Genomic DNA, 57,671 nt, shown 5'->3' on the forward strand with positions numbered 1-57,671 from the left:
TCGTCACTAGCTACGACGATGGGCGCACCTACGTCAGGGAGCTGCTCGGTTCGAGCCACGGTCTGCTGGAACAGCGTGCCTTCGCCGCTAAGCGGCAGGAACTGTTTGGGCAGATTTTTGCGGGATATCGGCCACAACCGGGTGCCACTACCGCCGCTGAGAATAAGGGGAATCAGCATGATGATCCGTTTGCCTCTACATAAAGCTCGTTGATAACGTCATTCAGACCAACTTTCCAATCAGGTAGCACAAAGTCAAAGCGTTGGCTGAAGCTTGAATTATCCAATACCGTCCAGGCGGGACGTTTCGCCCGGGTAGGAAAGTCCTTTGTACCAATGGCCTTAACCTTAGGGGCCACCGGAAGCAATCCGGCCGACGAAGCCTTCTGAAAGATAAGGGTGGCGAAATCATGCCACGTTGTCATACCGCTGGAGACGACATGATACGTCCCCGTCAGAGTTTCGCGCTGGCCCATAGGGGTCTTGAACCAGGCGTCGAGCGCTGTAAGCGTGGCATCGACGATCAGACCAGTCGTTGTGGGCGTTCCGAATTGATCGTTGACGATGCGCAATTCCCGGCGTTCGCGGCCCAGTCGAAGCATGCTACGCAGAAAATTGTGTCCATGGGCGGAATAGACCCAGGCCGTACGGAAGATCAGCTGCGCTGCCCCGCTTGCTTGCAACAGGTGTTCGCCCAAAAGCTTGCTGCGCCCATAGGCATTGATCGGTGCGGTAGGAGCATCGACTGCGTATGGCACTGATCTTTCACCGTCGAAGACGTAGTCCGTCGAGTAGTGCACCACTAGTGAACCATGCGGTGCGGCCCAACGGCCTATAGTGTCGAGAGCCGTGCCATTGATAAGCGTAGCCAGCGATTCTTCATCTTCGGCCTGATCGACGGCAGTATATGCCGCAGCATTGATGATCAGGTCCGGCTTGGTGCATTCCAATAGCTCAATGACTGCCAAGGGATGGGCTAGGTCAGCTACCTTCACAGGGATAGTACCGTTTAGCAGCCCGTCACGTGTCGCGAACATGACCTCGCCATAGCGGGCAAGGCCCCCACTTTTAATAAATGAACGGCCTAGCTGTCCGTTGGCTCCGAGCAGTAGGACTTTCACAACGTGTATGCCGGAAGTCGGTCTGCTGAGACATCTCTTAGGAGCGGAGCACGCAAGTCCTTGGCGGATAGGATGGGTTGGCCAACCGGCCAATCGACAGCGATATCCCCGTCATTCCACCGAATGGCGCTATCTCCTGCGGGGTCGTAAGGTGCGCTGCACTGATACGTAAATGTCGCTGATTCGGACACAACGCAAAAACCGTGGGCAAAACCTTCAGGAATCCATAGGTGGCGGTGGTTCGCCGCGCTCAATATCACCCCAGTCCACTGACCAAACGTCGGTGAGCCTTGTCGAATATCGACGGCGACGTCATAGACCTCGCCCGCTAGTACGCTTACAAGCTTCGCTTGTGGGTTTGGCCATTGATAGTGGAGCCCGCGGAGCACTCCGCATGCAGATCGGGAGACATTCGTCTGAACGAAGCTGGTGTTGATGCCGGACTCTTTGAAACGGGCTTCGTGATAACTCTCGTAGAAGTGGCCGCGCTCATCGCCGAAGACGCGTGGTTCAATAACCAAAACGCCAGGTAGGGCCGTTTCAATGACCCTCATTGATCGTGCTCCTGCTCAAGCAAAGAAGACAAATATCGGCCATATCCGGTTTTTGACAGAGCAGCGGCTTGTTGGTGAAGCTGTTCCGCATCAATCCAGCCATTCATGAAAGCAATCTCTTCGGGGCAGCAGACCTTTAGGCCCTGTCGGTTCTCGATTGTCTGTATGTAGTTGCTTGCTTCGATGAGCGAATCGTGGGTGCCGGTATCTAGCCAGGCAAATCCCCGGCCGAGCTGCTCCAATTGCAACGAACCGTCTTCCAGATAACGACGATTCAAGTCAGTGATTTCCAACTCACCGCGAGTAGATGGAGTCAGTCCTGCGGCAAGTTCACAAACCCGGTTGTCGTAGAAATACAATCCGGTAACCGCGTAATGTGATTTAGGCGAGACTGGCTTCTCTTCAATACCGATCACCCGTCCGTCCTGGTCAAATTCTGCAACACCATAACGTCCCGGGTCCTTGACCCAGTAGCCAAACACGGTTGCACCGTGCTTTTGCATCGATGCACGTTTAAGGCGTTCGGTCAGGCCGACGCCATAAAAGATATTATCGCCAAGCACCAGGCAGCTGGGCGAATTGCCCAGGAAATCCCGGCCGATGAGGAAAGCTTGGGCTAGGCCCTCAGGTTCGGGTTGCACCGCGTATTCGATCTTTATGCCCCATTGTGAGCCATCTTTGAGCAGACGTTGGAACAGTGATTGCTCGTGGGGTGTATTGATGACCAATATTTCACGTATACCCGCCAACATCAGCGTGGCCAGCGGGTAATACACCATAGGCTTGTCGTATACCGGTAGCAGCTGCTTGCTGATGGCCTGCGTGATAGGGTGCAAGCGAGTACCTGCACCGCCAGCGAGGATGATGCCCTTTCTGGCAGTCATGCGCCGATCCTTTCCAGTCGGTAACTGCCATCCAGTACGTGCTGAGCCCATGTTTGATGGGATAGGTACCAGTCCACGGTTTTTGCGATTCCCGTTTCGAAGGTTTCGGATGGACGCCAACCCAGTTCGTTCTGCAGCTTGCTTGAATCGATGGCGTAGCGTCGATCATGGCCAGGGCGGTCCTTCACGTAGGTGATGAGCGATTCGCGCTTGGCGCCTTCGGGCAAGGGAACGCGCTGGTCCAACAGCGCGCAGATGGTTCGCACGACGTTGATGTTCTCGCGCTCCGCATTGCCGCCGATGTTATAGGTTTCACCCACGCGTCCAGCATCGAGAACGCATTGGATGGCCGCGCAATGGTCGCCCACGAATAGCCAGTCCCGGATATTCAGGCCATCGCCGTAGACCGGCAGGGGAGCACCCTCAAGCGCCCTTTGAATGATCAGTGGGATCAGCTTTTCGGGAAACTGGTAGGGCCCGTAATTGTTCGAGCAGTTCGTGGTCAGGGTGGGCAGGCCATAGGTATGGTGAAATGCCCGAACCAAGTGATCGGAAGCGGCCTTGGAGGCGGAATACGGCGAGTTGGGCGCGTAAGGCGTCAGCTCGGTAAATTTTCCCTCGACCCCCAGAGAGCCGTAGACCTCGTCGGTCGATACGTGGAGAAATCGGAACGCGTCCCTTGGGGTGCCTTGCAGGCTGCGCCAATAGTCGCGGGCGGCTTCCAGCAAGCTCAGGGTGCCAACCACGTTGGTTTCGATAAAGGCCGCAGGGCCATCGATCGAGCGATCAACGTGCGACTCTGCCGCAAAATTGACGATGGCGCCGGGCTGGAACTCTCGTAACAGCCTATCAACGAGGGCGCGGTCGCCAATATCTCCGTGGAAAAACCGGTGTCCATCATGGTCCCGCAGGGGCTTCAGCGTTTCCAGGTTTCCGGCGTAGGTCAATTTGTCGAGATTGATGATCCGCAGGCCACAAGCAGTGGCGCACAATACGAAATTGGCTCCAATGAACCCGGCGCCGCCGGTAACTAGCAGGGTTCTCGGAGGATTCCGGTAACGGTTCATCACTTTCGAACATCCTGAAAGGCGCTAGCCAGGGGATCTGGCGCTAGTTTCGCGCGGCAATAATGCCTGTTGTTGATCTAGCGACCAAGCAGACATACACAAAATGATCGCATTTTGTGAACGCCCCCGATTGGCTGAGTCGGCAATCTGGCAGGGTACGGGTAATATGTTATCCCTTGATAACCTTTGGAGACCCCTCGCGGGGCCATGAGCGGATCTGATGAAGACTGGTGGAAAGCGGCAGAAGCTGGGTTTGGGCACCTTGGCCATACATGCCGGGCAGCAGCCTGACCCCTCGACCGGCGCAATCATGACGCCGATCTATGCGACATCTACCTATGTCCAGGTAAGTCCCGGTAAGCACAAGGGATTTGAATATTCGCGTACGCAAAATCCTACGCGAATGGCTTATGAGCGCTGTGTGGCAGACCTGGAGGGGGGGCGGGCTGGCTTCGCCTTTGCCTCCGGTTTGGCTGCTGCGGCCACGGTGCTCGATCTTCTCGATTCCGGCAGCCATGTAATTGCCATGGATGACCTGTACGGTGGCAGCTATCGCTTGTTCGAACGTGTTCGCCGTCGCTCGGCGGGGCTGGACTTCAGCTTTATCGACCTCAATGACATGCGGGCGCTCAAGGCAGCGCTGAATCCCAATACGCGGATGATCTGGGCTGAGACCCCTACGAATCCTATGTTGAAGCTGGTGGATCTCGCGAAAATTGCGGCGTTCGCCAAGAAGCATGGTCTCATTCTGGTGGTCGACAACACGTTCTGCTCACCCATGCTGCAGCGACCGATGGAGCATGGCGCAGATCTGGTACTTCATTCGGCCACGAAGTACCTTAATGGCCACTCCGATATGGTAGGTGGCATCGTGGTGGCTGGTAATGACGAGTTGGCCGAGCAAATGGGTTTTCTGCAGAATTCGGTCGGCGCGGTGTCGGGCCCCTTCGATGCTTTTCTAGCCATGCGTGGCCTGAAGACGCTTCACTTGCGTATGCGCGCTCACTGCGAAAGTGCTCTTGAGTTGGCGCGCTGGCTGGAAAGGCATCCGTCCATCGAGCGGGTGATCTATCCCGGCCTGAGGAGCCACCCACAGCATGCGCTTGCTCGGCGCCAAATGGACGGTTTTGGCGGCATTATCAGCGTCGAAGTCAAAGGCGGATTAAAGAAAGCCCGCCGTACGCTTGAACGTTGCCATTTGTTCGCACTTGCCGAATCGCTGGGGGGCGTTGAAAGCCTCATCGAACATCCGGCGATCATGACTCATGCCTCGGTCCCCGCAGCTAATCGAAAGCGGCTTGGCATTAGCGACGGGTTAATCCGCTTGTCGGTGGGTGTAGAGGACGTTCGTGACCTGCGCGAAGAGTTGGAAGCTGCACTGAGTTAGTCGCTGTTCCGTTAATTCAGAGCATAGATTAATGAGGGAGTCGATTGATGAGGCACACGATTCTAATCGTGTTCTGTCTGTCGAAGCTTTATGCGTACCGATGAAGTCGCCGTCGACCCCTGGTAGGCAGGCACACAAGTAACTGGATGACACATGACTGAAATGCTTGCCGCCATCTGGCGCTATAGATTCTTTATCTTTTCCTCGGTGAGGAATGATTTTCGTGCACGTTTCGCGAGGAGCAGTCTTGGTGCGATTTGGATGATACTGCAGCCGCTGGCGCAGGTCGCCATCTATGCGCTGGTACTTGCTCAGGTGCTGGGGTCGCGGCTGCCCGGTATCGATAACAAGTACGCCTACGTCATCTATTTGACGTCGGGAATATTGGCATGGTCGCTGTTTGTCGAATTGCTGTCGCGCTGCATGACCATTTTTGTTGATAACGGAAATTTGCTGAAGAAGGTGGTTTTTCCACGAATTTGCTTGCCGCTGATTCTCGCCGGCTCGGCCCTTATCAATAATTTGCTGCTGTTGCTCGCGACACTGGGCGTGTTTCTGATCGTGGGACACCCTATCGACAGTTCGGTGCTCTGGCTGCTGCTGCTGGTGCCCTTGACGTTAGCATTCTCGCTGGGGCTCGGCCTGATTCTCGGCACGCTCAACGTGTTTGTTCGGGATGTGGCGCAAGTCATGAACGTAGTGTTGCAACTGTGGTTTTGGCTGACGCCAGTCGTTTACATGCCGACCATTGTACCCATGCAGTTCCAGCAGGCCCTCAATGCAAATCCCATGTACTGGATAGTGAGCTCATACCAGAGCGTTCTGCTATTCCACACCGCGCCAGATGCGGGCCACTTGACACTGATAGCTGTCATTTCGCTAGGTCTACTGGCCGTTGCCCTGCTTCTGTTCCGCCGCTCTTCGGCTGAAATGGTGGATGTGCTGTGAGCCGTGACGTGCTTGTACTCAACTCGGTGGGCAAGGCCTTCCGTGAATATCCTTCTCAGATCCTGCGATTCCTTACTTGGATGGGCATTCCAGTACGCAACATCAATGAGCACTGGGTGCTTCGCAACGTGTCCTTCCGGCTTGGTCGCGGTGAGGCCGTGGGTATCGTTGGGCAGAACGGTGCTGGTAAGAGCACGCTACTCAAGTTGATCACCGGAACACTGCGTCAGACGACTGGCGACATCTTCGTCAATGGACGCATCGCGGCGATCCTTGAGCTTGGCATGGGGTTCAATCCGGACCTCACCGGACGGCAGAATGCTATCCATACGGCGGGTCTTATGGGCTTCAGTCAAGCCGATATCATGCGGATCATGCCGGATATCGAGGCTTTCGCCGAGATTGGTGAGTATTTCGACGAGCCGGTACGGACCTACTCCAGTGGCATGCAGATGCGCGTGGCCTTCAGCGTTGCGACCGCATTCCGGCCGGAGGTGCTCATCGTCGATGAAGCCCTCTCGGTAGGCGATGCGTACTTTCAGCACAAGAGCATGGGCCGCATCCGTGAGTTTCGCCGGCAGGGCACGACGTTGCTCATCGTTTCGCACGACCGCACGGCGATTCAGGCACTTTGCGATCGTGCCATCCTGCTCGATAAGGGGGAACAGCGCATGGATGGCGAGCCGCAGGTTGTGATGGATTACTACAACGCTATGATTGCGGAGAAGGAAAACAACGCGATCACGTCGGTTCAATTGGCATCGGGCAAGGTGCAGACCATTTCAGGTACTGGTGAGGCGGTAGTGACTTCGGCCGCGCTCTTCAACCATGCCGGCGAGCAGATCGAATTCATTAACGTCGGCGAATCGGCAGAGCTGCGTGTTCAGGTAGAGGCCAAGGCGGATATCTCCAGGCTCGTGTTCGGTTATTTGATTAAGGACCGGTTGGGGCAGGACGTCTTTGGCACCAACACTCACCATACTGGCCAGGCATTGGAAGGCATCCGTGCCGGCGATGCTGTCGAGTTCAGTATTCGTTTCAATGTGAACATGGGCGCTGGCGCATATTCTGTCTCGACGGCGCTCGTAAGCACAGATACGCACCTCGTCAACAATTATGAATGGCGCGACTTGGCTTTGGTGTTCACAGTCATGAACGTGGATCGTACCTATTTTGTAGGATCCAACTGGATTCCTCCGTCCATTTCGATCACGCAATCATGAACCTTGTTTCCTACGCTCAGAACCAAGAAGACATCATGCTTTACCGCGCGCTGCGCGGCGTGAGCAAGGGGTTCTACATCGATGTCGGGGCTCAGCAGCCAGTAGTTGACTCAGTGACCAAGCTTTTCTACGAGCGCGGCTGGACTGGTATCAATATCGATCCGCTTCCTCAGTGGTTTCAGATGCTTGAGGCCGACAGGCCTCATGATGTCAATTTGCAAATTGCGTTGGCTGAAAAGAGTGGCCGGATGGCATTCTTTGCTATTCCCGGCACAGGGTTGTCGACAGCGGATCCCGAATTTGTAAAGAGGCATTCCAAGGCCGGCTATGCGGCAGAGGAAATTGACGTCGAGGTGCGGACGCTCGATGAAGTCTGTGCGGAATATGGCGTGGACCAGATTCACTTCCTGAAGATCGACGTCGAGGGAGCTGAGGAGGGTGTTATTCGCGGCTTTTCATTCGATCGCATCCGTCCGTGGATCTTGGTGGTCGAGGCGGTCGAGCCCGTGGCTCAGCGCGAAGGCGATGATGCGCAGGAGGCGGTGACTACCCACAGCTCATGGGAGCCGCTTCTCCTGGCCCATGGCTATGAGTTTGTTTATTGGGATGGCCTCAATCGTTTCTATTTGGCTAAGGAGCATTTCGATCTTCGGTCGAACTTCGATGCACCGCCCAATCCCCTGGATGCCTTCGTACGCCATAGCGAACTGGTCAAAAACGCGCGTATCCTCCAGTTGGAGGGCGAGCGTCGTGACTTGACTGACGCTGCCCAACTGGTAGCTGCACGGCGCGAGCTCGGTGATATCCACGGCTTGATGGAGACCGCTCAGAATCGACTCACCCGCATTGCAGAGCTAGAGCAGGACAATGCGCGCTTGATTGGGCGGATGTCTGCACTGGACGAAAATCAGGCTTTGCTTCAGGCAATCAACGAGCAACTGCGGATCGCTTTACAGCGATCGAACGGGCTGAGGGAGGAATGTGATCGCCTAACCGTCGAGCGTGACCACCTGATCGCTGAGCGAGACCATCTGATTGCTGCGCGGGACCGCCCGATTGTTGAACGAGAGGAACTGGTAGCCGCGCGAGATCAGTTGATCGTAGAGCGAGATTACCTGATAGCCGTACGAGATCAGTTGATCGTCGAGCGAGATTGCCTGATGGTCGCGCGAGATCAGCTAATTACTGAGCGAGACCACCTGATTGTCGACAGGGATCAACTAATTGCCGAACGAGACAACCTAACTGCGGAGCGTGCTCGCTTGATCACCGAGCGCGACCGCTGCGCTGAAAGGATGCGGGTAATCCTACACAGTCGTTCTTGGCGCCTTACCAAGCCGTTCCGCTGGATCGTGCGCAAGTTTAGCGGCGCAAAGTCGTCACAGTATTTTGGCGACGATCGACCCACGCGTAGCCTTCCGCGCCGCGCGATTCGCTGCGTGCTGTTTGCTGGCTTGAGATTCGTACAGAGGCACGATTCAGCGCGACGCATGACGGAGCGGGCACTCGGGCACGCTCCGATCCTGCGCGGTCGGCTGTCTGCTTTCGCCAGACACAATGCACCCTCGATCAGCCCATATGATGCCGAAGAAGTCGGTATCCAGACTCCTGATATCGCTCGCGTAAGCCAGTCGCCGGGCGTACTTGAGATTTACACAAGGATTCGTTCCATGTCGTTGTTGTCCAATAGCCGTGATGTTTGATTTGGTGCAGGTGATTCGCCGATGAGAATCGTCATTGATCTACAGGGTGCGCAAAGCGAGAGTCGGCACCGGGGTATCGGTAGGCATACCGACGCACTGGTCAAAGCTTTTGTGCGTGAGGCTGCTGGCAAGCATGAAGTGTGGATAGCGACCAACGCCAATCTCGGCCATGTCGAAGCGATTCGAGGGGCTTTTGGCGAGATGATTCCACCGAGCCGGATTGTGTCATTCGCGATTCCTGGGCACGCGGCGGCCATGCATCCTGCCAACCGGCGGGGCATGGAAGTTGGCGAGTTGCTACGCGAGGACTTCCTGCGTGGACTCAACCCAGATGTCGTCTGGTGCAGCAGCCTATTCGAAGGGTGGCTCGACGATAGTGTTACATCAATTGGCCGCCTTCCGACTAGTGCGACGCAAGCGGTGACACTCTACGATCTGATTCCTCTATCTGACAAGCAAGAGCACCTCGGGGATCCGGCTGTCCGTTCGTGGTACTACCGCAAACTCAGCCAGCTGCAGCGGGCTGATCTGCTACTAGCTATCTCCGAATATGCGCGCGAGGAAGCCATTGAGCTACTCAACATTGCGCCGGAGCGTACTTATACGATTTCAAGCGCGGCCGATAGTCGTTTCCGGCAGCTAGCGGATAAAGAAAAACGGCGCTTTCGCGATTCGTCTGGGCTGAATGCGCCCTTCGTTCTTTATGTCGGCGGATTCGATGGCCGCAAGAATGTGGAGCTGCTCGTACGCGCGTTTGCTGACATGCCTAGGGATCTGCGAAGTCAGCACACGCTGGTGCTCGGCGGCAAGATCACGGCCACCCAAGAGGCCGCGCTGCGTTCGCTTGCCTCCAGTCTGGGCCTTGGCATGAAGGATGTGGTGTTTACGGGGAAGCTCACGGACGAAGACCTCGTCGCGCTGTATAACCTGTGCTCGCTGTTTGTGTTTCCCTCTCTCCAGGAAGGCTTCGGCCTCCCTGTCCTGGAGGCTATGGCGTGCGGTGCGCCTGTGCTGGCCGCGAATGCCACCAGCATTCCCGAAGTGGTTCGGCATGAGGATATGCTGTTCTCGCCAACCGAGGCATCGGGACTCGCGAGTAAGATGGCAGTTGTTTTGCGTGATCGTACGATGTCGGAGGCTTTCCGCGCCCATGGTCTGACGCAGGCGAAGAGGTTTTCCTGGGAATCGAGCGCCCAGCGAGTGATGGAGGCGTTTGAATCGAGAGTTCGATCGGCAATGCGCGTGCGGTCCGCACAATCTAGCGATCACAATAGTGTGGCGAGGCCACGTCTTGCTTTTGTCTCGCCTCTCCCGCCAGAGCGTACCGGTATCGCCGACTACAGTGTAGAACTGCTGCCGAGCCTAGAGCGTTACTATGATATCGACGTGGTGGTCGACCAGAAGACCGTAGACGATCCATGGGTGCGGGCGAACTACCCTGTTCGTGACGCGTCGTGGTTTCGCGCCAACGCGCATCGCTTCGACCGTGTTCTCTATCAATTCGGTAACTCTGCCTTTCACCTTTATCAGCTTGAGCTGATGAGGGAAATACCAGGTGCCGTCGTCTTGCACGATTCCTTTATCGGCGCCCTAAGCCAATGGCGCGCTGCTCGTGCCGGTGGCGACCGAGAGTATCTGCAGCGACTCTACCGCGCCCATGGATATTGCGCCTTGCTGGCAGACCGGGCCAACGGCCGTGCATGGTCAGTGCAGAATTATCCGAGCAGTTGGGAGGTTCTGGAATCGGCGGCGGGCGTGTTGGTGCATTCGCAGTATGCGATTGATCAGGCAGGAAGGTTCTACGGTCCAGAAGTGGCCAGCGAGATGCGTCGGGTCGCTTTCCCGAAGCGCCGCCGTGCGAGCACACGCGAAACCTCGCGCAAGGCGTTGGGGTTGCAGTCGGGCGACTTCGTTGTCTGCAGTTTTGGCATGGTGGCCCCGACCAAGCTTAACCATCGCCTGCTGTCGGCGTGGCTGAAAAGTCCCTTGGCTTCAGACGAGCGTTGCCATCTAGTTTTCGTGGGCGAGAACCATGGCGGTGACTACGGCAACGACCTGTTGACCACCCTGCGTGGGAGTCTGGCGGCTGACCGTATCCGTATTACGGGATTTGTCGACCATGAGCATTACCACGCGTGGCTGGAAGCCGCCGATCTTGCCGTGCAGTTGCGAACTGAGTCGCGTGGCGAAACGTCAGCCGCAGTGTATGACTGCATGGCCCAAAGTCTTCCTGTCGTGGTGAACGCGCATGCGACGTTTGCCGAACTCGACCCGGATGCGGTCTGCATGTTGCCGGACGCCTTCGACGACGCGGAACTCTCCGCAACCCTGCAGGCGCTTTATGGTAATCCGGACAAGCGGCGGTACTTATCGGATCGGGCTCGCTACCTTATCGATACACGCCATCACCCTGCAGCGGTTGCGGCTGAGTACCACAGCGCTATCGAGGATTTCGCCTCATCCCATTTTCTAGCCAGGGAGCAAGAGCTCTCCCATCATCTTGTCGCTGTTGACGGACTTCGTGACGAGCAGCTTTGGAGCGTGGCTGTGGCTATGCGTGGCAACCGAGCACAGCGCGGCCGTCGTAAGCTCTTCGTCGATGTCACAGCGGTCGTGCGAAGCGATCTTAAAACGGGCATCGAACGCGTCACCCGAAACATTGCCAGGGAACTGCTTGGCGGTAGCTTCGATGATGTTTGCGTGGAACTGGTGCGCTTCCATGAAGGCCATTACGTCTACTGCCGCGAATATGCTTGCCATCTGCTAGGGCTGGATGATCTGGGTATGCCAGAAGAGATCATCGAAGTGTCTCCGGGCGATATTTTTTTTGGTCTGGATTGGGTGGCCGATGTCGTGCCCGGCAATCAAGCATTGTTTCAGTACTGGCGAGATCGGGGAGCACTAGTTTATTTCCTTGTTTACGACCTTCTTCCAGTGCTGCGTCCTGACTTCTTCCCGGCAGGCATTGATCGGATGCATGGCGCCTGGCTCAAGAGTATTGCTAGCTGTGCCGATGGGGTGATCTGCATTTCCAAGACGGTGGCTCGGGAGCTGAAAGATTGGTTGAGCACGCAGGATGTGCTGCGCAATCGACCGCTACATATTGGCTACTCCTATCTAGGGGCTGAACTTGATGCCGGGCGAGCGGTAGAGGCTGCTACAAGCCGGCAGCTATCGACCCAGGTATTGGCAACCATTGAGCGCATGCGCTCGGCCCCCACTATGTTGATGGTGGGAACCATCGAGCCACGCAAGGGGCATCGGCTGGCGTTGCAGGCATTTGAGCGCCTATGGACCGATGGTCAGGATGTCAATCTAGTGATTGTCGGAAAGCTTGGCTGGATGATGGACGCATTTGGGGAGCAGCTTCGTTCACATCCAGAACATGGAAATCGTCTGCATTGGCTCACCGGTATCGATGATCAGGAACTTCGGGCGCTATATCAGGCAGCGGCTGCACTTCTCGTAGCATCGGAAGGAGAGGGATTTGGCCTGCCGATTATCGAGGCGGCACTGCATGGCATCCCTGTAATTACGCGTGATCTACCGGTGTTTCGTGAAGTCGCTGGCGACAATGCACATTATTTCCCTGATGGCGATGCTGAAGGCTTGCGTCGGTCGATCTTAGAATGGCTCCTGCTGAAGCGCAGTGACGTGGCGCCAAGTTCCGTTCCCATATCGCCACTTTCATGGCGGGAAAGTGCGCAGACCATTTGGGCGATGCTGACTGAAACCAGCCATTCTCATTGGCTCTACCACAAGGTGCAACGATCCGTCGTCGGCCCCCACGGGCTCGTGCTTGACCTAGCGCAGGCTTCTTCCGAATTGCTCCTCCAAGGATGGTCCAGCCCAGAATCGTGGGGTTGCTGGGCAGTCGGGCCGCTGGCCAGGCTGAAGGTGAGTATTCAGCCTCCAAATGGCTCAGGGATGAAGCTTTCGCTGGTAGCTAGGGCTTTTGTATGTCCTTCACATCCCCGGCAGACGTTTGAGTTGCATGTTAATGACGAGCCGCTCGGTAGCTGGGTCCACGAGTATGGTGAAGATGTCAAGGAGCTTCATTGGATCATTCCGCCTGAACGCTTCCTCGTGTGGTCAAGCCTGGAGCTAACGGTGATACAGAGGGACGTCATTGCGCCCAATGCATTGGGACAGTCGTCTGATGACCGTCTTCTGGGCCTTGCCGTGAAGGAGTTTGCTTTCTCCTGGGTTTCCCCTGAGGAGCCAGCTAGATTGTGCTAAGTTAAATACTTTTTAAGGGAGTCTTCGATCGACGTGCCAAGATAAATTGGACGTCATACGCGGCGCGTTGACATCGAAGATAATTCAGGAAATTGAGAGTTCAAAGCATGAAATCTGCGTTGATTACTGGAATCACGGGGCAGGACGGTGCATATCTCGCCGAGCTCCTATTGCAGAAGGGTTACAAGGTGTTTGGCACGTATCGCCGCACCAGCTCTGTCAACTTCTGGCGACTTGAGGAGTTGGGCATTGCGGACCACCCCAACCTCGATTTGGTCGAGTTCGATCTGACCGACCTTGGTTCGGCCATCCGTTTGCTGCAGACGAGTGGTGTTACCGAGGTGTATAACCTCGCCGCACAAAGCTTCGTCGGTGTGTCGTTCGATCAGCCGGGTACCACTGCGCAAATCACTGGCGTGGGTGCGCTCCACCTGCTCGAAGCGATTCGAGTCGTCAATCCAGCCATTCGCTTCTACCAAGCATCTACGTCGGAGATGTTTGGCAAGGTGCAGGCTGTGCCTCAGAAGGAAGACACGCCGTTCTATCCGCGGAGCCCTTACGGCGTGGCGAAGCTCTATGCCCATTGGATCACGGTGAATTATCGCGAATCCTATGGCATCTTCGGTTGCAGCGGTATCTTGTTCAATCACGAATCACCGTTGCGCGGACGAGAATTTGTTACGCGTAAAATCACTGACACCGTGGCCAAGATCAAGCTCGGCAAGGTTGATGTGCTCGAGTTGGGCAATCTGGACGCGCAACGCGATTGGGGCTTTGCCAGAGAGTACGTCGAGGGAATGTGGCGCATGCTGCAGGCAGACGAGCCCGAAACCTATGTGTTGGCTACCAACCGCACGGTGACGGTGCGGGATTTTGTTTCCCTGGCCTTCCAGGCTGCTGGCGTAACGATCCGTTGGGAAGGCGCTGCCGAGAACGAGGTGGGTATTTGCCAGGCTACCGGCAAAACGATGGTTCGCATCAATCCGAAGTTCTACCGTCCTGCCGAGGTGGAGTTGCTCATCGGCGATCCGGAAAAGGCCAGCAGCAAGCTTGGTTGGAAGCCCAAGACGGGCTTGGAGGAACTGTGCCGCATGATGGTTGAGGCCGACATTCGCCGGAACGAGCGTGGCCAGTCCTTCTGACAACAGCAAGCCGGTCGCTCTCGTCACGGGCATCCACGGGTTCACCGGGTACTATATCCGAGCCGAGCTTGTTGAGGCCGGCTACCACGTCGTGGGGCTTTCTCACGAGGCGGGGCCCGACGTGCATGCGGCCAACCTGTGCGACAGGGAGGCCGTGACCGCGGTAGTGCAGCAAGTCCAGCCGGACGTGGTCGTGCATCTCGCGGCGATCGCTTTTGTGGCTCACGGTGATGCGGATGCCATCTACCGGACCAATGTCTATGGCACGCGCAACCTTCTTGAGGCGCTGGCTGCGTCGCCGCGCGCACCGCGCGCCATATTGTTGGCCAGCAGCGCGAATGTCTACGGCAACAGCGAGGAAGAGCTGCTGACTGAAGAGACCTCCGTGGCACCGGCGAACGACTACGCGGTGAGCAAGCTGGCCATGGAATACATGGCCAGACTATGGATGGACAAGCTGCCCATCATTCTGGCCCGGCCCTTCAACTACACGGGCGTGGGGCAGAGCGAGAAGTTCCTGCTGCCGAAGATCGTCAATCATTTCAGGCGGCAGGAGCGCGCCATCGAGTTGGGTAATATCCAGGTGGCTCGCGACTTCCAGGATGTGCGATTCGTGGCCAATGCCTACCGGCGCCTGATCGAGGCACAGGTCTTCGGCGAGATCGTCAACATATGCTCTGGTGTGGCACACACGTTGACGGAAGTCGTGCATATGCTCGAAGGGTTGGCCAACTATCAAATAGATATCCGCGTGAATCCGGCCTTCGTGCGTGCGAACGACGTGCTTAGGCTGCGCGGCTCCAACCAGAAACTGGAAAGGCTGATCGGGCCGCTCGACATCATGCCGTTCGAGCGCACGCTTGCCTGGATGTACAGCGCCTGACGTGGCGTGCAACGAAAGTCGGGAGAGCACAACGCATGACCCTGAAATGTTTTAAGGCCTACGACATTCGTGGGCGGCTCCCTGATGAGCTGAACGAAGTAATGGCACATCGTATCGGGCGCGCCTATGCCGAGGTTGTGGGCAAGGGTGACGTTGTCGTTGGATATGACGTGAGGTTGGCCAGCCCCACTCTGGCCAAGGCACTATCCGATGGCCTCAGCGAAGGCGGTTGCGACGTAGTCGACATCGGCCTGTGTGGCACCGAAGAGGTCTACTTTCAGACTGCTCATCGTGGCGTCGCGGGCGGCATCATGGTGACGGCGAGCCACAACCCGATCGATTACAACGGCATGAAGCTCGTGCGCGAAGGCGCGCGCCCCATCAGTGGCGATAGTGGTCTGGGGCAGATCGCGACGCTCGTCGAAGCGGGGCATTTCACCGCCAATGGCGCCATCGGTAGCGTCAAGCAGGATGTCGACAAGAGCGCCTACATCGCACACCTGCTCAGATACGTGAATGTCGCAGAGCTCAAGCCGCTGCGTATCGTCGTCAATGCGGGCAACGGTGGTGCCGGACTGATCGTGGACGAGCTAGCCAAGCACCTGCCGTTCGAGTTCGTGCGCATCTGTCATGAGCCTGATGGCAGCTTCCCCAATGGCATCCCAAACCCGCTGTTGCCGGAGAATCGCCAGGCAACAACGGATGCGGTCATTGCCTCCAAAGCGGATTTCGGTATCGCCTGGGATGGCGACTTCGATCGCTGCTTCTTCTTCGACAATGAGGGCAGCTTCATTGAAGGCTACTACCTGGTGGGTTTGCTTGCCGCGCAGCTGCTAGAGAAGCACAAGGGCGAGAAGATCATCCATGACCCGCGCTTGACCTGGAATACGATCGACATGGTCGAGCAGGCGGGCGGCGTCGCCATCGAGAGCAAGACCGGTCATGCCTTCATCAAAGAGCGTATGCGAGCAGAGGACGCGATCTACGGTGGAGAGATGAGCGCCCACCACTATTTCCGCGATTTCGCCTATTGCGATTCGGGCATGATTCCATGGCTGCTCATTGCCGAGCGCATCAGCAAGACTGGCACATCGCTAAAGGACATGCTGGCCGAGCGCATCGCCGCATTCCCGTGCAGCGGCGAGATTAATTTTCGTGTTGAAGACGCAGCGGCAACTGTGGATCGTGTCGTGGCACATTACACCAACGGCGATGGGCACATTAGTCATATCGATGGTGTGAGCATGGAGTTCGCCGACTGGCGCTTCAATCTACGCTCGTCCAACACTGAGCCGCTTCTGCGGCTCAACGTGGAGGCGAAGGCTGATTCGCAGTTGATGCAGGCCAAGACAGAAGAGCTGCGGCAGCTGATCGAGACGCACTGATACTTCTCGCTGGGAAACCGGCCCGTTGAGCTGGTCTCCCTCGGTTCACGCCTCAGGCGTTGGCGCGGATTTCGATGGGCAGTGTGAAGCCGGAGTCGGGATTGTGGTCCACGAACCAAGCGTTCTGCTCTTGCACTAGCGATACCTGCAGCAAGTAATGGCCAGGCTTCGCGGGTGAGTGGATATGCAAGGGAATGATGGCGGCCAAGGAAGGACCCTGGTCCTCAGGTAGTCCCGTGCGTAGACCATCAGCCACCTCGATTTCCCCCTCGGTGGTCAGCCAGCGATAGGACGCATTGACGGGGTTACGGCCCGTGGAGGGCCAAGTTACATCGCTCTGATTGATAGCCCACACCTGCAAAAGCGCATCGACGGCGGGCTCCATGCTCTGCAGATGTGCCATAGGTTTCAGAGATGCGCGGAAATCGGCCAGAGCGTCGTTCATGGCGCCAAAAGAACCGGAGATACCGGAGGCTGCGATCGCTGTATCCGCTGACCATGTAGCCTCAGGCGTGGAGCCAGCCAGCTCGATCGAGGGATCCATCATCAAGCGGCCGATAAAATGCCCAACAGCGGCGCTAGGCACTTCCAATTTGCCCGCCTGCTCACGCCAGTGGTAACAACCGTCAAAGTGTGTCGCGCCTCGCACGAGTGCAGCATCCAGTTGGTAATGGCCACAACCCAATCGGTTGAGCATGCTGAATGTCACCTCATAAGTGCCCGGCTGCACTGCATAGCGCTGCCCTAACTGCAGCGCGTTGGTACCGAACACCAGGCCGCCACGCTCGTCCTTGATGGCGATGCCGATGTTGAGCCGATCAATGGCCTCATGTGCAACGAAACGGACCTTGATGGCGACACGCTCGCCCGACATTGCGGCATTCGGCCCCAACATAGCGCCGATCGTATCGATGCCTAAGATCTCGCAGCGGCGATCGCCAAATTCGAGTGGCGACTGAGCTTCCGGCTCCCGGGAGAAAGGCAAGGGAAGTCTGTCCTGCTCCGCCACGACTGGTGCGGGGGCACTTCCGCTGTTGGCCATCGCGAGGTAGCGACGCCGATCTTTCCGAAAGCGAGCGAGCGCTTGGTTGTAGAGAGCCAACTCCGGTTCGAGCAGCTGGTACAGGGTCCGTCGCTGTCGTTCGGTGAGCTCGTCCATCGTCAGGCGCTGCATCGCCGGGTTTGAGCGGGGCACCTCTCTAGGTGTCCATCCGAACTCAGCGCAGAGCATCAAGGTAAAGTCTTCGAGTTCCTCCTGTACACCTACGGCGTTGAAGTCGTCGAGGGCATCACGCGCCGCCTGAAGCTGCTCTTCGATGCTGGGATTGGCGGTGCGCCCAAGCCCGAGTGGTGCCAACATATCCAACTGTACAAGGCTTCCTGTCCCCGTCGCGTTGCTGTACTGCTCAAGGCACTCATCGAAGCAGGATTGCTGAAGCGACGTGTCGATCACGCGGCTGGCATTGTTGTATTTCTTGAAGAAGTGCTCGGAAATGAACCGGTCAACTGGGTTGCGCAAAACCGTGATCGCGTAGCGCTCCCGCGGCAGACGATCACCCTGAAAGGCCGCAAGATGGCCGCTGATCACAGGCACGTGCTCCCACTGCAAGAGCGCATCACGCAACTTCATGCCAGTGATCGGCTTGGAAACGTGGCTCTCACCGACCTGGTCGACAAAAAAAAGACGTAGTGCCGTGCCGCCTGTCCTTGGCAGATGGAAGTGGAGAATATCTTTCATGGCTGTTTTAACGGCTAGGTGGCGGGCGGGATGACATGCAGCCGTAAGGAATATGACACATTTGTACCGCCAAAACGTGACTGGGTCTGCGAACCCGCCTAACGGTTGCCACGAACTCCTGCTAGTCCGCCGTGGCGGGTCAATCGGTTGACCCACCCCCGTTTTCTAGGCCAACAGTCGGTAGAGAATCCGACCGTTTACGGCGCCTGTGAATTCGCTTGGGACCCGTATTCTCGGGCGAATTCAGCAGGTGTTTTCCATGCCAGTGCAGAGTGGGGACGATCCTCGTTATAGAAGCGCCGCCACGCTGCGATTTTGCTCCGTGCATCCTCCAGCGACAAGAACCAGTGCTCGTTCAAGCACTCCTGCCGAAGCCGGCCATTGAAGCTTTCCACCAACGCGTTGTCAGTCGGCGTGCCGCGTCGAGAGAAGTCCAGCTCCACGCCATTTTCGTAGGCCCAGCGATCCATCACCTTTCCGGCGAACTCGCTTGAAGCATCCTCGTACTTTCGAGTCATTCAGAAGTATAGGTGGTAGATGATGCCATGGCATAGCGGATGGGCGACAGACCGTCGAGAGAGCGATGCGGTCGGTCATGGTTGTAGCGGTGTTGCCAGTCGTCGGTCATGCGTCGGACTTCGGCCAGCGTGGTGAAGACGTAGCGGTCCAGCACTTCGGTGCGGAAGGTGCGGTTGAAGCGCTCGATATACGCGTTCTGAGTGGGCTTGCCTGGCTGGATATGCAGCAATTCGACGCCGTGACGTCGCGCCCATTGCTTGATCGTCGCACTGATGAACTCCGGGCCGTTGTCCAATCGCAGTCGTCGCGGAGCGCCGCGAAGCTCGACAAGCTCGTCCAGTACGCGGATAACGCGTTGCGAGGGAAGGCTTGTATCGATCTCGATACGCAGCGACTGGCGATTGAAACCATCGTTGACGTTAAAGGTGCGAAAGCGTCGGCCCGACCACAGCGCGTCGCTCATGAAATCAGCCGACCAAGTGTGATTGGCATGCATGGGAATCTCCAGCGGTTCGCGGATGCGATCAGGCAGGCGCCGCTTGCCTCGACGCGGCAGGTTTAGCTTCAGGGCCACGTAGACCCGCCAACTACGGGTCTTACCGAATGGACTGCGGCCGGTTCGGTAGACACCACCTTAAGCTAATGCCATCTGCTGCTCGAACTGTATCGGACTGACGTAGCCGATGGTCGAGTGGCGTCGTTTGCTGTTGTAGAACCTTTCGATGTAGTCGAAGACATCGGCCTTCGCCTCGGCCCTTGTGCGATATACCTTGTTGTCAGTGCGTTCGACCTTGAGCGATTTGAAGAAGCTCTCCATGGCCGAGTTGTCCTAGCAATTGCCCGAGCGGCTCATGCTGCAGGTGATGCCCAGTTCGCCGAGCAGGCGCTGGAAGCGATCACTGGTGTATTGGCTGCCACGATCGGAGTGATGCATCACCGACTCGGGCCGTCGTCGGCGCCACACGGCCATCATCAACGCATCGGTCACCAGCTGCGCCGTCATCTGCGACTGCATCGACCAACCGACAACGCGACGCGAATACAGATCCAGCACGGCGGCCACATACAGCCAACCTTCGGCCGTCCACAGGTACGTGAAGTCGGCGACCCACTTCTGGTTCGGCGCGGTCGCCTGGAATTGTCGATCGAGCAGATTGGGCGCGATCGCTCCACGGGGTCGCTCGCCTTGGTCGATGGGCAAGCCACGTCGCCGTGGTCGAGCGCGTAGCCCCTGGATGCGCATCAGCCGCTCGACGCGATGCAGGCCGCACCGATGTCCCGCTTCGAGCACATCGCGCCAGACGCGGCGCGCGCCGTAGGTCCGATCGCTATCGAGAAAGCTCTGCCGGGCCTGCTGGCCCAGCACCTCGTCATCCCATTGGCGCTGACTGCGCGGCCGAACGAGCCATGCGTAGAACCCGCTGCGCGAGACACCGAGCGCCTCACAGATTAATGCCACCGGCCAGGCCCCTCGGTGCTTCGCCACGAAGCCGAACTTCACGTCGACTCCCTGGCGAAATAGGCCGCGGCTTTTTTCAGGATGTCGCGCTCCATCTTGAGCTTGGCGACTTCCTTCTTCAGTCGCTCAATCTCCGCTTGCTCGGGCTTCATCTGCCCTTGCCCAGGAAACGCCTGCTGGGGATTGGCCAACAGCTCACGTACCCATTTGCGCAGCACGTTCTCATGCAGCCCCAGATCACGGGCCGCCTGCGCCACCGCTACACCGCGCTCGTTAACCAGTCGCACCGCTTCAAGCTTGAACTCGCGACTGAACGTCCTTCGTGTTCCCATAAACCACCTCCGGTTTCATCATCCCACCTAAACTCGGTGCCTGTGAAACCGGCCGCAGTCCAGACGCCGCCGCTCTTGGAGTGGGTGCCCGGCTCCATCAATCTGTGCACGAGAATAGCCGATACCCCCATCGCTTTCGACGGGCTTCTCATTATTTTTTGCAGTAACGAATGCTTTGAGCGCCAGTGTCGCCGTTCGTATTGGTGGGGATAACTTCTAAATCCTTCAGCGCTATGCCAAGCATTCGTTTGTCCGGACTCATGCCTAACTCGTATGGCGAGGTGGGTTTTGGAATGACAATGATAATGGTCTTCTCATTGGCGACGCCTTCGAAATCAAGTGTATGTGTGCTGACTGAGTCGCCGATGGCAACTGACTTGGTCACCTTTCCTATCATGACTTGAAACGGAATTTTGGCATTGTCGCCATAGGCTGCCGCCGTGAGAGCCAGTGTTATGCGGTCTGGAAGGGGCTGGGCGAGATCTATGGTTACTCGCGGACCATCTGACCATCGACCAAAGTTTTCTTGATTGCTCAACCCTGCTGTCATCTGGACGAGATCGGAGTGCTCTGGTGAGCCGAAGTCGATCCGGTTGGTGCGGCACGTCTTGTATATGCGGAATCCATCAAAATCGTATTCGTTGGTATAGGTGCCAGGGGGTAAGGTGATGTCATTGAACGCGACGGTGACATCTTTGCCTTGGCTAAGCACTGAATCGAGATTCGCCCCATTGGGAAGCTGTATGACTCCTGCTCCTATTGCATCGGCGTTAAATCTGGCCTTGTACAAGGCCAGCGCGTCATTGCCGATGAATTGGCTGCTCTGAATCGAATCGGGGTATAACATCTTGGCCAGCGAACCAGCCCTGGTATAAGAATCTGAATTCGCCCTTGTGGCTAGTTCACGGTATGCCGTGGGCATGGATACCACTGTAAAGAGGCCGTAATACATCAATGCAAAGGGAATCGTGACGCGACTATTCGGTACCAAGAAGAAAAGCGAACTTAGGGCGCACATAGTGCCCATAAAGATTAATACGCGCGAGTGGCCGCTAATCCATGTGAGTTCAGGTGAATCTACAAGAAATGGCGTATAGCCGCGAAGGTATTTGGTTGCACCCGCTAGGGCAATGAACGCGACCGCAATCACGAAAAGATTAAATAGCCATTTGTATTTCGAGTCGGACGCATCACCTCGGTGACAGGCTAGTCCTCCCAGCAACATGGCTGGCAGACAAAAATCGTAGTAACGAAGATGTAGCCTATACATGCTCTCGGCTGATGGGCCGGCGGAAACCGTTCCGGTGAAATACGCGGTGATGGCGACGAGAATGCCCAGGATGCACAAGCAAAGGATAGCTACTCGCTTGCGCGTGCTCGAGGACTCCCCCGAAGTACTCAGGAGGATCGAAATGAATCCGATCAGCAGCGGGCCGATCATTAAGCAAATGGCGAGCGTATGACCGAGCCCCGAAACCGCGGCGTTATGAATTATCTCGGTGAGTGGGCTGCGAGCCTCGGTCCTGTGCGCCTGTTCAAGATAGAAATCACCAAGTAGGTTCAATCCATGGTGACCCGCGAGGATGTATCCCAGAAGTAGGCGAACTAAGAAGCACGCCGCCCAGGTTGCTGCAAGTTCGCGTGCCGCGGCCTTGAATTTCGCCGATGTAGAGAACGTAAACGTCGATATCGACCTGAACGCGGAGTACGCGCCGAGAAGGAAAAGTCCGTGAACCTTGATCAGACATGCCAGTCCGAGGATGGTGCCGATAATGAGGCTGTATCTGACGCTTGGGGTTGCGCAACTCACCAGTGCGAAATAGAGGAAAGCCCAAAAAACGAAGAAGTACATCGACTCCGGCATGAAATATGCCGTGAAGGTGCTTATGGGGCCGCAAATGGAAATAAGCGCGAGTGCCGAGGCGATACCGGGCTGCGCAAAGCGTCGGAATGACAGGTAGATAAATGGCGTGGTTGCGACGAAGAAGGCTGCATTGAGTATCCTTGCGCACTCCAAGAAGCCGCTGCCGCATGTGTTTGTCAACCGATATACCCACAAATAGAGGTACGATGGAATTGGCGACTTCCCGAGGGGGGTGAGTCTTGATGAAACACTATATGTCCATTCATCGCCAAAAACGGAGGCGTACAGCCCGGTATTCCTTATGACAATCATCAAGAAAATCAAGGCGCTGGCAACTGCTAGTGCAAAGGGCCAATAACTCTGTTTTTGAATGTGAAATTTTTTCAATTTCGTGGTCTCAAAACGGGTGAAGGATCCTCGTTTTGTCGAGTCACCTGAAAAACAAGTAGGCTGATGATGCCATGACGTCTTGGCGGGCGAGAGTCCACCAAAAGCTATGAGCCAGTTCGCGTAAGAGCCATCATCGCTGATGCGAGGCTTCTCGTTAAGATGGTTTGTCGACGGGCTGAGGCTACGCCGTCGGTCGAGGGACTGCGATTGGGATGGCCTGAATGCTCAGTGACCAGTGACATGAGAGGTCACCCAATGGGGGCTCGTTGAGGCCGTTTGAGCCTAGTCCATGAAGACTCGCCCGCCAGTGCCTTCACTCCTGGTTATGAGGTATTGTGCTGCGGGATTCCCCTTCCGTAACCGCGGCTAGCCTTGAAGCTGCTGCATTTCGGGTAAAGGAGGCCAGCTCGTAAGTAGCTCAGACAACCTTCGACCGCTTCGAGAGTCTTGTGCCTCTATTGTGCCGTTGAGTGCGTCAGGTTGAGCGAACAGCAACGACTATGCCTGACATTATCAGGGCGACGCCGAAAAAATAAGACATCTGGAAACGTTCACCGAAAACGAGGTGACTGCCAAAGGGAACAATGATGAAAGCTAGGGCCATCAAGGGATAGACCTTGCCTAGATCGGCTTTCTGAAGCACCCATATCCAGGCGATAGTCATGAAACCATAGAGCGCGAATGAGGCAAATAACAGCATTAGCGTGGCTGAGTCGAAAAAACTGCCGGATTTCTTCAACGACACGGCGCTAAGCTTGAAAAGTATTTGTCCCGTAGCGATACCGACGACGCAAATGAGGGCTACAAGGTAAGTCATGATGCAACCCGCTTCGGTAAGAGTCGGGGGTCTCGACCCAACTTGGAGTGAATGGGACGCTTTGGCGTTGAACTGATGTCGTAGCCGATAAAGGCGAGGATGAGTTGCATGCCAAGGATGATCGGCATGGCGGCCAGCATGACGGTGCCGCTGGTGGCAGCGATGCCCGCATGAGCGGTACCTATCCAGCGATAACAACCGTAGACCAGCCCGAATAAAAGCAACAGCGTTCCGATAGGTAATTCGAACGATGCCAGCGACATGTCGCGTAGGTAATAGTTGTAAAAGATCCGCTTGAAGAAGTTGCACATGTTCTTGACAAAGAACTCGCCAATAACTGCCGATACCTTCAGGTTGCTTACTTCATCCCCATATTTGGCGTGCATGGGCACGTCGACGGCGACAGCACGCATGATATTTAGACGGAATAGCATGTCAGTCTCAAAAAAGTAGCGACTGCTGATCCTGTCAAAAGGGAGGTGTTTGGCCACATCTCGGTGGATGGCCGTGTAGCCATTGGTCGGGTCAAAGAGATCCCAGTAGCCGGATGATATTTTGGTAAGCAGCGAGAGCCCTGCATTTCCGAACAGTCGCAGCCTCGGCATGGCATGGATCTTTTCCAAGTCAAAAAACCGATTGCCTTTGGTGTAGTCGGCCTCACCAAGCAGGATGGGGGCGACGAAGTCTGGAATCAGGGCTGGATCCATTTGGCCGTCACCATCGACCTTCACGATAATCTGGATGTCGTCGGCGATGGCTGCTTGATAGCCTGAAAGAACGGCGCCACCCACGCCCCGGTTCTCCGTGTGGCGAATGACCACCACGCGCGAATCATTGCAGTTCGCCTCGACGAAGTCGCCGCTCTTGTCCGGGCAACAATCATCGACCACATAAATACGCTCTACCTCTTCTCCTATCGATGCAATCACTTGGAGAATATGAGTTCGGACCTTGTAGCTTGGTATAACGACGCCAATACGGTTACTCATGATTTCCTCTCGTACGAGCCTGTTTGCTGTACGGATAATGCCTACTCAGCATGTTTAGCCAACGGTTGGCGTTCATTGCGGTGAGAAGGTGGTGCTCCGTCTCACTATCGTCACATCCTCACGCCCCTCTAGCATTCATTCAAGTATGAGGCGGGCCGTTTTAGTTGTCCTTCGCCTAACATTCTGGTTGAGATATGCCCGCGAATCCGGTTGGGGCACCGGGGCACGCTAACGGTATTCGTCGGAATTTCAGTAGTGAGCTAGCCTATAGCCTGTTCCAACTCCGGGATGATCTTGAACAGATCACCCACCAAGCCAATGTCCGCAATCTCAAAGATCGGCGCCTCGCTATCCTTGTTGATTGCCACGATCGTGCCGGCGTCCTTGATACCGGTTAGATGCTGGATAGCGCCGGAGATGCCGATGGCCATGTACAGCTCGGGGGCGATGATCTTGCCGGTCTGGCCCACCTGCAGGTCGCTCGGCACGTAGCCCGCATCGACCGCGGCGCGCGAGGCGCCCACGGCGGCGCCGATCTTGTCGGCGAACTTGTAGATGATCTCGAAGTTTTCCTTCGAACCCACGCCGCGGCCGCCGGAGACGACCTTGCTGGCGCTCTGCAGGTCCGGGCGGTCACTCTTGCCCGATTGCAGTTCGACGAAGCGGGTGTGCGATGGCAGGGCGTCGTCGACGGTGATGGCTTCGACCGGTGCGCTGTTGGCGCCGTTGGCCGCCGCCGGCCAAGAGGCGGTACGGATGGTGGCCACCACGGTAGAGCCGGTGTCGGCTTCGACGGTAATGATGGCGTTGCCGGCGTAGATCGGGCGCTTGAAGGTGTGGCTGCCTTCCACGCTCATCACGTCGCTGACCTGGGCCACGCCCAGCAGGGCGGCGACACGCGGCAGCACGTCCTTGCCGAACGTGGTCGACGGCGCAAACACGTGGCTATAGCCGGCGGCGGCCTTGGCGATTTGCGGGGCCAGCACGGCGGCGAGCGGGTGCGCGTTCTCGGCGCGTGCGATGGTGAGCACGCGGCTCACGCCATCGATCTTGGCTGCCTCGGCGGCGATGGCGTCGGCGTTGTCGGCCAGCACCAGCACGTCGATGGCTTCGGGCTTGATGGCCGCAGCGGCGCTCACGGCGCGTGCGGTGGAGGGGTTCAGCTTACCGCCCAGGTGTTCGGCGATGACGAGGATCTTGCTCATGAGTGTTCCCTCAAACGTGGGGCAAAGAGGCTTTTATTGAAAAGTCCGGCCATGGATGGCCGGGGCTTGATCAGGGATGATCACAAAAGCCCCTTCTGCTTCAGCGCCGCGACCAGTTCGGCCGCATCCTTCACCATCACGCCCTTGCTGCGCTTGGCCGGCGCGGCGTAGTGCGTGGTCTTGAGATGATCGTTGTTCTCGACGCCCAGCGACGCGAACTCGATGGTGTCGATCGGCTTGGACTTGGCCTTCATGATGTCCGGCAGCTTGATGAAGCGCGGCTCGTTGAGGCGCAGGTCGGTGGTGATCACGGCGGGCAGTTCCGCTTCGATCACTTCCAGGCCGGCGTCGACCTCGCGGGTCACCGTGACCTTGCCGTCGGCGATCTCGACCTTGCTGGCGAAGGTGGCCTGCGGGCGATCCCACAGTGCGGCGAGCATCTGGCCGGTCTGGTTGGCATCGTCGTCGATGGCCTGCTTGCCCAGGATGACCAGGCCCGGCTGTTCTTTCTCGATCAGCTTCTGGAGCACGCGGGCGGCGGTGAGCGGCTGCAAGGCGTCGGCGGTAACGACATGAATGGCGCGATTGGCACCCATGGCCAGGCCGTTGCGCAGGTGAGCCGTCAGGTCAGCCGGACCGATGCCGACCACCACGACCTCTTCCGCTAGGCCCTTCTCGCGCAGGCGCAGCGCTTCTTCCAGGGCGATGTCGTCAAAGGGGTTGGCGGACAGCTTGACGCCGTCGGTGACCACCCCGGTCCCATCGGGTTTGACCTGAATGCGGACGTTGTAGTCCACCACGCGCTTGTAGCCGACAAGAATCTTCATGTGTGAGTCCTTCGGGTTGCGTTCCGCCGAGGCAGAGAGCTGTCAAAGAGGGGGATTATGCATTGTAACCAGGTTCAAACGATCGTTTGAACCCCCTCGTCGGCCATCCCGTGCCCATAAGCCTGTACGGCGTGAGCCAATGCTGCGGCACTTTCCTGCCAGCTTGGCCAATGCCGTGGCTGGCCGGGAAGTGGGCGGTGGGCCAGCCATTCGGCGATGGCGTCGGCCAGTTCGGAGGGGGCGGACGCGGTGAAGTACGACGGATATTCGTCCATGACCTCGCGGAAGACGGGGAGGTCGCGTGCAATCACGGGGAGTCTTCGGTGTGCCGCCTCGACCAGTGGAAGGCCATAGCCTTCGCCGAATGACGGTGCCAGCAAAGCGGTGGTGACTGCGTAGATCGACGCCAGCATGCCGTCATCGGCCTGGTCCAGCCAGAACAGGCGGTGGCCGCGTTGCTGGTGGTTTTCCAGGCGTCTGACCAGGGACTCCACCAGCCAGCCGTAGTGGCCCACGATAACCAGGTTGAGGTCCTGCCCTTGCGCCCAGAGCTGCTCGATGGCATCCAGCGCCTGGGTGTGCCCCTTGCGCGGTTCGAGCGTGCCAACCATGAGCAGGGTGGGGCGCGCGGTTGCCGCCTGGGCCAGTTCCGGTGGCAATGCGGATGGTGTGGTGTCCCGTCGGGTGAGCTCCACGCCCAGCGGGAAGCTGTCGATGGAGGGCATGCGCCCGAACTGATAGGGGAGGTCGGCATGCCGTAGCCAGGTGGCCAGCTCCGCGGCGGTGGCGCGCGAAATGCAGTGCAGGTGATCGGCCAGGGCGCATACCCGGCGCAACCAGCCGGAAAAAAGATCACGCGCGTAGGGATGGAAGGCCTCGGGCATCGAAACCGGCAAGAGGTCGTTGATCACGAAATGGAAGGAGATGCCCAGCCTGTGCCATTCGCGCAGCTGGGGTTCGCTGGCGGGCAGCGTCTCGGCAATCCAGTCAAGGCCCACATAGGTATCGCCAGGGCGCGCATCGACAATCTCATCGGTCAGGGCGTCCGGCGGCAGATCCAGCAAGCCCAGGGCATAACGCCTGGCATAGCGATAGCGGCCATCGGCGAAGGCAATGGGCTCGATGCGGACGCCAGCGGGCGGCGTCTGCAGCCAGTGCCTCAGGATCGAGCGGACAACTCTCTGGATACCGGTGCCAATGTCGTTGCGCGCGATCTGCGTTACATCGACCAGCCATCGGGACGGTCCGCTGGGCGGGCGCGCAGAAGCGATGGCGTCGCTGACGCGGGCGAGGTCGTCTTCGTCGAGGGATGGCGCGACGGTTATGCTGAGCTCGCGCAGCAGGTCGAGCTCGCGTGCGAGAGGCGACGTGCGGTGCCACTCCTCAAGCTGCGCGGCACAGAATGAGGCTTGCTCGCTTTGCGGCAGGACGGCGATGGGCATTCCGTCACCCATGCCTTGAGCAAGCGGGGCCTCGGCATGGTTGACGAAAATACCCAGACAGTTGTCGCGCAACACGGGCGCTGCGGTTTGCCAGCGGCTAGGGGCGTCACGGCCCAGCTTGCCAAGGCCACCAAACCCCTGGACCCGATAGCGGATCGCGATGAGGTTCTTCTGGTTGACAAGTGGTGACACAGGGCCTGTTGCTGCGCCAAGCACAACGGCACCCGGCCACGCCGGCATCCACGACGCGATTCGTGAAATCTCGTCTTCGCCCACGACGTAAAGCATGCGCTGGGCGTCGCGCAGACGCTCCCGAACCGGCGGCGCATCATCGGCAGGTATCTGCGTGATCTCCAGTTGATAATGCCGGTGCAGTTGGCCGAGCCAGGCCGGTGGGTTGCTGCCGCAAAGACAGAGTAGCGACGGTAAGGTGTTCTTGTTGTTTCTCGCCGGTTTGGCGACGCGACGCGTCGGCAATTGCTCGATAGCAAGCAGCGCGCGCTCCGCCACGGCGCGCCAGGTGAACTTCTGCGACTGACGCTGGCCGTGCGCCCGCAACTCGTCCGCGAAAGCGGCATGGCCCAGTACGTTGCGCATCTTTTCGGTGATGGCGCCGCTCCTGGTCGGATCGAAGGTGGCTCTTGCCTCGCCCATCACTTCGGGCAGGCTGGTGGTATTGCTCGCGATGACCGGCGCACCACAAGCCATGGCCTCAAGCGGCGGAAGTCCAAACCCTTCCAGCATCGAGGGGAACACAAACAATGCGCAGCATGCGTAAAGGCCAATGAGTGCGTCGTCCGATACGAACCCCGTGAATACGATGCTGCCTTGCGCAAGGCCCGAACGCCGGATCGCTGCCGATAGCAAGGCCATCTGTTCGTCGCTGACGCGACCAACAATGACGAGCTGGTGCCGCGCGCGAATATCCGCTGGCAGATCCGCAAAGGCCTGGATCAGGCGGGCGACATTCTTCCTCTCGTCGAAGCCGCCGTTGTAAAGCACATACGGCTTGACGATGCCATGTCGATGCTGGACGTCCGGGAGCAGCGCCGGGATGTTCGCCGGGCGCCTGAAGCGCTCGTCGACGCCGGCACCGATATTGACGATGCGTTCGCCGCTTAGGCCAAGACGGTCCATGGCGTCCCGGCGCACCCATTCCGATATCGAAAGCAGCAGGTCGCATTGCGAAAGCGCACGTACCTTGTCCTCATACCACGTGCGTACGCGGGGATGGTTCAAGTATGCATCAGGGTCGTGCAGGGGGATGAGGTCGTAAAGCGTGGCTACGGACAACGCGCCATGTACCGGCGTCTCGGGGATTACCGCGTCATCCGCATAGCCCTCGATCATGCTGCTGTACCAGACCAGGTCTGTGCCGGATTGCTCCACGGCGTGGCGAACGACTCTTTCGGCGGCCCTTCGCCTCGTTTCGTTGCCCGCCTGCTGGGCGCAGACGTGACCAAGCGACTTGATCCATAGCCGCTGCCTGCCGTCCGCATGGGGCGCCAGTGCGGTGATCACGGCATCTGCGGCTTCGTCGAGCTGCGCGTTGAACGCAAAGCGTACGTCGTGCCGGTCCGCAGCCAATGCAGCGAATGCCTTGGCCAGGCCCAGGCTATAGCGGCCGATACCACGATGGCGGCTCTGGCACTGGGTGCCCTGCATATCCAGCAGCAATTTCATCGGGCCGGCATCCGCGCGCGCAGCCTGCTGCGCACGGTGCACGCGGCTTCCGGCAAATGCATGGCATCCGCGACAGGGGCGCTCTTGGCGTGCTCGGTGGCGTTCAGCAGGTTGCGTAGCCGCAAATCAAGGCCAGGGAGCCGGTAGATCGCATTGACCAGTCGCCGCCGGAGTTTGGGCTTGCCAGCCAACCAGCGTTTGAGGGGAAGCAGTAGCCGCTTCACATCAGGCACCGGTCCGGGGAATCGCGGGCGCAAACACCTGTTGCAACGTCTGTCGGGCATGGTCGACAGAGAAATGATCGCGAACGTTGTCCAGTGCCGCATTCGACAGTCGTTGCCAAAGATCCCCGTCACGGTAGAGGCGGAGAGTGGCCTCGGCGAATCCGGCAGCGTCGTCCGCGATCAGGGCATTGATGCCATTCACCAGGTACATGCCTTCGGCTGCGACCGAGGTCACCACCACCGGCAGCCCATGGCTCATGGCCAGGTTGACCTTGCCCTTGACGCCGGCGCCGAAGCGCAGCGGCGCGACCGAAATGCGGCAGCTATCCACGAGTGGCCCCAGGTCCTTGACGCGCCCGTGGATATGGATGCCATCGCGCGCCAGGGCAAGCCGGGACGGCTCGTCGATATCCCCTGCCACGTGCAATGCAATGCCGGGCTCTTCGACACGCAAGCGCGGCAGTATTTCCGCCGCAAACCAGTGCATGGCGTCCGCGTTGGGCGGGTGGCCAAAGCCGCCAATGAAAAGCAGGTCGCGACGGGCCTCGAATCCCTGGCCTCGGCCATGGATCTCGTGGATGTTGCTCAGGAGTTCGACGCGTGCGTCGGGAAGCTCGCGGGTCAGCGTGGCCTGTTCTTCCGGACTGACCACGAAAGTGACGTCGCTGAGTGAAATGGCATGGAGTTCACGCTTGCGCGACTGCGCCGCATGGCGATGCAGTCGATTGCTGCCGGCCAGTTCCGCCGCCCGTTGCTCGCGAAGGTAATGAAGATCAACCGTGTCGAAGGCCACGATGGCCGAAGGCGCGAGCTTCCGGGCGAGTCCCAGATATTGGCATGCAACCGGCTGTCGACAGAGCAGAATGGCATCCAGGTCGGCGCCATGGTCGCGCAACCATCGCAGCAGATTCCCCTGGTGAGCTGTGACACCGATCTCGGCCAGGCGGCGGACATCGTCGACAGTGGCGTAGCCATCGTCGGCAAAGAAGTCGAGCGACCAGCCGTCCTGGTGCAGCAAGTCGAGCATCTGGGTGAGCCGCAGCGAACCCGAATCCCGGGTAGGGTCGGGTGTCATGCTGTCGACCACCAGCATTCGCCGCTGCCCATGCTTGGCGTGGAATGGGGGGGAGGGGGCCGGAAGAATCGGGTCCTGGTCTGGCCCGGATCGGAAGGCCGACTGCACCCGCAAGCGTTCCTGGAAGATGCGGCTGATTGTGCCGTGCCAGCCGCGCAAGGCGATGCTGCCCTTCACGCGACGCGCGAAGTGGAGGAGTCTACCCAGTCGCCATGTAAGTTCGTAGTTCACAGATTCTGGTAATTCGGCCCCGAGCCACCCTCTGGGGTTACCCAGTTGATGATCTGGTACGGGTCCTTGATGTCGCAGGTCTTGCAGTGCACGCAGTTGGCGGCGTTGATCTGCAGGCGCTTGCCTGCTTCGCCGTCGACGATCTCGTAAACGCCGGCGGGGCAGAAGCGGGTGCAGGGGTTGCCGTATTCCACCGCGCACTTGGTCACGCATACGTTGGTGTCGGATACGTGCAGGTGGATGGGCTGGTCTTCGTCGTGTTCGGTGGCGGCGAAGTACACGCCGGCCAGGCGATCGCGCGGCGGCAGTTCGCGCGGTTGCACGTAGTCGCGCTTGGGTTCTTCCTGCTGGCCGAGCTTGTGCAGTGAGGCCCAGTCGGCCTTGTTCTTCAGCGTCCATGGCGAAGCGCCGCCGGTGACGGTTTCCCACGCCGCATTCAACATGCCGAACCACAGGCCCTTCTTGAAGGCGGGCTTGATGTTGCGCACCTTCTTCAGCTCGGCCATCACGTCCGACGCGCGCAGCTTGGCGTCGAAGCCGGCCGGGTTCAGATCGTTGGCGACGAGGTGTTCGGCGGCCAGCATGCCGCTCTTGATGGCCTGGTGGGTGCCCTTGACCTTGGGCACGTTGAGCAGGCCGGCGGTATCGCCGATCAGCAGCGCGCCGGGCATCTCCAGCTTCGGCAGCGACTGGTAGCCGCCGGTGACGATGGCGCGCGCGCCGGCGGAAAGGATGCTGCCGCCCTCCAGCAGCGACTTCACCGACGGGTGGTTCTTCCATTGCTGGAAGGCCTCCCATGGCTGGTAGTTGGGGTCGGTGTAGTCCAGGCCGCTGACGTAGCCCAGCGCGATGCGGTCCTTGTCCAGGTGATACAGGAAGCTGCCGCCGTAGGTGTGGCTGTCGGCCGGCCAGCCGAAGCTGTGCACGATCTTGCCCGGCGTTACGCGGCCTGCCGGCACCTGCCACAGCTCCTTGATGCCGATGGAGTAGCCCTGCGGGTCGCTGTCCTGGTCGAGCTTGAAGCGCTTGATCAGCTGTTTGGTGAGGCTGCCGCGGGCGCCTTCGGCCAGCACGGTGACCTTGGCCTTGATGTCGATGCCCTGGGTGTAGCTGGGCTTGTGCGAACCGTCCTTGGCCACGCCCATGTCGCCGATGCGCACGCCGGCCACCGAACCGTCGTCGTTGAAGACGTTGTCGGCGGCGGCGAAGCCGGGGAACACGTCCACGCCCAGCGCTTCGGCCTGCGGTGCCAGCCAGGCGCACATGGCGCCCAGCGACACGATGAAGTTGCCATGGTTGCTCATGCCTGGGGGCACCGGCAGCTTGCGCGAGCCGGTCTTGCTGAGCAGCAGGAACTCGTCCTCGCCGGCCGGCACGCAGATCGGTGGCGGATTGTCGCGCCAGCCTGGCAGCAGCGCATCGAGCGGCTGCGGTTCGATCACCGCGCCGGAAAGGATCTGCGCGCCGATGGTGGAGGCCTTCTCGATCACGCAGACGCTGACGTCGGGCTTCAACTGCTTGAGGCGGATGGCGAACGAAAGCCCGGACGGGCCTGCGCCTACGACGACGACGTCGTATTCCATGGTTTCGCGGTCGCTCATGGCGGGCTCCAGCTGGCTAGTGCGGCATGTTTCCGTTCCCTGACGTATGGAACGGGCAAAGTGGCATTGTCCGGATTCAGGCCGTGCCGGGCAACGGACGCTGCACGAACCCTTGCAAACCCTTCATCCGCCATAGCGATAATCACCCAGCAGCAAACGCCACGGACGAAACCATGAACCAGCAGCCTCCGATCAGCGATCTCGACCTCCGTCGGGCCACGATGTGTCAGCTGCTGCACTGGCTGGCGGTGGAGCGGGTGCAGCCGCAGACGCTGGCGGAGGTCTACCAGGAGGCGATCGAGCGTCTCAATCCGCAGCTCAATGCCTATGTCAGCCTGAGTTCGGCCATGCTGCAGGAACAGGCACTGGCGGCCCAGCACCGTCGTCGCGACGGCGTCATCGGACGGCTTGATGGCCTGCCGATAGCGCTCAAGGACAATTTCGACGTGGCCGGCTGGCCCACCCATGCCGGTCTGGCCGGGCGTCAGCAGCCCGCCTTGGATGATGCGCACGCCGTGGCACGCCTGCGCGCCTCCGGCGCCGTGCTGGTGGGCAAGACCAATATGGACGAAGGCGCCCTGGGCGCGGTCACCAACAACCCGCACTACGGCGCCACCCACAACCCGCATCGCCATGGCTATACCGCGGGCGGTTCGTCGGGCGGCGCCGCTGCGGCGGTGGCGGCGGGCCTGGCGGTGGCGGCGGTGGGGTCGGACAGCCTGGGCTCGATCCGCATCCCCGCCAGCTATTGCGGCATCTACGCTCTCAAGCCGACCCATGGTGAGATATCCGCGCGGGGCATGGTGCCGGCGGCGCGCCGGCTCGATACGGTGGGCCTGCTCGCGCGCAGTGCGGACGACCTCACCGTGCTGCTGCAGGTGCTGGCCGGTTACGACGCTGACGATGCACGTTCGCGCCGCCGTCGCGTGGCCTTGGCGCCGCCGGACTGGGAGCCGGGCCGCCTGCGCGCCGGCTTCCTGCCCAACCTGGCGGCGCTGGGCGTGCTGCCGGAAGTCATCGAAGTGTTCGAAGCGGCCTTGGCCAGGTGGCCGCGCGAACTGGGCGAGCGCCGCACGGTGGATTTCTCCGACTGGGATTTCGCGCGCACGCGCCGGGCCGGCCTGTTGCTGATGGAGGCGGAGATGCTCGGCACCTTTGCCGACGACCTTGCCGATACCGAGCATCGCGTGTCCGAACACTTTCGTCGCCTGCTCGGCTATGCGGCGGGCAAGAGCGCGGCCGACTATGCGGCGGCCGATCGCGTGCTCGACGCGGCCACGCTCAAGATGCGCCGGCTGTTCGCCCAGATCGATGTGCTGGTGCTGCCCACCACGCCGCAAGGCGCGTTTCCGCTGGATGGCCCGGTGCCCGATTCGCAAGCCGACCTGACCAGTTTCGCCAGCCTTGCGGGTTGCCCGGCCGTGAGCATTCCGATGGGTTACCTGCCCAACGGCATGCCGATCGGGCTGCAACTGGTAGGCGCGCGTGGCTCGGATCTGCGCCTGCTGGAGCTGGCTTCAGTGTGTGCCGCGACGCTGGACGTGGAGCCATCGTTTCCGGGCATTGCCTGATCCGGCGCAAACGAGAAGTGACGGCGTGAGCCTGTTTGACGACATGGCGCCCGATGGTTGGCAGACGCTGCCGCTACCGGGTGCGGAACTCTCGCTATGGCCGCACTGGCTGGCGCCTGCGCAGGCCGACGCGCTGTTCGCCGAACTGCAGGCGACGATACCCTGGGAAACTCATCGCATCCGCATCTACGGGCGTGAGGTCGACTCGCCCCGGCTGAGCTGTTGGATCGGCGATGAGGACGCCACCTATGTTTATTCGCACACGCGTTTCGAGCCGCGCCCCTGGACGCCGGGGCTCACGGCGCTGCGGGACCGGCTTGAAGTGGCCTGCGATGCGCGCTTCAACAGCGTGCTGGCCAATCTCTATCGCAACGGCCACGATTCGATGGGGTGGCACAGCGACAACGAAGCGGAGCTTGGCCCACAGCCGGTGATCGCTTCGCTGAGCCTTGGCGCCGTGCGCCGCTTTCGGCTCAAGCCGCGCCGTGCGGAAAACGCACGCAGCGTCCACGTCATCGAACTCGGGCACGGCAGCCTGCTGCGCATGGCGGGCGATACGCAGCGGCTCTATCTGCACGATCTGCCCAAGACCAGCGCGGCCGTGGGGCCGCGAATCAACCTCACCTTTCGCCGGCTTCGGCCAGCGGGACGCTAAGGCGCCGACCCCGCAAGCTATCCATTCCCATGCCCGCCATGCGGTTCGAGCGGTTGCTGCATAGTCCACGCCACCAGCTGGTTGGCCAGGGCATCGGTGGCCTGCCCGAAGGCGGTGACCACCTGGGGAACGGCGGTGCCGGCCACCGGCTGGGTGATTTCGAAGCGATGGGTTGCCACGATGCGCAGGCCCGTATTTTGCACTAGGCGTGCATCGAAGCGGATCACCACCACCGGCTGGGTGCCCTGATACTCGGACTGGAAGGCGCGCAGGTCGCCCGACAGCGAGTAGTCGGCTTGCAGGCTGTCGTCATCGCTGCTGAGGGCAGCGATGCGCCCGTCATCGCGGAAGGCATCGACCAGGCGGTTGCGCAGCAGGGTGGTGGCGGAGTCGCTCCAGCGCGCGCCCTTGTACACGCTGATCACGTCAGGCTGCGGCAGCACGGTGATGCGAGAGCTATCGATCATGTGCTCGGCCTGGGGCGTATCGACGCGCAGCGACCAGCCGACCGGCGGCGCGCTGGCGTGGGCCAGTGGCGTGGCGGGCAGGCGGTAGATGTCCGGCGATTCCACCTTGGGCAATATCGAGCACGCACTGAGCAGCGCGATCGCGGTGAGCAGCGGCAGGTGGCGGGCGGAAAGCCTCATGGCACGAACTCCTTGTTGCGGTCGCGGCCGAGCAGGTAGCTGGCCGGGTTGTCATCGAGGCGGCGCGAGATGCCGCGCAGCGAGCCGGCGGCATCGCGCAGTTCGCGCACCGCCGGCCCCAGTTCACTGAAACCCTGCAGGCCGCCATTGATTGCCGCGCGGTTGTCGCTGAGCAGGTGGTCGATATTGGCGGTGGAGCGTTCCAGCGAGGCCATGGCGTTTTGCGCGCTGTCGAGCGTGGCGCGGGCCTGGTGGTCGATCAGGCCGTTGGTGGTCTGCACCAGTTGCTGGGTCTGCGCCAGCGTGGCATTGGCCTGCTGGCTGGCTTCGGCGAGTTGCTTGAGCAAGGTGCGGATGTCGTCGCGCTGGTCGGAGATCGCGCCGGTGGCCTTGTCCAGGTGGTCCAGGGTGCGGCCGATCCGGTCCATGTTCTCCGGCGACAGCACGGCGCTGGCGCGGGCGACGACCTCATTGATGTTGACCACCAGATCCTCGCCATTGGCGAGGATGCGGGACAGCGGCGAAGGGTCGGCCACGATCACCGGCAGGTTGCCGTCCTTGCCCACCAGCATCGGGCTTTGTGGCGAGCCGCCACTGAGCTGGATCACTGCCAGGCCGGTGACGCCCGTCAGCGCCAGTTTGGCGTGCGTGTCCTGGCGCACCGGCGTATCGCCGCCAAGCCGGACCCAGGCGAGCACCTTGCGCGGATCCTGCGGGTCGAGCTTGAGCTGGCTGACGTCGCCGACCTTGATGCCGTTGTATTGCACGGCACTGCCTTTGGAGAGGCCGGTCACCGCCTCGTTGAAGACGATCTCGTAATCCGCGAACTGCTTGTCGGAGCTGGACTTGGCCAGCCACAACGCAAACAGCAGAGCCGCCGCCACCACGATCACGGTGAACAGGCCGATCAACACATGATGGGCTCGCGTTTCCATATCACTTCACCTCTGGGGAAGGTTCGTTGGCGTGGGCTTCTTCCGCCGCACGGCCACGCGGACCATGAAAATAGGCCTGCACCCACGGGTCGTCGTACCTGGCGACCTCGTCGAGTGGGCCGACCACCAGCACTTTCTTCTGCGAGAGCACGGCCACGCGGTCGCAGATGGTGTAGAGCGTGTCCAGGTCGTGGGTGACCAGGAATACGGTGAGGCCCAGCGCATCGCGCAGGGTCAGGATCAGCTGGTCGAACGCCGCGGCGCTGATCGGGTCCAGGCCGGCGGTGGGTTCGTCGAGGAACAGGATTTCCGGATCGAGCGACAAGGCCCGCGCCAGCGCCGCGCGCTTGACCATGCCGCCGGACAGTTCGGAGGGGTACTTCGTCTCGGCGCCCGCCGGCAGGCCCGCCAGCGCCAGCTTCACGCCGGCAAGGGACTGGGCATCCGGTCGCGTCAGGCCGGCGTGTTCGATCAGCGGCATGGCGACGTTCTCGACGATGTCGAGCGAGGAGAACAGGGCGCCGTTCTGGAACAGCACGCCGAAGCGGCGCTCGGTCAGTGAGCGTTGGTCGGGCGAGAGGCTGAGCAGGTCCTTGCCGAACACGTGGACCTGGCCCGAGGTAGGCCGCTGCAATCCCACGATGCTGCGCAGGAGCACCGATTTGCCGGTGCCCGAGCCACCGACCACGCCGAGGATCTCGCCGCGGCGCACATCCAGGTCCAGGTGTTCATGCACGACCTGCGCGCCGAAGCGGTTGACCAGGTTGCGCACCTGGATCACATCGTCCTGCGGCGGTGGCTTGGGTACGGCGCTCACCAGCCCATCTCCATATAGAACAGCGCGGCGACGGCATCGATCAGGATCACCACGAAGATCGACTGCACCACGCTGGAGGTGGTGTGCTCGCCCACCGACTCGGCGCTGCCGCTGACCTTGAAGCCCTCCAGGCAACCGATGACCGCGATCAGGAAGGCGAATACGGGTGCCTTCGCGATGCCGACCAGGAAATGCCGCACCCCGATATCCGACTTGATCAGGTTGACGAACATCACCGGCGGGATGTCCAGCACCAGCGCGCAGACCAGGCCACCGCCGACGAGGCCGGCGATCATGGCCAGGAAGGTCAGCATCGGCAGCGCGGCCAGCATGGCCAGCACGCGTGGCAGTACCAGCAGCTCCATGGGGTCGAGTCCCAGCGCGCGGATCGCGTCGATTTCCTCGTTGGCCTTCATCGAGCCGATCTGCGCGGTGAAGGCGCTGGCGGTGCGGCCGGCCATCAGGATGGCGGTGAGCAGCACGCCGAATTCGCGCAGGAACGAGTACGCCACCAGGTCCACCGTATAGATGGTGGCGCCAAAATCCGCCAGCACGGTGGAGCCGAGGAAGGCGACCACGGCACCGACCATGAAGGTAAGCAACACCACGATGGGCACGGCATCCAGGCCGGTTTCCTCCAGGTGCGCCACCAGCGAGGTGACACGCCAGCGGCGCGGCAGCAGGACGGTGCGCGCGAAGGTTTGCAGGGTGAGCCCGATGAAACCGAGCAACTGCACCTGCTGGTGCCAGACGTTCTCCATCGCCGCGCCGATGCGCGAGAGCAGGTCGGTCAGGGTGTTGCCCTGGCGGATGAGCTTCGGCTCCCTGTAGTCGGCCATCGCCGCGCCGATGGTCTGCAGCAGGGCGCGCTGGGCGGCCGGCAGGGTCGGGTCGGCCTGGGCCAGGTCGCCCAGGCGGGAGGCGCCCAGCACTTCGGCAAGCAGGGAGGCGCCCGCGGTGTCCAGGGCGCCCAGGCCGCTCAGGTCGATGACGGTATCGGTGCCCAGCGGGGGCTTGAGCGCGGCGACGGCCTGCTCCAGCGAGGCGTAGTGCGCCAGCGTCCAGTCGCCCGCGACTTGCAGCCGGGGCGGCGTGGCGGTGGCATCGAGTTGTGCGCTTCCTGTCGCCATCGACGTACTCATGAGACCGATCTTAGTGGAGTCTGGCGCATGGGTGGTGACGAAATGAAGGTGGCGGTCAGCGCCCGCGGGACTTGTGCGTTCTGTTCCGTTTCCCCGGGGGCGGCGGTGCTCCGCCTGTCGTTTTCCGCTAGATTCCCCACGGATGACCGCCCGCGTCCCGGACGCCCAGGCCAAGGCCCAGTGAAACAACGAATGTCTTCCATGTCCCATCTGGACGCCCTCGAGGCCGAGAGCATCCACATTTTCCGCGAGACGGCGGCTGCCTTCGGGCGCCCGGTGATGCTCTATTCGATCGGCAAGGATTCCTCCGTGCTGCTGCATCTGCTGCGCAAGGCGTTCTATCCGGCGCCGCCGCCGATGCCGCTGCTGCACGTGGATACCACCTGGAAGTTCCGCGAGATGATCGCCTTTCGCGACCAGGTGGCGGCGGCAGGCGACGTCGAGGTGCGCGTGCATATCAACGAGGAGGGCGTGCGCCAGGGTATTTCGCCGCTGGTGCACGGTTCGGCCGTGCACACCGATGTGATGAAGACCGCCGCGCTCAAGCAGGCCCTGGACAAGTACGGCTTCGATGCCGCCATCGGCGGCGCACGGCGCGACGAGGAGAAGTCGCGCGCGAAGGAGCGCGTGTTCTCGTTCCGCAATGCGCAGCATCGCTGGGACCCGAAGCACCAGCGCCCGGAGCTCTGGCATACCTACAACACGCAGATCCACAAGGGCGAAAGCGTGCGCGTGTTCCCCTTGTCCAACTGGACCGAGCTGGATGTGTGGCACTACATCCGCCGCGAGAACATCCCGGTGGTGCCGCTGTATTTCGCCAAGCCGCGGCCGGTGGTGGAGCGCGACGGTGCACTGATCATGGTCGATGACGAGCGCTTCGTCCTGCGCGAGGGCGAAGTGGTCCAGCTGCGCGAGGTGCGCTTCCGCACGCTCGGTTGCTACCCGCTGACCGGTGCGGTGGTTTCGAGTGCCGACACGCTGGACAAGATCATCGAGGAGATGGCCGCCTCGCGCAGTTCCGAGCGGCAGGGCCGGGTGATCGACCACGATGCCAGCGCCTCGATGGAGCGCAAGAAGCAGGAGGGTTATTTCTGATGGCGACCGTGGAGTTCACCCCCATCACGGCGCAGGACACCGCCCAGCTGCTTCGCTTCATCACCTGTGGCAGCGTCGACGACGGCAAGAGCACCTTGCTCGGGCGCCTGCTGTACGACGCCGGCATGGTGCCGGACGACCAGCTCGCCGCGCTGGCGCGCGACAGCCGCAGGCTGCACGCCGAGGCCCCCGAGGCGCTCGACTTCTCCCTGCTCACCGACGGCCTCGATGCCGAGCGCCAGCAGGGCATCACCATCGACGTGGCCTACCGCTACTTCCACACGCCGCGCCGCAGTTTCATCGTGGCCGACTGCCCGGGGCATGAGCAGTACACCCGCAACATGGCCACCGGCGCCTCGAACGCCGAGCTGGCCGTGGTGCTGGTGGATGCGCGCAAGGGGCTGTTGCCGCAGACGCGTCGCCACACCTATATCTGCGCCCTGATGGGGATCCGCCAGGTGGTGCTGGCGGTCAACAAGATGGACCTGGTCGACTTCCGCGAGGACATCTACGCGGCCATCGCCCACGAATACCGCGAGCTCGCCGTGCAGCTTGGCATCACCACGGTGCATGGCCTGCCGGTGGTGGCGCCGGATGGCGACAACGTGGGCCGGCGCTCCGCACGCATGCCCTGGTACCAGGGGCCTTGCCTGCTGGAGCTGCTGGAAGCCGCCGATACGGCGGCCACGCAGGCGGTCGATTTCCGCATGCCGGTGCAGTGGGTGAACCGGCCCGATGCCTCGTTCCGCGGCTACGCCGGCACCGTGTGCGGCGGCAGCATCGCGGTGGGCAGCGAAATCGTGGTGCAGCCCGCCATGCGCCGTGCGCGCATCGAACGCATCGTCACCGCCGATGGCGACCTGTCGAAGGCGGTCGCGGGCCAGGCGGTGACGCTGACGCTGGACCGTGAAATCGACGTGAGCCGTGGCGACGTGATCGCCGATGCGCTGCGCCCGGCCCCGGTGGCCGACCAGTTCGCCGCGCACGTGCTGTGGATGGGCGACGAGCCCCTGCTGCCCAATCGCGCCTATTGGCTGAAGGTCGGCTCGCGCACGGTCAACGCGCGCATCAGCAGCATCAAGCACAAGGTCGATGTGAATACGCAGGCCGAGCTGGCGGCGCGCCGGCTGGAGCTCAACGAGGTCGGCTACTGCAACATCGACCTCGACCACGCCATCGCCTTCGAGTCCTATGCCGACAACCGCACCCTGGGCGGCTTCATCCTGATCGATCGCCAGACCCACGCCACGGTCGGCTGCGGCATGCTCGACTTTGCCTTGCGCCGCGCGGCCAACGTGCATTGGCAGCACACCGACCTGGACAAGGAGGCCCGCAGCGCCAGCAAGGGCCAGCAGGCCCGCTGCCTGTGGTTCACCGGCCTGTCGGGCGCGGGCAAGTCGACCATCGCCAACCTGGTGGAGCGTCGTCTGCACGCGCTGGGCTACCACACCTACATGCTGGACGGCGACAACCTGCGCCATGGCCTGAACAAGGACCTGGGCTTCACCGCGGAGGCGCGCGTGGAAAACGTGCGCCGCGTGGCCGAGGTGGCCCACCTGATGGTCGATGCCGGCCTGATCGTGCTGGTCTGCGTGATCTCGCCGTTCCAGGACGAGCGGCGCTTTGCGCGCAGCCTGTTCGACGAGGGCGAGTTCCTCGAAGTGTTCGTCGACACCACGCTGGAAGAATGCGAGCGGCGCGACCCCAAGGGCTTGTACCGGAAGGCCCGGGCTGGCGAGATCTTCAACTTCACCGGCATCGATTCGCCTTACGAAGCGCCCGAGCACGCCGAGCTGCATCTGCTTACCGCGGGGCGGCGTGCCGAGCAGATGGCCGAGCAGGTGGTGGAGCAATTGCTGGCGGGCATGGAGTCGCATCAGTCGCGCTGAGCGTTGCCGCACCGTCATCCCTGCGAAGGCAGGTATCCGGCGCCTTGGCTTTCATGACGCCTCGCGCAATGCCCAACGTCCCCGGCTCCCCGCTCTCGCGGGGATGACGACCGGAAAGGATGGCGCATCCTTGCCGCGCAACACCGCATCCTTCGCATGCCGCGTCGCAAGACATCCCTCGGATACGCCAACGCATGGCATGTCAATGGCCGCTCAACTTGGAATGTAGCGGCGCCAGCGGCGATAATGCTCCTTTCCCCAGGGCACGACTGCGATGACCGAGAAGACCGTACTCAATGACACCCACCGTGCGCTCGGCGCGCGCATGGTCGACTTCGGTGGCTGGGACATGCCGATCAACTATGGCTCGCAGATCGAGGAACATCATGCGGTGCGCCGAGACGCCGGCATGTTCGACGTTTCCCACATGACCGTGGTCGACCTGCACGGCCCCCGCACGCGGGAGTTCCTGCGCCATCTGCTGGCCAACAGCGTCGACAAGCTGAAGGTGCAGGGCAAGGCGCTGTACTCGTGCATGCTCAACGAGCAGGGCGGGGTGATCGACGATCTCATCGTCTACTTCCTCGGCGAGGAATTCTTCCGCCTGGTGGTGAACGCCGCCACCCGCGCCAAGGACCTGGCCTGGATCGAGGCCCAGGCCAAGGCTTTCGACGTGCAGGTGAAGGAGCGCCCCGACTTCGCCATGATCGCGGTGCAAGGCCCTGGCGCCCGCGCCAAGGTCATCGGCCTGCTGGCCGACATCGACCAGGAGCGCATCGGCAAGCTTGGCAAGTTCGCCGCGGCCGCCGCTCAGGGGCCGCATGGCATGCCGCTGTTCGTGGCGCGTACCGGCTACACCGGTGAGGACGGCTTCGAGATCATCGTGCCGCAGGAGCATGCCGTGGCGCTGTGGCAGGCACTGGCTGCGGCCGGCGTCGCGCCGGCCGGCCTGGGTGCGCGTGACACCCTGCGCCTGGAGGCAGGCATGAACCTCTACGGACAGGACATGGACGAGACCGTGTCGCCGTGGGAGGCCAACCTCGGCTGGACCATCGCGCTCGACGAAGGCCGCGACTTCATCGGCCGCAAGGCACTCGAGGCGCAGAAGGCCGACGGGGTGAAGCGCGTGATGGTCGGTCTGGTGCTGGACGACAAGGGCGTGCTGCGTCACGGCCAGCCGGTGCTCACCGCCAACGGTGCCGGCGAGATCCTCTCCGGCAGCTTCGCGCCGACGCTCAACAAGGCGGTGGCCTTCGCACGCATTCCGGCAGGCGAGCCAGGCGACGTGCGTGTGGACATCCGCGGCCGCGAGGTGCCGGTACGCGTGGTGAAGTACCCGTTCGTACGCGACGGCAAGCCCTGCGAAGGCATCTGACACTTCCCGGCGCCCGGGCCTTTGCAATGGCCCGTGTTGCCATCCGGGTGAAGCGGCTAGAATGACCGCTCCACCACCGACCCGATATCAACGACTGGATTCGATCATGAGCGAGATTCCCGGCGATCTGAAATTTCTCAAGTCCCACGAATGGGCCCGCGTCGAAGACGATGGCCTGGTGCGCGTGGGTATTTCCGAACATGCCCAGGGCCAGCTGGGCGACCTGGTCTACGTGGAGCTGCCGGAGATCGGCACCAGCGTGCAGGCCGGTCATGGCGTGGCCGTGGTGGAGTCGGTCAAGGCCGCCTCGGACATCTACAGCCCGGTGTCGGGCGAGATCGTCGCGGTCAACGAGATCCTCAACGACAAGCCGGAAACCATCAACGAAGACGCCTTCGGTGACGGCTGGATCTTCCTGGTTCGCGCCAGCGACCGCAGTGAGCTGGACGAGTTGCTCGATGCGGACGCCTATGCCGAGCTGGTCGAGAACGAAGATCACTGAGCACCGCGTTCGACGCTTTGCCTGACGCCGGCCGCCCCACGCGGCCGGCGTCTTTTTGAGTATCGACACGGGATGCTTCGCAGCCTCGGCGGCGCCTCGCCGGTCATGATCAGGGCGGCGAATACGCGTCTGCAGATTCCGCCGAATGCGCCGATAGATGTCCAAGGCGAAGTCGGGAAACGATGGGCGAAGATCCTCGCGACGACCGTTCGAGACCCCTTTCGCGGTGTCCGAGGCGGGGGAGGGCGAAAATCTTTCCGAGCCGCCGACCGGTCAATCCAGTCGTGTTTCGTTCATCCAGGAAGACCGCGATCGGGCGTCCGAATGGCGCGCTCGCTCGGCGCCTGAATGCACTTGACAATGGTGCGGATGTGGTGGCTGTAAATCGCACAAACACCCTGTTTTATGCGGGTTTTACGCAATTATTGATTATAGGAACGTATTTTCGTCTAGCGGTATGGACGTCTGATTGAAAATACGTCATGCCCCCCTCCAGGCCTTGTCCGGCGGGGGTTTGGACCCTCCTGGGGGTGGATGAAACGGATTGATTTCATGACTAAAATCAATTGACAGTTGAAATCTTCAGGAATAGCTTTCGCATCGGAACACGGAGAACGGGTGCCATGGCAATATCGAAATTCATCAAGCCTTATATCGAGCATGGAGAAAAGGCCGGCGCAGTACGCAAGATCACGGTCTCGATTCCACTGCACGTTCTGAGGCCCTTGTCTGACGAACGCACCCGTCGTCAGGTGAACAATCTTCGGCACGCCACCAATAGCGATCTGCTTGTGGAGGCGTTCCTACATGCTTTTACTGGGCAACCACTGCCAACTGATGAGGAGCTGAGACGAACTATGGCCACTGCCAAGAAAGCCGCTGCAAAGAAGCCGGCCGCCAAGAAGGCGACCAAGAAGACCGCCGTGAAGAAGGCCGCCGCCAAGAAGCCGGTAGCCCGCAAGCCGGCCGCCAAGAAGGCCGCCGTGAAGAAGGTCGCCAAGAAAGCTGTTGCCAAGAAGCGCCCGGCAGCTGCCAAGAAGGCTGCCGTGAAGAAGGTTGCCGTGAAGAAGGTGGCAAAGAAGGCCGCCAAGAAGACCGTTCGCAAGGCTGCCGCCGCCAAGGTGGTGAAGGCCACCAAGGCTGCCAAGGCACCCAAGGCCGCCAAGGCCTCGAAGAAGTAAGCATCGCTTACACATAAAATAAGCATCACCGACTTTTCTCCCCGCGGTGCCCAGCGCGGGGAGAAACATTCGAAAGAGCGATTCGTCCCGGCCCATGCCGGGACGCTTCGTTTCAGGGGTACGAAAAATTCTTAGCCGGCGCGAGCGCCGCGCCAGCGCAACACCCGCGCCGATCGGGGCGGGCATGCGGCAGCGGTGAAGCTACGTGCGATTTGCCGTAGTGCTGCATTACGGTTACCTTTCGCACATCCGCGCCGCGGAGAGCCTGGGGAGGTTCTCCGCTCCTGGACCACAGGGGGAAAAAGCGCGGGTATCTGATGCCACTCAGCGAGAGACCATGGATACCCGATATATACGTCATGCGCGTCGCCGTGCGCGTGGGGCCGTCCGGCCTGCTGCCATTGCCATTGTCGCTGTCGTCGCCGTGCTCGCGGCAGCTTCATGGTTCCTTATCATCAAGCCGCATGAAGATCTGCTTGAGTCGGAGGCTGGCGGACATCCGTCGACACCGGTGACCGCCGGTCGCGCCGCTCCGCCGGCGCCCGCCAATGTGGCGGCGATGAGTCTCAACCAGCTGCTGTCCGAAGCCCGCAAGGCGGTGAACGAGCAGCGCCTGCTGGCGCCCGCAGGCAATAACGCGTTCGAGTTCTATCTCAATGTGCTGGAGAAGGACCCGGGCAACCAGGTGGCCTCCGACGCGCTGCGCGAGACGTTCCCGGTGGGTGCGAGCGTTGCCGAGCAGGCGATCAACCAGCGCGACTTCAACGAGGCGCAGCGCCAGATCGACCTGCTGGCGAAGGCGGATCCGGCCAACTACACCCTGACCATCCTGCGCTCCAAGCTCGATGCCCAGCGCAAGCTGCAGGATCGCGAGCAGCAGCTGGCCTCGGACAAGGAGAAGCAGACGCAGCTGGCCGCCCAGAAGGCCGCCGCCGATAAGGCGGAAGCCGAGCGCCAGGCGTCGGAGGCACAGCAGAAGGCGGTGGCCGAGCAGCAGCAGAAGGCTGCGCAGGCACGTCTTGCCCAGCAGCAACAGAGCGAAGCGGCTCGCCAGCCATCATCGACGTCGGCAGCGCCGGCTACCGCTGCGGCCACCAGCTCGGCGGCAACGCATGGCCCGGTGCTGATTCGCAACGTCAGCCCGCGTTATCCGGTCACGGCGGTGCGCGCCAACCAGGAAGGCTGGGTGGAGGTGAGCTTCACCATCACGCCTGACGGCAATGTCGACAACGTGCAGGTGGTCGATGCGGAGCCGCGCCATGTGTTCGATCGTGCCGCCGTCGAGGCCGTGAGTCGCTGGAAGTACCAGCCAGCCACCCAGGACGGCTCTCCGATCGCATCACAGGACAAGCGCCGTATCGTGTTCAAGCTCAACTGACCGAAGGGTGCCGCGCAAGCGCGGCATCCTTCAATGCAAAGGCGCCGCATGGTTTCATGCGGCGCCTTTTGCATGTTCGGTGTCGAGCGCGGTCGGACGCGCTTAGCGGTTGGCCCCCGGATTGCTGCTGGCCGTCTTGGTCTTGTTGCGGGTCTTGCCCTTGCCTTTGGTCGTGGTGGCTGTCTTGGCGGCGGGCGCATCGCTCTCGACGCCGGCCCAGTCCACATGGGGCAGGCCCAGCAGGCTGTCGAGCACCATGGGCAGGAGGCCGGAGGGCACCGGGCCGGCAGAGTTCCACAACGTCACCACGCCAACGTGGTACTTGGGCAGGAAGCCGATCATGGTGCGATAGCCTTCGACGGCACCGGCATGGAACACCAGCGTTTCACCGCCGTAGTCGAAGACGCGCCAGCCCAGCGCGTAATAGGCGTCACTCACGCGCGCTTTTCGCCAGGGCGTGGAGCGCTCTTCGTTGGGCGTGGCCACTTCCGGCGCGTGCAAGGTTTCCAGCAGCTTGGGGGACAGCACGTCGGGGCGGCCGCCCATCTGTGCGACCAGCCACTGCTCCATATCGCGCAGGCTGGCGTTGACGCCGGCCGCCGGGGCCACGCGGTAATAGGCCTCCTTCGGTTCGAAGGGAATCCAGCCGCTGCCGCTGGCACGATGCGGGCGCGCCCAGCTCTTGCTGTCTTCCAGGCCTTCGCGGCCGTAGCTGGCCGTCTTCATGCCCAGCGGTAAAAAGATGCGCTGGTCGACCTGCTGCGGAAAGAACTGGCCGGTCTGCGCGTAGACCACGTCGCCGATCAGGCTGAAGGCCACGTTCTGGTAGCCATAGCACTGGCCCACGTCGCAGGTGAGGCTGACTTCGTCGAGCTTGCGCACCAGTTCCTCGTAGGGAATGTTTTCCTCGAGCATGCTGTCGTAGGTGTTCTTCGGCAGCCCCAGGCGCTGGCCGAGGATGTCGCGTACCGTGGCCTGTTCGGCCGCGCTATCGCTCTTGAGCCGGAAGAACGGCAGTACCGAGACGAGCTTGGTGTCCCAATCTAGTTTGCCGTCGTCCACCAGCACGCCGGTCAGCGCAGTGGCGAAGGCCTTGGAAAGCGAGGCCAGGCGAAACACGGTTTCCGGCGTCACCGGCTCGCGCGTGGCGGCATTGGCATAGCCAAGCGTGTCCTCGAACACGACCTTGTCGTCCATGACCACCGCGGTCGCCAGGCCTGCCACCGCATTGCGCTGATCGAGCTTGTCCAGCCATTGCTGATAGGCGGCCAGGGTCTCCTTGACGCGATCGGGTGGCAGCGCTTGCGTCGGCGTGGCAGGGGCGGACGGCGGCGTGGCGGCGCGGGCGGTGAGCGGGACGCTGGAGCAACCCAGTGCCGCGGCAATCACCAGTGAAATCGTGCGAAACGTCATGTTGCTCGGACGCGTTGGTGGCGCCAGTCGGCACCGATGGAACAAGGACAGCACCGGGGGTGGCCGGGCCACGTGGTTGCGGGTGGGGTCCTTCCATGGCGCGTCGGCGAGAGTACCTCAGCTTTTGCCGAAAGTCGCTCTTGCGGAAGTTCGGTGGTGTGGTTCGTCCGGCCAGGCTTTCGCCCGCCGGAATCGTCTAATTATCGTTAAGGATCAGCGCGCTGGCCCGCTCGGCGATCATGATCACCGGCGCATTGGTATTGCCGCTGGGCAGGCTGGGCATCACCGAGGCGTCGACCACGCGCAGGCCATCGATGCCACGCACGCGCAGCTCGCTATCCAGTGGCGCGCCACTGTCGTTGCCCATGCGGCAGGTGCCCACCGGGTGATAGATGGTTTCGGCCTTGCGGCGGATGAAATCCGCATACTCGGCATCGCTGTTCAATGCATGCTCGGGAAACACCGGCGCGCCGCGATAAGGCGCGAAGGCCGCTTGCGAGAAAATCTCACGCGACAGCCGTGCGCCTTCGATCATGCGCTGCAGGTCGTGGCCCTCCGGGTCGCTGAGGTAGTTGGCGTGGATGGCGATGGGTTGCGCAGGGTTCGCCGAGCGCAGGCGCAGCCGGCCGCGACTGCGGGGATGCAGATAACACGCGTGCACGGTGTAGCCATAGCCCGGCAGGCGATGGCGGCCATGATCATCCAGCAATGCCGGCACGAAATGGAATTGCAGGTCGCAGCGTTCGTCGGTGGCCAGCCGGCTGCGCACGAAGCCGCCCGCCTCGGCCACGTTGGAGGTGCCCGGCCCCTCGCGATGGCGCAGAAAGCGCCAGCCGGCGGCCAGCTCGTTGAGATGGTCGTAGGTGATCTTCCGGGTGCTGCCGTCGAGCGTGCAGATGTCCAGATGATCCTGCAGGTTGCCACCCACCTCTGGCAGGTCGGCCGCCACCGCGATGCCGTGTTCGCGCAGATGGTCGGCCGGTCCGATGCCAGACAGCATCAGCAACTGGGGGGTATTGATCGCGCCGCCCGCCAGGATCACCTCAGCGGCCTCCAGCACGTCCGTGCCGCCCTGCAACTGCACGCCCACCGCACGCCCCTGGCGAATGACCACGCGCGCCACGGCGGCCCCGGTGCGCACCTCCAGATTCGGCCGCTGGCGCGCGGGCTGCAGATAGGCGACGGCCGTGGAGCAGCGTGAGCCATCGCGCTGGGTGACCTGGTAGAGGCCGAAGCCGTCCTGCCGAGGACCGTTGAAATCGTCGTTGCGCGCAAAACCCGCGCTCGCTGCCGCGTCGACGAACACCGTCGACAACTCGTTGTGATAGCGCAGGTCGCTCACCCCCAGCGGGCCACCCACGCCGTGCAGGTCGCTGGCGCCGCGACTGTTGTCCTCGCTGCGCAGAAACCAGGGCAGCACCTGCGACCACGACCAGCGCGCATCGCCGGTGGCGCGGGCCCAGCCGTCGTAATCGCCGGGCACGCCGCGCACATAGCACATGGCGTTGATCGAACTGGAACCGCCCAATGTCTTGCCGCGAGGCCACCACAACGTGCGGCCGAGCAGTTGCGGCTCCGGCTCGGTGCGGTAGTTCCAGTTGAGCCGGCGGTTGTTGGCCAGCCGCGCGATGCCGGCGGGCATGTGGATCAGCGGGTTCCAGTCACGCGGGCCCGCTTCCAGCAGCAGCACGCGCTTGCCGGCATCGGCGCTCAGGCGATTGGCCAGCACACAGCCGGCCGAGCCGGCGCCAACGATGATGAAGTCGTAGCTCACACGCTTTCCCTTGTCCTGGACCGTCATCGCCGCATGCTAGTCTGTTCCGGACCCATGCTGGAAATGCCGGTGAACGCCTCCCGACCCGCCGCAGCGAACGAAGGCCTCGCCTCGACCCTGTCGGCGGTGGCCTTCTTCTTCGTGATGACGGCCTACTACATCATTCGACCCGTGCGGGATCAGCTCAGCGGTGCGGTCGGCTCGCAGTCCCTGCCGCTGTTCTACGGCAGTACGTTCCTCGTGATGTTGTTGCTGACCCCCGTGTTCGGCGCGCTGGTCGCGCATTTCCCGCGCAAGCGTCTGCTCGGCTGGAGCTACAGCTTCTTCATCGTCGGCCTGCTCGCTTTCGTGCCCGCCTTCCTGGCGCAGGACCGCATCGGCGCGCGGCAACTGGGCGTGGTGTTCTTCGTCTGGGCCAGCGTGTTCAACCTGTTCGTGGTGTCGCTGTTCTGGAGCTTCATGGCGGACATCTTCCACAGCGTGCAGGCGCGCAAGGTGTTTCCGCTGATCGCGCTGGGCGGCATGGCTGGCGCCGTCTTCGGGCCGCTGGTGACCAAGCTGCTGGTGCAGATCATTGGCGTGGCCCCGTTGCTGATGGTATCGGCGGTCGCTCTTGGGGTGGCGCTCGCGTTGCTGTTCACGCTGTCCACGAACCATGATTGCCGTGAGCCATGGCATCGCGACGAGGTGATCGGCGGCTCGCTGTGGGCGGGCATCAAGGAACTGTGGACGCGCCCGTTCCTGCGCTACATGGCGATCCTGATAGTGCTGGGCGACGGCATTGGCACGCTGGCCTACGCACTGATCGCCGATTACGCGAAGTTGCACCTGCCGGACAAGATCGCCCGCACCTCGTTCTACAACGACCTGGACTTGGCCACCAACATCCTCGGCGCGGCGCTGCAACTCACGTTGACGCGCTGGCTGCTGATGCGCAAGGGCGCGGGGTGGGGACTGGTGGTGCCATCGCTGGTCAACCTGGTGTTGCTGGTGCTGGTGGCAGTGCTGGGCATCGGTCATATCGCCGTGCTCGGGTTTGCCGTGCCCATGCTGTCAGTGATGATGATCGGCACGCGTGGTTTTGCCTATGGCATGACCAAGCCCGCAGCGGATGCGCTGTATACGCGCGTGCCGCGCGAGACGCGCTACAAGGGCAAGAACTTTGTGGAGACGGCGATCTGGCGCTTCGGCGATGTCGTGGTCACCAGCGGCGTCACGCTGCTTGGCAAGTTCGGCGTGGCTGTCGGCGGCATGGCGGCGATTGGCGCGGGCATATCGGTGCTAGCCACCTGGGTGGCCGCACGCGCCGGCCGTTCGCCCGACCTGCTGCCGGAGCAGCAGGTCGAATCGGCAGGCAAGGTGGCGGCGCCGGCCGCGCGGCCTTCGATCAGCTCGTGATATAGCGCTGCAGCTGTTCGATCTGTTCGGCCTGGGCGTCGATGACTTCCTTGACCAGGTCGCCGATCGAGATGACGCCGATCACCTGCTCGCCGCGGACCACCGGCAGGTGGCGGATGCGGCTGTCGGTGCAAAGACGCATGCAGTCGAACACGTCGGTATCCGGCCCGACCGTGAGCGGCGGGCTGCTCATGATTTCCGAGACGGGGGTTTGCGCGGAGGAGCGGCCCTGCAGGATCACCTTGCGGGCGTAGTCACGCTCGGAAAGGATGCCCACCAGCCGCTCGCCACGCATCACCAGCAGCGCGCCGACGCGGCGCTCCGCCATGTGCTTGATCGCTTCGAGTACGGGCGCGTCCGGTGCGATGCTGTAGATGTCGCTGCCCTTGCCTTCCAGCAAATGCTTGACCTGGCGCATGCTTGAACCTCCCACGTGGCCGCAGACGGGGCCGCATGGGATCAGTCTAGCGCCGCCGCTGCGCCGTGGTGTTGGGGGGATGTGAAGCACAGACTGCTGGTGTGACCCGGCCGCCGTCACCGGTGGCCGCGCTCGGGTCGCACCCGGGGCGGGTGCTCCTGGTCGATGAAATACAACGGTCGCTGTTTGCTCTCCGCGTAGTTGCGGCCCAGGTATTCGCCGATGACGCCCAGCGCCAGCAGTTGCACGCCCCCCAGGAACAGGATCACCACCATCAGCGAAGGGTAGCCATGCACCGGGTCGCCCAGCAGCATGGCCTTGCCGAACACCCACAGCCCATACAGGAAGGCGAGCAGCGACGACAGCACGCCGACCCAGGTGGCCAGCCGCAGCGGCACGGTGGAAAACGAGGTGATGCCCTCGATGGCCAGGTTCAGCAGTCGCCAGTAGTTCCACTTGGTGTTGCCGGCCTGGCGCGGTTCGCGCAGGTAGTACACCGCGGTCTGCCGGTAGCCGATCCAGGTGAACAGCCCCTTCATGAAACGCTGGCGTTCGCGCAGCTGGCGCAGCGCCTCCAGCGCGCGGCGCGAGAGCAGGCGGAAATCGCCGGTGTCGCGGGGTACGCGAGTGTCCGACAAGCGCTCCATGCTGCGGTAGAACAGGGCGGCGGTGAGGCGCTTGAAACCCGTTTCGCCCGCGCGCGCCGTGCGCGTGGCATAGACCACGTCGAAGCCCGCGCGCCACTGTTCCACCAGCGAGGGAATCAGCTCAGGCGGGTCCTGCAGGTCGGCATCGATGACCACGGCAGCGTCGGCATCGACATGATCGAGGCCCGCCGTCAGCGCGGCCTCCTTGCCGAAGTTGCGTGACAGCCGGATCGCGCCGGTACGCGCGTCGCGGGCCATCAGCCCTTCGATGATCGGCCAGGTGGCATCGCTGCTGCCGTCGTCCACGTACAGCACGTTACCGTCCAGCGGCAGCTCGTCGAGCACGCGGCCGAGCCGGTCGTGGAATGTCTCCAGCACGGCAGCTTCGTTGTAGGCGGGTACGACGACGGTGAGGCTGGGCATGAGTGATGCAGGCGTTCCACGGGAAGTCGCCGCATGCTAGTGCACCAGCCATCCTGCGGCGAGCGTCAGCGGCGTCGGGTCTCGCGCGGCGGCGGCTGGCTGCGCAGGTAGCCGGGGCCACCGAGCTGGGCCATCTGTTGCTGGATCCAGTTGGCGCGGCCCTGCACATAGGCGGTGGGGTGGTCGGCATGGAACCGGCGAGGGTTCGGCAGCACCGCCGCCAGCCGCGCCGCCTGCGCCGGGCTCAACTGGGACGGCGGTTGATGGAAGAACGCATCGCTGGCCGCACCCACCCCGTAGATGCCATCGCCCAGCTCGGCGATGTTCATGTAGACCTCGAGAATGCGCTGCTTGGGCCAGGTCAGCTCGATCAGCACCGTAAAGTACGCCTCCAGCCCCTTGCGCACGAAGCTGCGGCCATTCCACAGGAACAGGTTCTTGGCAGTCTGCTGGCTGATCGTGCTGGCGCCGCGCAGGCGGCGGCCCTCGTCGGCGGCATCCATGGCGTGCTGGATCGAGTCGAAGTCGAAGCCATGGTGGAACGGAAACTTCTGGTCCTCGCCCGCCACCATCGCCAGCGGGACATAGGGCGACACCTGGTTCCAGGGCACCCAGCGATGCTGCAGGTGGAAATCCTGCTCGCCATGGATCAGCGCGCTGGCGCGGCGCTCCATCATCACCGCCGATGTCCACGGCGGCACGAAGCGCAGTACCAGCACCGCCAGCCAGCTCAGGGCCAGCCAGGACACCGTGAGCAGGGCCAGCAGGCGAAGCAGGCGGGAGAGCGGCGGGCGTCGTAGGGTCATTGGCGGCGCGAAGACAGGGGCGGCGGCAGTATAAGGGCCTCGCTCCATGCCTGGCCGGTGGTCGTTGAGCCCCGGCACGGGCGACCCCATATGGTGGGATTGCTCTTGAGAGGTCCATGGCTGTGGAAACCGTGCTTGTCGAAGATGTGCTGCATCGCTTCATGCTTGAACGTGCCGGCGTGCGCGGCGTACTGGTGCGGCTGGGGCCGGCCTGGCGCGAAGTGGCCGGCCGCTCGGCCTATCCTGCCGCGCTGCGTTCCGTGCTGGGCCAGACCCTGGCCGCCAGCGCGCTGCTGACCGGCAACATCAAGTTCGAAGGTGCGCTGTCGGTGGAGTTGAAGAGCAGCGGTCCGTTGCGCCTGCTGTTTGCCGAATGCACCGAGCAAGGCCGCCTGCGCGGTCTGGCGCGCTGGAGCGACCCGCTGCCCGAGCCGCTGGACCTGGCCACCCTGCCCAGCGCCATCATGGCCATCACCATCGGCCATGCCGAGCGCGGCCAGCGCTACCAGGGCCTGGTCGACCTGCAGCATCCGGCGCTGGCGCCCGCGCTGGAGAACTATTTCAGCCAGTCCGAACAGCTGCCGGCGCGCATCGTGCTGGCCGCCGACGGCGAGCACGCGGTGGGGCTGATGTTGCAGAAGCTGCCGGACGAAGGCGGCTTCGATGCGGCGGAGGACGAGGACGCCTGGACGCGCATCCAGCACCTCACTGCCACGCTAGGCGACGAGGAACTGCTGAGCACGCCGCCGGAGCAATTGCTCTATCGCCTCTATCACGAGGAGTCGGTGCGCCTGTTCGAGCCGCGTCCGCTGGCTTTCGGCTGCAGTTGCACGCGCGAGCGGGTGGAGTCGGTGCTGCGTTCGCTGGGCCGCGACGAGGTGGAGGCGGCGCTGGAGGCACGCGATGGCGAGATCGAGGTGATCTGCGAGTTCTGCGCCCAGCGCTATACCTTCGATCGTGTCGATGCCGAGCATTTGCTCAGCGTGAGTCCCGCGGCGACCGCGCCGACCACGGCGCAATAACGGCAGTCATGGATGTCGGCATGCGGCCCGCCTTGCGCGGGCCGCATCGTCTCAGGGCAGCGCGAAATTGTGTTCGCGCTGCAGCCATACCTCGGCCATCTTCGGCGTGGCGAACAGGAAACCCTGGCCGTAGCGGCAGCCGATGCGCAGCAGCGCCTCGCGCTGTTCCTCGTCCTCGATGCCCTCGGCGATCACCTGCATCTGCAGGGAGTTGGCCAGCGCCTGGATCGCACGCACCACGGCGGTGCCGTGGCCGCCCTCGCGCGGCAATTCCACGATGAAGGAGCGATCGATCTTCAAGGTTTCGATCGGGTACTGGTGCAGGTAGCTCAGCGAGGAATAGCCGGTGCCGAAGTCGTCCAGCGCGATGCTCACGCCATGCGAGCGCAGGTTGTCCAGCATGCGCTTCACCTGCACGGCGTTTTCCAGCAGCGCGCGTTCGGTCACCTCGATGCGCAGGCAGCGCGGCGGCAGGTGGTGCGCCTGGATCAGTTCGAGCAGGCGGGTGTCCAGGTCGGCCGAGCGGAAATGCCGCCCGGAGACGTTGATGCTGACAAAACCCTCGTTGCCGGCCAGCGCCTCGGCCTGCGCGCAGACCTGCTCGAAAATCTGCCAGTCGATGCTTTCCGCGCAGCCGCTTTCCTCGGCCACCGCGAGAAAGTCGGCCGGCGTGAGCAGGCCGCGATCGGGATGGCGCCAGCGCAGCAATGCCTCGTAGCCCACCGTGCGGCCGCTCTGCAGCATCACGATGGGCTGGTAGAACGGCACGAATTCGTTGCGGCTGAGCGCGCGGCGCAGATCGCCTTCCATTTCCAGCAGGGATAGCGCCTCGCGGCGCAGGCGATCGTCGAATATGGCGGCGCGATGGCGGCCTTCGTCCTTGGCGCGATACATCGCCGCGTCGGCGTCGCGCAGCAGTTCCTCCGGCCGCTGGTAGTGCGGGCTGGGCAAGGCGATGCCGATGGAAGCGGAGGTGAAGATTTCCTTCGCGCCGAGCCGGAACGGCGTCTGCAGTTCGTCGATGATGCGCTCGGCGATCAGCAGGGCCATCTTCGGGTCGGTGATGCCCTCGGCCAGCACCGCGAACTCGTCGCCGCCCAGGCGCGCCACCACGTCGCGCGTCTTCAGGCAGGCGCGGATGCGGCCGCCCACCTGGAACAACAGATCATCGCCGACCAGATGGCCGACCGAGTCGTTGATGACCTTGAAGCGGTCCAGGTCGATGAACAGCACCGCGAACAGTTCCTGCGTGTCGCTGTGATAGCGCTGCAGGGCCTGCTCCATGCGTTGCAGCAGCAGGGTGCGATTGGGCAGGCCGGTCAGCGAGTCGTGCAGGGTCTCGTACTTCAGGCGGCGCTCGACGCGCTCGCGCTCGGCGATCTGCTCGCGCAGGTCGCGGTTGGCCAGCGCCAGCGCGCGCGTGCGTTCGGTGACGCGGCGCTCCAGGCTGGCATAGGCCTGCTTCAGCGATTCGGTGGTGTGCTTGCGCTGCAGCGCATTGGCCACGTGGTAGCCGACGAAGGTCAGCAGCTCCTGGTCGCGCACGTCGTAGGTGTGCTCGGGCGAGTAGCTCTGCACCGCCAGCACGCCCATGGCGCGATCGCCCCAGATCAGCGGCACGCCCAGCCAGCACACCGAGCGCGAGCCGCGATGGGTCAGCTCGCCCAGGCGTTGCAGGCGTTCGAATTCCTCCGGGTCGGCCAGCAGCGGCTTGCCATGGCGCAACACGTATTCGGTGACGCCCCGGCCATGCGCGCGCGGCAGGCGCACGGTGTCGAACTCGTCGACGGAGTAGGGGAAGCTCAGGGTCTTCTGCTCTTCATCGAGCAGCGCGATGTAGAAATTGCGCGCGTACAGCAGCCCGCCGATCACGCGGTGCACGGCGGCGTAGAAGTTGTCCAGGCTCTCGGAAGCGTTGGCCAGCTCGGCGATGCGGAACAGCGCCGCCTGCAGGCGTTCGCCGCGCTGGCGCTGCAAGACCTGCTGGCGCAGCACGCGATTGGCCTCGCGCAACGCCGCCGTGCGGCTGGACACGCGGCGTTCCAGTTCCTCATGCGCTTCGCGTCGTTCCAGCGCGGTCTGCACATGCTTGGCCACGTAGCTGAGCAGCTCGCGGTCGTGCTGGGTGTAGTGGGTGTCCTCGCGATAGCTCTGCATCACGATACCGCCCACCACGCGCCCGTCGCGCAGCAGCGGCACGCCCAGCCAGTGCTCGCACACCGGTCCCAGCAGCACGAAGCGGCCCTTGAACTGCTCGGTCAGCTCGGCCACCGAGCCCATGATGGCCTGGCCGCACTGCAACAGGTTCCAGGTGAGGCTGTGGCGCATATCCTGCAGCGGCACCGCCTCGTCGTGCGCGGGCGGCTCCTTGTCCATGGTGTCGACGTAGTACGGGAAGCGCACTGTGTCGGTGGCCGCGTCGTACAGCGCGATATAGAAATTCTCCGCGTACATCAGGCTGCCGAGGATGGCGTGCAGCGAGTGCATCATCTCGGTCATGTTGTGCTCGGCACCCGCCTGGTCGGCGATGGCGTAGAGCGCACGCTGCAGTCGTTCGGCCAGGGCCAGCCGCGAGATCGCCTCGTACAGGCGCGAGGTTTCGGCAAGCTGGCGCAGGCGTGTGGCCGCCAGGCGACCGAGCCAGGCCAGGTGATCCTGCAGCGCGTCGGGGACGTCCCCGCCCGGCAGTTCGAGCACGAGCGAGCGCAGGCCTTGCGGATCCTCGGCCAGTTCCAGCTGCTTGCCGGTGCCTGCGGCCGGGGCAGGGTCGCCGAGCAGGTGCCAGTGCAGGCGCCCTTGTACGCCCAGTTCGGCCAACATGGCCTCGCAAATCTCCAGCACGCAAGCAGCATCAGCCGCGCGGAACAGTCGTTCCACGGCGGCGTGCATGGCAGCGACATTGCTGTCTGCAGGCCAGGGCATGGGCATAGTGCTGGTAGGTACCGATGTCATCAGTCGCAGGCGAATCCGTGCTTTGTCGACAAAGGCGACTATATAGCGCCTCTGTTCAGCTTTGTCGCTGACTGTTTCACCCTGGCGTGGTTGGCGCTGTCCAAGGCTGGCGAGTTTCTGGCCGACACCGTGATGAGATTCCGCCTACACGGTGGACTGGAAACATATCGCGGCGGAGGTCATGGATTTTCGGGGAACCTGGCACGCTTCTTGATGTCAAAAAAACGTGATTCCAGGGAGCCCTTGACCTAACCCAAGGGCAACTTCTGGGTGTTAGTAAAAAGTAAAATGTGATACCGTGGCGCTTGATCGTCTCTGGGAGAGGGCGATTCCTTGTCCCGTCCAACGGTATCGCGGGGGTTTTCGCGTAGATGCGTCGCTTGTTGCTGTCATTGCCACTGCTGTTGATGCCGTTTATCGCGGCAGGGCAGTCTGCGGCCAGCGACCCATACGACGTGGCGGGCCGCCTGCTGGCGCAGGCGCCTGACCAGGTGGCGCAGATCGGCCCCGGCGTAGCGGTTCCGCTGTGGCGTGGCGCCGATGGTCATTGGCTGGCCTTGCAGGCGAGCAACAACACGCTGACCACCACGCAGCTTGCCGATGCGCCGCTGCAGTTCCGTGCGGTGGATGCCGCCTCCGTCCTCTCCAGCAACTTCCAGTATGGGCTGGGCCCGAACCTGCAGGCACATGTCGGCGTCAG

45 protein-coding genes and 2 pseudogenes (2 of these 47 cut by a window edge) are annotated in these 57,671 nt (G+C 61.8%); 19 read left to right on the forward strand and 28 right to left on the reverse strand.

Translation table 11 applies throughout. From position 1 onward, the window contains the following. The 5 genes in view from MJ606_RS13290 to rfbB are tightly spaced (each overlapping or abutting the next) and all read right to left on the reverse strand, a layout consistent with a single transcriptional unit that may run on beyond the window. On the reverse strand, nucleotides 1-179 hold the 5' portion of the coding sequence (locus MJ606_RS13290; protein WP_243050012.1) for a mannose-1-phosphate guanylyltransferase/mannose-6-phosphate isomerase. 1,234 nt of this gene lie to the left of the window's left edge; the window shows 179 of its 1,413 coding nt (coding positions 1-179); it begins with the start codon at nucleotides 177-179; its stop codon lies off the left edge, out of view. Beyond that, nucleotides 173-1,120 (reverse strand): dTDP-4-dehydrorhamnose reductase, encoded by a 948-nt coding sequence (gene rfbD, locus MJ606_RS13295; protein WP_243050013.1) that lies wholly within the window; start codon nucleotides 1,118-1,120, stop codon nucleotides 173-175. The genes MJ606_RS13290 and rfbD overlap by 7 nt, the downstream gene beginning before the upstream one ends. After that, nucleotides 1,117-1,674: a dTDP-4-dehydrorhamnose 3,5-epimerase gene (rfbC, locus tag MJ606_RS13300; protein WP_243050014.1), complete on the reverse strand. Its 558-nt coding sequence runs from the start codon at nucleotides 1,672-1,674 to the stop codon at nucleotides 1,117-1,119. Before rfbC ends, rfbD begins: the two co-directional genes overlap by 4 nt. After that, the gene (rfbA, locus tag MJ606_RS13305) at nucleotides 1,671-2,558 is read right to left on the reverse strand and encodes a glucose-1-phosphate thymidylyltransferase RfbA (protein WP_243050015.1); all 888 of its coding nucleotides are present in this window, start codon (nucleotides 2,556-2,558) and stop codon (nucleotides 1,671-1,673) included. Before rfbA ends, rfbC begins: the two co-directional genes overlap by 4 nt. After that, nucleotides 2,555-3,625 (reverse strand): dTDP-glucose 4,6-dehydratase, encoded by a 1,071-nt coding sequence (rfbB, locus tag MJ606_RS13310; RefSeq protein ID WP_243050016.1) that lies wholly within the window; start codon nucleotides 3,623-3,625, stop codon nucleotides 2,555-2,557. The genes rfbA and rfbB overlap by 4 nt, the downstream gene beginning before the upstream one ends. 220 nt (nucleotides 3,626-3,845) lie before the next feature. Here rfbB and MJ606_RS13315 point away from each other — a divergent pair, with 220 nt between their 5' ends. The 8 genes from MJ606_RS13315 to MJ606_RS13350 all read left to right on the forward strand — a co-directional run bounded on the left by MJ606_RS13315 (nucleotide 3,846) and on the right by MJ606_RS13350 (nucleotide 16,535). After that, nucleotides 3,846-5,012, forward strand: coding sequence for a PLP-dependent aspartate aminotransferase family protein (locus MJ606_RS13315; protein ID WP_243050017.1), 1,167 nt, complete (start codon nucleotides 3,846-3,848; stop codon nucleotides 5,010-5,012). A 153-nt stretch (nucleotides 5,013-5,165) separates the two neighbouring features. Next, the gene (locus MJ606_RS13320; protein WP_243050018.1) at nucleotides 5,166-5,960 is read left to right on the forward strand and encodes an ABC transporter permease; all 795 of its coding nucleotides are present in this window, start codon (nucleotides 5,166-5,168) and stop codon (nucleotides 5,958-5,960) included. An 8-nt stretch (nucleotides 5,961-5,968) separates the two neighbouring features. Next, nucleotides 5,969-7,183: an ABC transporter ATP-binding protein gene (locus MJ606_RS13325; protein WP_243050019.1), complete on the forward strand. Its 1,215-nt coding sequence runs from the start codon at nucleotides 5,969-5,971 to the stop codon at nucleotides 7,181-7,183. Next, the gene (locus MJ606_RS13330; protein ID WP_243050020.1) at nucleotides 7,180-8,886 is read left to right on the forward strand and encodes an FkbM family methyltransferase; all 1,707 of its coding nucleotides are present in this window, start codon (nucleotides 7,180-7,182) and stop codon (nucleotides 8,884-8,886) included. The genes MJ606_RS13325 and MJ606_RS13330 overlap by 4 nt, the downstream gene beginning before the upstream one ends. A 21-nt stretch (nucleotides 8,887-8,907) precedes the next feature. Further along, nucleotides 8,908-13,125, forward strand: a complete 4,218-nt coding sequence (locus MJ606_RS13335) for a glycosyltransferase (protein WP_243050021.1) — start codon at nucleotides 8,908-8,910, stop codon at nucleotides 13,123-13,125. 107 nt (nucleotides 13,126-13,232) lie between these two features. Next, nucleotides 13,233-14,267, forward strand: a complete 1,035-nt coding sequence (gmd, locus tag MJ606_RS13340; RefSeq protein WP_243050022.1) for a GDP-mannose 4,6-dehydratase — start codon at nucleotides 13,233-13,235, stop codon at nucleotides 14,265-14,267. Next, nucleotides 14,251-15,150, forward strand: a complete 900-nt coding sequence (locus MJ606_RS13345) for a GDP-mannose 4,6-dehydratase (RefSeq protein ID WP_243050023.1) — start codon at nucleotides 14,251-14,253, stop codon at nucleotides 15,148-15,150. Before gmd ends, MJ606_RS13345 begins: the two co-directional genes overlap by 17 nt. A gap of 35 nt (nucleotides 15,151-15,185) precedes the next feature. Then, nucleotides 15,186-16,535: a phosphomannomutase gene (locus MJ606_RS13350; protein ID WP_243050024.1), complete on the forward strand. Its 1,350-nt coding sequence runs from the start codon at nucleotides 15,186-15,188 to the stop codon at nucleotides 16,533-16,535. A gap of 52 nt (nucleotides 16,536-16,587) precedes the next feature. Here MJ606_RS13350 and MJ606_RS13355 read toward each other — a convergent pair whose 3' ends face one another. The 13 genes and pseudogenes from MJ606_RS13355 to MJ606_RS13415 form a co-directional block, all read right to left on the reverse strand. Continuing rightward, nucleotides 16,588-18,273 (reverse strand): Wzt carbohydrate-binding domain-containing protein, encoded by a 1,686-nt coding sequence (locus MJ606_RS13355; RefSeq protein ID WP_243050025.1) that lies wholly within the window; start codon nucleotides 18,271-18,273, stop codon nucleotides 16,588-16,590. Between the two features lie 197 nt (nucleotides 18,274-18,470). Next, nucleotides 18,471-18,764 (reverse strand): annotated as a pseudogene (locus MJ606_RS13360) (integrase core domain-containing protein); the annotation flags it as partial. A gap of 23 nt (nucleotides 18,765-18,787) precedes the next feature. After that, a complete protein-coding gene (locus tag MJ606_RS13365; RefSeq protein WP_243050026.1) occupies nucleotides 18,788-19,366 on the reverse strand; it encodes an integrase core domain-containing protein in 579 nt (192 codons plus the stop codon). A gap of 60 nt (nucleotides 19,367-19,426) precedes the next feature. Continuing rightward, nucleotides 19,427-20,583 (reverse strand): annotated as a pseudogene (locus tag MJ606_RS13370) (IS3 family transposase). Nucleotides 20,584-20,734: 151 nt separating this feature from the next. Continuing rightward, nucleotides 20,735-22,834, reverse strand: coding sequence for a hypothetical protein (locus MJ606_RS13375; protein ID WP_243050027.1), 2,100 nt, complete (start codon nucleotides 22,832-22,834; stop codon nucleotides 20,735-20,737). Between the two features lie 478 nt (nucleotides 22,835-23,312). Further along, complete coding sequence (locus MJ606_RS13380) at nucleotides 23,313-23,654, reverse strand: hypothetical protein (RefSeq protein WP_243050028.1); 342 nt, start codon at nucleotides 23,652-23,654, stop codon at nucleotides 23,313-23,315. Then, complete coding sequence (locus tag MJ606_RS13385; RefSeq protein WP_243050029.1) at nucleotides 23,651-24,643, reverse strand: glycosyltransferase family 2 protein; 993 nt, start codon at nucleotides 24,641-24,643, stop codon at nucleotides 23,651-23,653. Before MJ606_RS13385 ends, MJ606_RS13380 begins: the two co-directional genes overlap by 4 nt. 260 nt (nucleotides 24,644-24,903) lie before the next feature. Beyond that, nucleotides 24,904-25,848: an FAD-binding protein gene (locus MJ606_RS13390; RefSeq protein ID WP_243050030.1), complete on the reverse strand. Its 945-nt coding sequence runs from the start codon at nucleotides 25,846-25,848 to the stop codon at nucleotides 24,904-24,906. 80 nt (nucleotides 25,849-25,928) lie between these two features. Continuing rightward, nucleotides 25,929-26,675, reverse strand: coding sequence for an electron transfer flavoprotein subunit beta/FixA family protein (locus MJ606_RS13395; protein WP_243050031.1), 747 nt, complete (start codon nucleotides 26,673-26,675; stop codon nucleotides 25,929-25,931). Nucleotides 26,676-26,749: 74 nt separating this feature from the next. Further along, nucleotides 26,750-29,800, reverse strand: coding sequence for a glycosyltransferase family 1 protein (locus MJ606_RS13400; RefSeq protein WP_243050032.1), 3,051 nt, complete (start codon nucleotides 29,798-29,800; stop codon nucleotides 26,750-26,752). Beyond that, the gene (locus tag MJ606_RS13405) at nucleotides 29,797-30,024 is read right to left on the reverse strand and encodes a hypothetical protein (RefSeq protein ID WP_243050033.1); all 228 of its coding nucleotides are present in this window, start codon (nucleotides 30,022-30,024) and stop codon (nucleotides 29,797-29,799) included. Before MJ606_RS13405 ends, MJ606_RS13400 begins: the two co-directional genes overlap by 4 nt. Before the next feature lies 1 nt (nucleotide 30,025). Beyond that, nucleotides 30,026-31,099, reverse strand: a complete 1,074-nt coding sequence (locus MJ606_RS13410; RefSeq protein ID WP_243050034.1) for a glycosyltransferase — start codon at nucleotides 31,097-31,099, stop codon at nucleotides 30,026-30,028. Between the two features lie 227 nt (nucleotides 31,100-31,326). Beyond that, a complete protein-coding gene (locus tag MJ606_RS13415) occupies nucleotides 31,327-32,931 on the reverse strand; it encodes an electron transfer flavoprotein-ubiquinone oxidoreductase (protein WP_243050035.1) in 1,605 nt (534 codons plus the stop codon). A gap of 173 nt (nucleotides 32,932-33,104) precedes the next feature. Between MJ606_RS13415 and MJ606_RS13420 the strand changes: the two genes are divergently transcribed. Both MJ606_RS13420 and MJ606_RS13425 read left to right on the forward strand, forming a co-directional pair. Continuing rightward, complete coding sequence (locus tag MJ606_RS13420; RefSeq protein ID WP_243050036.1) at nucleotides 33,105-34,502, forward strand: amidase; 1,398 nt, start codon at nucleotides 33,105-33,107, stop codon at nucleotides 34,500-34,502. Nucleotides 34,503-34,545: 43 nt separating this feature from the next. Next, nucleotides 34,546-35,157 (forward strand): alpha-ketoglutarate-dependent dioxygenase AlkB, encoded by a 612-nt coding sequence (locus MJ606_RS13425; RefSeq protein WP_243050112.1) that lies wholly within the window; start codon nucleotides 34,546-34,548, stop codon nucleotides 35,155-35,157. Between the two features lie 17 nt (nucleotides 35,158-35,174). Here the strand turns inward: MJ606_RS13425 and MJ606_RS13430 are convergent, their stop codons facing one another. The 4 genes from MJ606_RS13430 to MJ606_RS13445 are packed head-to-tail and all read right to left on the reverse strand — an operon-like array spanning nucleotide 35,175 to nucleotide 38,698. Continuing rightward, a complete protein-coding gene (locus tag MJ606_RS13430; protein WP_243050037.1) occupies nucleotides 35,175-35,804 on the reverse strand; it encodes an ABC-type transport auxiliary lipoprotein family protein in 630 nt (209 codons plus the stop codon). Further along, on the reverse strand, nucleotides 35,801-36,739 hold the full coding sequence (locus MJ606_RS13435) for an MlaD family protein (RefSeq protein ID WP_243050038.1): 939 nt from the start codon (nucleotides 36,737-36,739) through the stop codon (nucleotides 35,801-35,803). Before MJ606_RS13435 ends, MJ606_RS13430 begins: the two co-directional genes overlap by 4 nt. A gap of 1 nt (nucleotide 36,740) precedes the next feature. After that, nucleotides 36,741-37,556: an ABC transporter ATP-binding protein gene (locus MJ606_RS13440; RefSeq protein ID WP_243050039.1), complete on the reverse strand. Its 816-nt coding sequence runs from the start codon at nucleotides 37,554-37,556 to the stop codon at nucleotides 36,741-36,743. Next, nucleotides 37,553-38,698 (reverse strand): MlaE family lipid ABC transporter permease subunit, encoded by a 1,146-nt coding sequence (locus tag MJ606_RS13445; RefSeq protein WP_243050040.1) that lies wholly within the window; start codon nucleotides 38,696-38,698, stop codon nucleotides 37,553-37,555. Before MJ606_RS13445 ends, MJ606_RS13440 begins: the two co-directional genes overlap by 4 nt. A 192-nt stretch (nucleotides 38,699-38,890) precedes the next feature. Between MJ606_RS13445 and cysD the strand changes: the two genes are divergently transcribed. From cysD to MJ606_RS13475, 6 genes are all read left to right on the forward strand, one after another. Beyond that, nucleotides 38,891-39,793: a sulfate adenylyltransferase subunit CysD gene (gene cysD / locus MJ606_RS13450; protein ID WP_243050041.1), complete on the forward strand. Its 903-nt coding sequence runs from the start codon at nucleotides 38,891-38,893 to the stop codon at nucleotides 39,791-39,793. After that, the gene (gene cysN / locus MJ606_RS13455; protein WP_243050042.1) at nucleotides 39,793-41,682 is read left to right on the forward strand and encodes a sulfate adenylyltransferase subunit CysN; all 1,890 of its coding nucleotides are present in this window, start codon (nucleotides 39,793-39,795) and stop codon (nucleotides 41,680-41,682) included. Before cysD ends, cysN begins: the two co-directional genes overlap by 1 nt. Before the next feature lie 274 nt (nucleotides 41,683-41,956). After that, on the forward strand, nucleotides 41,957-43,057 hold the full coding sequence (gene gcvT / locus MJ606_RS13460; RefSeq protein WP_243050043.1) for a glycine cleavage system aminomethyltransferase GcvT: 1,101 nt from the start codon (nucleotides 41,957-41,959) through the stop codon (nucleotides 43,055-43,057). A 106-nt stretch (nucleotides 43,058-43,163) separates the two neighbouring features. Continuing rightward, nucleotides 43,164-43,559, forward strand: a complete 396-nt coding sequence (gene gcvH / locus MJ606_RS13465) for a glycine cleavage system protein GcvH (RefSeq protein ID WP_243050044.1) — start codon at nucleotides 43,164-43,166, stop codon at nucleotides 43,557-43,559. A gap of 623 nt (nucleotides 43,560-44,182) precedes the next feature. After that, complete coding sequence (metJ, locus tag MJ606_RS18325; protein WP_279236850.1) at nucleotides 44,183-44,740, forward strand: met regulon transcriptional regulator MetJ; 558 nt, start codon at nucleotides 44,183-44,185, stop codon at nucleotides 44,738-44,740. Nucleotides 44,741-45,299: 559 nt separating this feature from the next. Continuing rightward, a complete protein-coding gene (locus MJ606_RS13475; protein ID WP_343214820.1) occupies nucleotides 45,300-46,118 on the forward strand; it encodes an energy transducer TonB in 819 nt (272 codons plus the stop codon). Nucleotides 46,119-46,220: 102 nt separating this feature from the next. On the opposite strand, the gene MJ606_RS13480 is transcribed toward MJ606_RS13475, so the two are convergent. Both MJ606_RS13480 and MJ606_RS13485 read right to left on the reverse strand, forming a co-directional pair. Next, a complete protein-coding gene (locus tag MJ606_RS13480) occupies nucleotides 46,221-47,531 on the reverse strand; it encodes a serine hydrolase (protein WP_243050046.1) in 1,311 nt (436 codons plus the stop codon). A gap of 196 nt (nucleotides 47,532-47,727) precedes the next feature. Then, nucleotides 47,728-49,305 (reverse strand): choline dehydrogenase, encoded by a 1,578-nt coding sequence (locus tag MJ606_RS13485; protein ID WP_243050047.1) that lies wholly within the window; start codon nucleotides 49,303-49,305, stop codon nucleotides 47,728-47,730. 69 nt (nucleotides 49,306-49,374) lie between these two features. Here MJ606_RS13485 and MJ606_RS13490 point away from each other — a divergent pair, with 69 nt between their 5' ends. Continuing rightward, the gene (locus MJ606_RS13490; protein ID WP_243050048.1) at nucleotides 49,375-50,703 is read left to right on the forward strand and encodes an MFS transporter; all 1,329 of its coding nucleotides are present in this window, start codon (nucleotides 49,375-49,377) and stop codon (nucleotides 50,701-50,703) included. Here MJ606_RS13490 and MJ606_RS13495 read toward each other — a convergent pair. From MJ606_RS13495 to mtgA, 3 genes are all read right to left on the reverse strand, one after another. Beyond that, on the reverse strand, nucleotides 50,693-51,121 hold the full coding sequence (locus tag MJ606_RS13495; protein ID WP_243050049.1) for a CBS domain-containing protein: 429 nt from the start codon (nucleotides 51,119-51,121) through the stop codon (nucleotides 50,693-50,695). The two genes, MJ606_RS13490 and MJ606_RS13495, sit on opposite strands and share 11 nt — an antisense overlap. Before the next feature lie 116 nt (nucleotides 51,122-51,237). After that, nucleotides 51,238-52,191 (reverse strand): glycosyltransferase family 2 protein, encoded by a 954-nt coding sequence (locus MJ606_RS13500; RefSeq protein ID WP_243050050.1) that lies wholly within the window; start codon nucleotides 52,189-52,191, stop codon nucleotides 51,238-51,240. 65 nt (nucleotides 52,192-52,256) lie between these two features. Continuing rightward, a complete protein-coding gene (mtgA, locus tag MJ606_RS13505; protein WP_243050051.1) occupies nucleotides 52,257-52,997 on the reverse strand; it encodes a monofunctional biosynthetic peptidoglycan transglycosylase in 741 nt (246 codons plus the stop codon). A 122-nt stretch (nucleotides 52,998-53,119) separates the two neighbouring features. Here mtgA and MJ606_RS13510 point away from each other — a divergent pair, with 122 nt between their 5' ends. Continuing rightward, nucleotides 53,120-54,019, forward strand: coding sequence for an Hsp33 family molecular chaperone HslO (locus tag MJ606_RS13510; protein WP_243050113.1), 900 nt, complete (start codon nucleotides 53,120-53,122; stop codon nucleotides 54,017-54,019). A 51-nt stretch (nucleotides 54,020-54,070) separates the two neighbouring features. Here the strand turns inward: MJ606_RS13510 and MJ606_RS13515 are convergent, their stop codons facing one another. Then, nucleotides 54,071-56,971 (reverse strand): EAL domain-containing protein, encoded by a 2,901-nt coding sequence (locus MJ606_RS13515; RefSeq protein WP_243050052.1) that lies wholly within the window; start codon nucleotides 56,969-56,971, stop codon nucleotides 54,071-54,073. A 371-nt stretch (nucleotides 56,972-57,342) separates the two neighbouring features. Here MJ606_RS13515 and MJ606_RS13520 point away from each other — a divergent pair, with 371 nt between their 5' ends. Then, nucleotides 57,343-57,671, forward strand: the start of a protein-coding gene (locus MJ606_RS13520; protein WP_243050053.1) for a hypothetical protein. The gene runs 586 nt beyond the window's last position; the window shows 329 of its 915 coding nt (coding positions 1-329); its start codon is at nucleotides 57,343-57,345; its stop codon lies beyond the right edge, outside the window.

This window comes from Dyella sp. RRB7 (assembly GCF_022761115.1).
Classification (GTDB): domain Bacteria; phylum Pseudomonadota; class Gammaproteobacteria; order Xanthomonadales; family Rhodanobacteraceae; genus Dyella.

Bases quoted from the DNA above. Each gene is read 5' to 3' on its own strand.
- MJ606_RS13495 (WP_243050049.1), bottom strand. From the start codon at position 51,121: ATGCGCCAGGTCAAGCATTTGCTGGAAGGCAAGGGCAGCGACATCTAC.
- MJ606_RS13395 (WP_243050031.1), bottom strand. From the start codon at position 26,675: ATGAAGATTCTTGTCGGCTACAAGCGCGTGGTGGACTACAACGTCCGC.
- MJ606_RS13430 (WP_243050037.1), bottom strand. From the start codon at position 35,804: ATGAGGCTTTCCGCCCGCCACCTGCCGCTGCTCACCGCGATCGCGCTG.
- gcvT (WP_243050043.1), top strand. From the start codon at position 41,957: ATGACCGAGAAGACCGTACTCAATGACACCCACCGTGCGCTCGGCGCG.
- mtgA (WP_243050051.1), bottom strand. From the start codon at position 52,997: ATGACCCTACGACGCCCGCCGCTCTCCCGCCTGCTTCGCCTGCTGGCC.
- MJ606_RS13390 (WP_243050030.1), bottom strand. From the start codon at position 25,848: ATGAGCAAGATCCTCGTCATCGCCGAACACCTGGGCGGTAAGCTGAAC.
- rfbC (WP_243050014.1), bottom strand. From the start codon at position 1,674: ATGAGGGTCATTGAAACGGCCCTACCTGGCGTTTTGGTTATTGAACCA.
- MJ606_RS13385 (WP_243050029.1), bottom strand. From the start codon at position 24,643: ATGAGTAACCGTATTGGCGTCGTTATACCAAGCTACAAGGTCCGAACT.
- MJ606_RS13425 (WP_243050112.1), top strand. From the start codon at position 34,546: ATGGCGCCCGATGGTTGGCAGACGCTGCCGCTACCGGGTGCGGAACTC.
- cysN (WP_243050042.1), top strand. From the start codon at position 39,793: ATGGCGACCGTGGAGTTCACCCCCATCACGGCGCAGGACACCGCCCAG.
- MJ606_RS13350 (WP_243050024.1), top strand. From the start codon at position 15,186: ATGACCCTGAAATGTTTTAAGGCCTACGACATTCGTGGGCGGCTCCCT.
- MJ606_RS13475 (WP_343214820.1), top strand. From the start codon at position 45,300: ATGAGTCTCAACCAGCTGCTGTCCGAAGCCCGCAAGGCGGTGAACGAG.
- MJ606_RS13400 (WP_243050032.1), bottom strand. From the start codon at position 29,800: ATGAAATTGCTGCTGGATATGCAGGGCACCCAGTGCCAGAGCCGCCAT.
- MJ606_RS13515 (WP_243050052.1), bottom strand. From the start codon at position 56,971: ATGACATCGGTACCTACCAGCACTATGCCCATGCCCTGGCCTGCAGAC.
- MJ606_RS13320 (WP_243050018.1), top strand. From the start codon at position 5,166: ATGACTGAAATGCTTGCCGCCATCTGGCGCTATAGATTCTTTATCTTT.
- MJ606_RS13415 (WP_243050035.1), bottom strand. From the start codon at position 32,931: ATGAGCGACCGCGAAACCATGGAATACGACGTCGTCGTCGTAGGCGCA.
- MJ606_RS13435 (WP_243050038.1), bottom strand. From the start codon at position 36,739: ATGGAAACGCGAGCCCATCATGTGTTGATCGGCCTGTTCACCGTGATC.
- MJ606_RS13480 (WP_243050046.1), bottom strand. From the start codon at position 47,531: ATGACGTTTCGCACGATTTCACTGGTGATTGCCGCGGCACTGGGTTGC.
- MJ606_RS13355 (WP_243050025.1), bottom strand. From the start codon at position 18,273: ATGAAAGATATTCTCCACTTCCATCTGCCAAGGACAGGCGGCACGGCA.
- MJ606_RS13330 (WP_243050020.1), top strand. From the start codon at position 7,180: ATGAACCTTGTTTCCTACGCTCAGAACCAAGAAGACATCATGCTTTAC.
- MJ606_RS13420 (WP_243050036.1), top strand. From the start codon at position 33,105: ATGAACCAGCAGCCTCCGATCAGCGATCTCGACCTCCGTCGGGCCACG.
- gcvH (WP_243050044.1), top strand. From the start codon at position 43,164: ATGAGCGAGATTCCCGGCGATCTGAAATTTCTCAAGTCCCACGAATGG.
- metJ (WP_279236850.1), top strand. From the start codon at position 44,183: ATGGCAATATCGAAATTCATCAAGCCTTATATCGAGCATGGAGAAAAG.
- MJ606_RS13500 (WP_243050050.1), bottom strand. From the start codon at position 52,191: ATGCCCAGCCTCACCGTCGTCGTACCCGCCTACAACGAAGCTGCCGTG.
- rfbA (WP_243050015.1), bottom strand. From the start codon at position 2,558: ATGACTGCCAGAAAGGGCATCATCCTCGCTGGCGGTGCAGGTACTCGC.
- MJ606_RS13445 (WP_243050040.1), bottom strand. From the start codon at position 38,698: ATGAGTACGTCGATGGCGACAGGAAGCGCACAACTCGATGCCACCGCC.
- MJ606_RS13410 (WP_243050034.1), bottom strand. From the start codon at position 31,099: ATGACACCCGACCCTACCCGGGATTCGGGTTCGCTGCGGCTCACCCAG.
- rfbB (WP_243050016.1), bottom strand. From the start codon at position 3,625: ATGAACCGTTACCGGAATCCTCCGAGAACCCTGCTAGTTACCGGCGGC.
- cysD (WP_243050041.1), top strand. From the start codon at position 38,891: ATGTCTTCCATGTCCCATCTGGACGCCCTCGAGGCCGAGAGCATCCAC.
- gmd (WP_243050022.1), top strand. From the start codon at position 13,233: ATGAAATCTGCGTTGATTACTGGAATCACGGGGCAGGACGGTGCATAT.
- MJ606_RS13380 (WP_243050028.1), bottom strand. From the start codon at position 23,654: ATGACTTACCTTGTAGCCCTCATTTGCGTCGTCGGTATCGCTACGGGA.
- MJ606_RS13315 (WP_243050017.1), top strand. From the start codon at position 3,846: ATGAAGACTGGTGGAAAGCGGCAGAAGCTGGGTTTGGGCACCTTGGCC.
- MJ606_RS13335 (WP_243050021.1), top strand. From the start codon at position 8,908: ATGAGAATCGTCATTGATCTACAGGGTGCGCAAAGCGAGAGTCGGCAC.